This window comes from Vibrio sp. D417a, from assembly GCF_030248595.1.
Lineage (GTDB): Bacteria > Pseudomonadota > Gammaproteobacteria > Enterobacterales > Vibrionaceae > Vibrio > Vibrio alginolyticus.
This window is the reverse complement of the sequence record NZ_JAHGAM010000001.1, coordinates 230686-288356: the sequence shown is the minus strand read 5'-3', so window position 1 is coordinate 288356 and position 57671 is coordinate 230686. Positions and strand designations below refer to the sequence as shown.

Below are 57671 nucleotides of genomic sequence, written 5' to 3'. Positions count from 1 at the left end.
AACAATGTATTTATTGTTCACAACCACACCCGGAACCCCTCTTAACGTGCTAGCAGAGAATTGCTTATCAAAACCTTTCTGCATTGAGTTTACGGCGAAACTATTGTACGCCGCATCAAACTTCTTACCTTCGACGCCATTATCAACGAACAGCTGTTTCAGCTCAGCTTCGTCTTTTGGCGCTTGTCGCTTTTGATGAATTTGGGCAAACATGGCAGGAATCATTGTATCTTCAACTCCTAGCGACACCATCGTCGCGTAGGACTTGGCCATCGGAATCGCCATATCTCCGCCCATGAACCCCACATGTACCTTTTCAAACTTTGCCTCTTTTGGCAGAGCAGGTTTTAAACGCTCAATAAGCGACTCAAACTTGTAGCAATGTGGGCAATAAAAAGAAAAGAATTCCGTCACAACAGATTTCGATGCTTTCTTAACATCCAGAACTTTGTAGTGCTTCCCTTCTTCAAATTGCGCTGCATGAGCGGTAAAAGTCAGTAAAAGTGCACTACATAAGGCAAGTAGTTTTTTCATTGTTTATTTCCTTGTGGCATTCAAATGCCAAATCATTTCATTTGGTAAAAAGGGGTAAACCCCAAGTAATTTGAGATGAGGAATTAAACAATCGGAGGACGATAAAGCTTGGTGATCACTGTCACTACTTTTTCGACTAGAGGCCTATCAATCAAGGCAAGGCTATAAGGAAGAAGCAGTAAGTCGTTTTGAGATAAGTTGGCGGGAATTTTGACCATGCAGGAAGAGCTACAACTCGTGTGAGATTGTTGTGCCTTATTGATGGCTGACTCATCGTGATGTGATTCTACGCAGTCGTCATTGACGCCAAGTTGTTTGTGTAGAGCAGCCTGTTGAACAATAAGATCGCGTACTTCAATTGTTTTCATCGGAGCGGAAGCCTGCGCCACAGGAGCGACACTACTCAAAAGCATAGCAACTAAGCAAACTATCGCAGTCAACAATGTACGGTTAAACTTCAACATAGCTACATCAAGGAAAATGGTGATTTAAGATAATACATGATAACGGTTTGACTTCAAGATACGGACTCTCGGCTCGCTAACAAACTCTGTTCTTTGACTATTTTAGGCTAGTGAATTTTCTCTCTAACGCTCCCTCAGTACACGAAACCAGCACAACGAGCTATTCACCGTTCGGATACTCCCCTCATCAGATACCAGCAACAATTCTATAAAACTTGAAATCATTATGAAACACGAGTAATAGTTAGAACAGTTTTTGTACGAACAAGGAAAGATCAATGCTTAAAAAAAGATTCTTTAAGACAAAAGATGAAGTCGAAGTCACGTTCGAGCTAGATAAAGATCAGTGGGACTCTGTCCAAATTGCTGGAGACTTCAACAACTGGCAGCCAGAACCGATGAAATTAGTGAAGAAAAGTCGTCAGTTTAAATTTAAAACCCGCTTACCTAAAGCGCAGAATGTTCAGTTCCGTTACTTGCTCGATGATGCGAAGTGGGAAAATGACCCACAAGCTGATGCTTACGTTCCAAATGTTTTTGGCAGCGACAACAGCGTCGTGTGTACCACCGAATAAGCGGTAATTTCGCTTTAAGATTCCATACCTAGGCGCAAACGTTGCGCCTTTTTACATCTCCCGAAATGTGATTGGTGATTAGATTTAAATCATTAATTGGCAATTTTATCCAATTAACTCATCCGATAACCTTATTCTGAGAAAGCTTTATTTGAAATAATTCGTAAATTTGTTTAAGTTCCATTGATATTAAATATTGTATACATCACTTAAATGAACGCACAACAAATCAAACCATCTCTAATCATTGTGGAAGACGATCCCAAATTACAAACTATGTTGGGTGAGTATTTTGTTGAACAAGGTTTTCAGGTCAAATGTATCGACAATGGGACGGACGCACCCAATGCGATTATTGACACACAACCAGACGTGGTGCTGTTAGATTTGATGCTACCCGGGCAAGATGGTCTGAGTGTATGTCGTCAAATCCGAGAATGCTACAAAGGCAAAGTGTTGATGCTAACAGCAAGTGATGATGACTTCGATCATGTCGCCGCATTAGAAATAGGCGCAGATGACTTTGTTACTAAACCCATCAAACCTCGCGTATTGCTGGCTCGTATTCGCATGCTATTAAGAAGAAAAGAGGCGGCGCCTACCGAGTCCGAAAACGGCCTACAAATTGGTGTTCTGTGTTTAAACCGGTTGCGTAAATCGTGCGTAATGAACCAAGAAGAAATTGCGCTGACAGACGGCGAGTTCGATTTGTTGTGGGTTCTTGCAACGCATGCTGAAAAAACACTATCACGCGAGTGGCTGACCAAAACACTGCGTGGTATTGAATACGATGGAACAGACCGCACCATTGATAATCGCATAGTGACACTGAGAAAGAAGCTAGGCGATGCTTCTTGCTCACCACAAAAAATCATTACCGTTCGCGGCAAAGGCTACCTATTTATGCCTGATGCATGGAATGAATAATGAGACGTATTTATCTGGAAAGCTTTGTTGGCCTTATCATTCTGTTTATGGCTAGCTTGTGGGGATACGAGTTCTTAGTTTATGAGATCAACACAGATTATGACTACCTATTACAAGAGCATGAGGGTCAAGCTTTTCACGATCTGATCTATCCTATCTATAAAGAACACGGATTAGAATATACTCAACAACAGTTGGAACAATTTGCCACATCAAGCCATCGTTTGTTGGTGCCTCATACGCTTGAAGAGCTTCCAACAGACATCAAAAAGGCGTTTGAAAGTGATACCTCCGTTAACGTCGCTTACGATGAAGAAAGGGATATCTGGTTCCGCCTAGATGCGAGTACGCCTATCTTTAAAATGAGCGATAATCCGAATAGTCCTGTGGTTAAAGCAGCCAACTTTGATGACAATATCGTTTGGTTGTTCTTTTTAGCTGGATTTGCTCTGTATTGCATATTGTTGATCTGGTTCTTAAGCCGTCGGATTCGAGAGCTAGAGAGAGTGACCGTTGAGTTTGCCTCAGGTAATTTCAAGGCTCGAGCTAGTACCTCAAGCGCTAAGTCTGTTGGGACGTTAAACAAAAGCTTTAACACGATGGCCGATAAAGTATCTCGCTTGATCACTAGCAATAAAATGCTAACTAACGCCGTTGCACATGAATTGCGTACCCCAATCTTCCGCTTACAATGGCAAGCAGATTTGTTATCGGATTCAACCTTAACTGAACAACAGAAAAAGTATGTTTACAGTATCGTCGAAGACATTGACGAGATGGAAGAAATGGTTGAAGAATTGCTTTACTACGCAAAGATGGAGCGTCCTGACACAGCATTACAAACTCAAGAAGAAGTCGTCCTATTCAACTTAGTCAAAGAGTTACGACAGAGATGGCAAAAAGAGACTACGCTCGCTATCTCGCTTCAAGAAGTAAACTCAGAAAACGTTCTCGCGTTTGCTGACCCAAAATTGTTAAAGCGAGCCTTAGATAACTTGCTGCGCAATGCAATGCGGTACGCAGATAAGCAGATTTTAGTAGAGATAAAACACGATCAGCACCGCTGCTTCATCAATGTTCATGATGATGGCATAGGTATTGAAGAAAAGCATTGGCCTCATCTATTCGAACCATTTTACAGCGCGGATGAATCTCGCAACAAAAAGACGAGCGGGTTTGGGCTCGGTTTGGCGATTGTCAGACAGATAATGGAGCTTCAACGTGGAGAAGTTTCGATTTGCCATAGCCCACTTGGAGGAGCTTGCTTCACACTTAGCCTCAAAAAATCAGACAGTTAACTTAACCTTCCTACCCCGTTTACAGAAGACGACACTTCAATACACTCAAGCGACAGAGCCCAACAATAAAACAGTGTACATTTAATCCATAAGATTCACACACTAAATGGGTAGTACTCATGTATAAATCTTTTATCCTGATTATGGCGCTTACTTCTACGCTTACAGCTTGCGCCTACAACCAAAAACCTGTCGTCGACATGACCAATGTCGACCCTAGTACATATGAACAAGACTTTCTTTACTGCCAAGGCTATGCAGAAAATGTCGACAAATCAGAGGCAGCGAAATCTGAAGCCACTAATGGGGCAGTTACAGGCGCATTGATCGGCGCAGCTGCTGGTGCGCTAGAAGACGGATTAGGTGGAGCGGCTGTCGGTGCTGCTGCCGGCGGTGCTGTAGGAGCTGGAGCTGGTGCTTTGAGTGGAACAAATGATTCAACCAAAACTCAATCTCTCGTATTGCGTAAATGCCTCCAGCACAAAGGCTATACCGTCTACGATCTTGATTAAATAAGCACTTTTCTTAAATTATCGCGCGATGGATTCTATTCACAAATGTTTCACGCTGTAACGATTAATCTCGTTACCTCTCTGGGATATGTGTTCCATCCCAATGCTTAAATAGTAAGGTCATATTTTGAAGCCAGGTAAAACAGGTATACGCCGTGTCATGGATGCGACCGGCTATTCATTTCAAGGATTGAAAGCCGCATGGACACACGAAGCCGCTTTTAGACAAGAATTGATTCTCGCCTTGGTGCTTTCCGTCTGTGCTTTTTTCCTTCCTGTCACCACATACGAAAGAGTGCTGATGATCAGTAGCCTGTTCTTGGTATTGATCGTCGAACTCATTAACTCCGCCGTAGAAGCGGTTGTCGACCGTGTTAGCGATGACTGGCACGAGCTCAGTGGTAGAGCCAAAGATATTGGCTCAGCAGCAGTATTTGTTGCGTTAACTCTTGCCCTTTTTATTTGGGCTTCGTTCTTGCTCTAATTTTTATTCAAGACACTCATTATGAAGACACATGATTTACAACAGAGAGGTATCTCTTACGTTACCTTTACTTTCCTGTTGGCGCTGTATTTCGCTCTCGTCGTAAATATCCCTATTTATAAAGAACTGATCGGCATCTTTACACACTTAGATAATGTCAAGATTGGATTTATTATCACAATACCAATTTTCTTTCTTGCCGCGCTCAATTTCCTTTTTAATTTATTTAGTTGGCCTTGGATCGGCAAGCCGTTCTTTATAATTTTAATCATTGTTTCAAGTATGGTGAGCTACGCAAGCTATAACTATGGCACACTTTTCGATTCTGGAATGATTGCCAATATTGTTGAAACCGATTCGAGCGAGGCGAGTTCTTACCTGAGTGCTCACTCTGTAATTTGGACGCTGATTATGGGAGTTATCCCATCGATAATTGTCTTTAAGGTCAAGCTGCAATCTCAACGTCACCAATTACTGTACTTCTCTGTTACCAAATTAGTATCGATGCTGTCGTCGCTAGCTGTCATCGCCGTCATTGCCAGCGTGTACTATCAAGACTACGCATCTGTAGGGCGCAACAATAGCCACCTAAAAAAAATCATCATACCCACCCAGTTCGTTTACAGCACGACCGGGTATGTGAAGGAGAAATATTTCACCACGCCAGAGCCATATCGAGAAATCGGCACAGATGCAAAGCAGTCAGATAGCGCCGTACAGCAAGCACAGCGCAAACCAACACTACTGGTTTTTGTCGTAGGAGAAACCGCTCGAACGCAGAACTACCAACTCAATGGCTATACACGAGAGACAAACCCTTATACTAGTAAATTGGATGTTATCTCATTTCAAGACGTCGCATCTTGTGGCACCGCGACTGCTGTATCTGTGCCTTGTATGTTTTCACAGCTCACGCGAAACGAGTTTGAACGCACCAAAGCGGATAACCAGGACAATGCTCTCGATATAATGCTGCGCGCTGGGGTTGACCTCATTTGGAAAGAAAATGACGGTGGGGATAAAGAAGTAGCCCACAAGATCAAGAAAATTGAAGTGGATCGAAAGCAAGTAAGCCCTATGTGTAATGGCCAAACTTGTTACGACATGGCGCTATTAGATCATTTTGATCAGGAAGTCGCGGATATGCACGGTAACCGAGTGGTCGCCATGCACCTTATAGGAAGCCACGGTCCGACCTATTTTCAGCGTTACCCAAGAGACAACGCCTTCTTTAAACCAGACTGTCCACGTGCAGATATCGAAAACTGTAGCATCGAACAAATAGTGAACACATATGACAATACCATACGCTACACCGATCTTGTATTGGCAGAAACCATCAAAAAACTTAAAGCGTTAGAGTCTGAGTATAATACCGCGCTAATTTATATATCGGATCACGGTGAGTCACTAGGCGAAAATGGATTGTTCTTACATGGTATGCCTTATGGCCTTGCACCAGATTTCCAAAAACGCGTTCCTTTGATCATGTGGCTGTCTTCGGGCTTTAAACAAGCGAAGCAGATCAATACCGACTGTTTGTATAAACAAGCACAGAATGCAGGCCAATACTCACATGATAACGTATTCCACTCTTTATTAGGCATTATGGATGTACAAACTCAAGCCTACGATAGCAAGTTAGATATATTCAAAGCCTGCCGAGCCGTTTCCTGAATCATTCAATAAAGCCTGGCTCAAAGTGTGAATCAGGCTTTTTCTAACAAGGTATTTAAACTCATCGCCGCGCCAAGCGTTATACTGACAGTCCGCGATCCATACATCGAGATAAGGACTAGGATGAAAATTGGTATTATTGGTCTAGGGGATATCGCTCAGAAAGCATACCTTCCTGTTATCACTCAGCTTCCAAATATCGAACTTGTATTTTGTACCCGCAACCCAAACACACTTGAGAGCCTGGCTAAGCAGTATCGAATCTCAGAGATCTGCCAAGACTACCAGCAACTTCTACACTTTGGCGTCGATGCCGTCATGATTCATGCGGCAACAAGCGTACACCCTCAAATAGCGGCATTTTTTCTGCAGCATGGAATTCCAACCTTTGTCGACAAACCATTAGCGAACAGTGCTGATGACGTGGAAAAGCTGTACGACATTGCTGAAAAAGAGAGACAGCCACTCTATGTGGGCTTTAACCGTCGTCACATTCCACTTTACAACCAACATATGCCACAAGTGCAGCAAGGCAACATATCTGACTTAAAGTCGCTACGCTGGGAAAAGAACCGTCACCAACTACCGGGGGATGTTCGTACCTTTATATTTGATGATTTTATTCACCCATTAGACAGCGTTAACGTCACAGCCAAAGCCGATCTAAGAGATGCTTATGTAACTCATCAACTTGAAGGTGGTCAGTTGGCGCGTTTAGATATTCAGTGGCAACATGGAGATACTTTGCTCCACGCCTCGATGAATCGCCACTTCGGTATCACTACAGAGCGCGTTCAAGCTTGTTATGCAAACAAGGAAGTTGAGTTCGACTCCTTCGTTGAAGGCAAACTATGGCAAGCTAACCAAGAGCAAAAAATCAATTTGAAAGACTGGACGCCAATGCTGACGAGTAAAGGTTTCCATTCGATGTTGCTCGATTGGTTTGGCGTCGTTGAGTCTGGAAATATTGCTGATGAAGTAGTAACACGCAACATTGCCAGCCATCGATTGGCAGAGCAAATTTGTCAATATCTCGAGAAAATTGTCTCTAGATAATGCGATTCTTGGCTATATGCTTGATTGAGTATTACGCTCTATACTAAAAAGACTTGCCTTAAGGAAGGCATTCATTCTCTGTTAAGACTACGGCGATTATTCTATCAATCAGGTGAATGAGGGCACAAAAGCACACATCGACAAAACAGACGGTTTAGATTTGTTTTACGGTGCTCTCAGGTATCTGAATCATCACATTCAAGAATAAAGGAAATAGAATGAGAACACTTGGTAACATCATTTGGTTTGTATTTGGTGGCGTATTTATGGGGTTGCTATGGTGGTTTTTTGGTATTTTGGCCTTTATTAGCATCATCGGAATACCTTGGGGGCGTGCGTGTATCGTTATGGGTAATTTTTCCTTTTTCCCATTCGGTAAAGAGGCCATCTCACGCGATGAATTGACCAATGAAATGGACATTGGCACGAGTCCGCTCGGCGTTATTGGTAACGTCCTTTGGTTTGTATTTGCAGGCCTTTGGTTAGCTATCGGTCACGTACTTTCTGCCGCAGCATGCTTTGTCACCATAATCGGCATTCCGTTTGCGCTCCAACACCTCAAGCTAGCGGTTATTTCACTCGCACCAATTGGTAAAACGGTTGTATCGTCAGAAGAAGCTGCAATGGCTCGATACAACATCAATCGTTAGCAAAAAGCTAATGCGCTTTCTATCCTCTGGGCAGTCATGCTCAGAGGGTAACGCCCGTCAAAAGTAAGCCTATAATCGCTATCGCATATTCAATAATGGCTGATTGTATATTCATACCGTCACCTTTACGTTGAAGTTTATCCTAGCTCAGCACTGCTTTACTTTTATAATTAATTAATACACCCAAGTGAGTTCAAGATGCTAGACTCATAGCGTCGTCACTGACTCAAACTCCAAGAACGACGTAACGAAAAAGCGAGCTATCCTATGCTCGAAATATGGATTCTTTCCCCCTCGAAGTAGAGTTCAACAACAAAAAGACGAACTATAATCATAGCCAAAATTAATGCTTTTCGACCTAAAATATCTCACATCAATCAAAGAAAGCTTCTAAGATTTTCTCTTTTTGAGTAAATATAGACAGTTACAGTAGCGAAATTCTTCTCGGTAAAACTCCCCACTCAATCTCATGATCAGTTTTTTTAAAAAACAACAAAAATTCGTTGTTATCTAGAGTAATTATTTTATTTGTCGCAGAGCAATTCCATCAATATCATTTGCGACATCGGAGTGCTAGAGCATTGAACTTTTTAGCATTTATCACAGGTATAGAACGTAAAAAACCTTTTATTACTTATTTTTCTTTTTACATATGTTCTAACTCAACGTCTATTCAGACAGGAATATACCGTGGATAAATATCAAGCAGCTTATGCTAAGCGTCTAGAGAAACTAAATGGGGATCCATCTCCTAAAACGATAGCCCGCCTTTCGGCTTGGGATGCGTTTTTTAACAAGGAGTACGAGCTCCAAGACTTGGAATACCAGCTATCGGACGCTGCGCACCAGCACTATGAACAGTCGCATGCGAAGAGCGACATTAGCTTCAAAGAATTCAAACGAGCGTTCTATAATGAATCCATCAAAATTTACAATTTAACTGATGGCGCTTCTATCCAGAAAGTATTCACCCCATTACTTTTGCTTACAACGCTCTGGATAGTGTTTGTATGCCTATTTAACAAGTGATCATCAAACTATTCCAACAACGATCAGTATGGGACTACAGGTATGGCTCTATGTAAGGGGGCTAATTCGCTCGGTCTCCTTCACTAAATTAGCGACTCAATTACCCGCAATTCCATAGGCTAAAAGTGACAAGGGCATCCGTTGATGCCCTTTTTATTCAAAGGAACGCAACCTAGACCTTTGGCCCACTTGGGTATAAAACCATTATGCGTTAAGCTGCACGCTATTATCCGATTGATAAAGAGTGGAGCGAAGTGATGGAAAAAGTAGGCTCTCGAGCATTGATTGTCGAAGGTGGAGCCATGCGAGGCGTATTTTCATGCGGCATACTCGATCATTTTCTTGCTAGCGAGTTCTCTCCATTTGATAGCTTTTGGGGAGTGTCTGCGGGTGCTAGCAACTTGGCTGCCTACTTAGCTAAAATGCCCGGACGTAACTTAAAAATCTACCTCGATTACAGCTTAAGAAAAGAATTTATCTCTCCATCTCAACTTCTACGTGGTGGTGATATGATGAACTTAGACTGGATGTGGAATGTCACCCTCGAAGAACTTGGCATCGATAAATCTGCGCTCAAAGCTGATTCACGACCTTTCTTTTTAGGCGTGACGCGTCAAGACAATGGGCAAGCGGAGTACCACCTTCCTGATATCGACGACTTGGCAGAAACAATGAAAGCCAGCAGCGCACTGCCTGTACTTTACCGAAATGGTGTATCACTGAACGGAATTCAATACGTTGATGGTGGCGTCTCAGACGCACTTCCTGTTGCGGAAGCAATAAATCGAGGAGCCAAAAAGATTATGGTTTTACGCAGTCAGCCCGCAAGCTATCAAAAGCCAAGAGGAAGATTCAGCGCCCTAACTAGGAGGATGTTGAAAGAAACGCCCGGATTAATTGAACCGATGTTGACACGTGAAGTTCGCTACAATCAGACCTTAGCGCTGATCAACAACCCACCACCTGGTATCGAAATCATTCAAGTGTGTCCTCCTGAAACATTCAAGTTGAAACGGCTGAGTCGATCGCCAGCACCACTGCGTCATGCTTATGAGTTAGGAATTGAAGCAGGAAAGGAAGCCATCATACGATGGAGTCAGAAGTAGAAAAAAGCCACGTGGATTAAACGTGGCTAACGCAAATTCGATGGCAGTGGATTATCGTATTTGCTTCTGGTCGAGCCCAATATTCAGGCTCAAAACTGTTTTAATTTGCTCGCTAACTGAAAAAGCGAGTAGGCTGTCAAAACTAGTAAGTTTCAAACAACCCAGAGTTGTAGTCTTGGATGGCTTGTTCTATCTCTTCCATGCTATTCATGACAAAAGGGCCATAATGCACCACGGGTTCATTAATTGGCTCACCAATAAAGATCAGTGCACCACTCTCTTTTTCGGCCTGCAATTCAACCCATTCACCTTTCGATAAAATGGCCATTTCGCCTTGATTGATCTCACGACCTTTTAATTGAATACGACCTTTATAGACATAGAGCATCATGTTGTTGTCTTGCTCCGTGTTCAAATTCAAAGCTTGACCACCCATCGCTCTCCAATCGGCTACCGTGGCGGCAACACCTGTCTCTGTTAGCGGCCCCTGAATTCGTTCGTTGTTTATAGTCATATGACCCGCAATCAAACGTACAACCCCCGTATTCGGAGTATCAAACTCAGTGATCGTTTCAGGTTGAAAGTCATGATATTGAGCTGGCTGCATCTTATTTTTCGCAGGCTGGTTAATCCAAATTTGGAAACCATGCAGTTCGCCTTCCTTCATAATAGGCATTTCGCTATGGATGACGCCTCTTCCTGCCGCCATCCACTGTGCTCCACCGGAACGAAGCTCGCCAACATTATCCATATGATCACGATGCTGGAAATGACCTTTCAACATATAAGTAAGAGTCTCGATACCGCGGTGCGGATGCGGAGGGAAACCGCCGATATAGTCAGCACGGTCTTCTGATTTGAGTTCATCCATCATCAAAAATGGAGAAAAGCTAGCATGATTGAAACCCGCTACTCGGCGAATTTTCACTCCATCACCATCAGCAGTAGGTTGCGCAGGAATAAGCTGACGAATGTCTCTGAATGTACTCATACTAGTTCTCCTAGTTTATCTGTGTGACCGCTTGCAAATCGCATGTTCAATCTATGGCTATCGATAAGGTTCTATTTTAGGTTGATGAGCTAAAATTATGAGCCATACTATTCGTTCTACTTATTCAACTTTTTCGAACAATACAGTTTATCGAGTTAATAATGAGCACATTTAATTTATCTAAAATAAATGTAGCTATTTTCTAAACAAGGTGTATAGTGTGCCTTGGCTCTTAGAAGAGAGCTGTTAATGCAACATTTAGTTTAAGTTTCCTCTCAGTAAAATCTTGAATCCCCAATTCAGACACCTGCGTACAACTTCCTCTTGATTGAACATTCAATAGCTTAGAAAAGATCCACAAAACAAACCATAATTTTAATGTTTAATTCAAAGGTATTTTTATGTCTAAAGTAACTGGTTCAGTAAAATGGTTTAACGAAACTAAAGGCTTCGGTTTTCTATCTCAAGACAACGGCGGCCAAGATGTATTCGTACACTTTAACGCTATCGTTTCTGACGGTTTCAAAACACTGACTGAAGGTCAGAAAGTAAGCTTCAATGTAGAGCAAGGTAAAAAAGGTCCTCAAGCGACTGAAGTAACTCCTCTATAAGACTGCTTTTCTTGGTGTAGCATGCCCATGCTGCACCAAACCTCTCTCCTTCAAAAATATTCTTTCATCAATCACTCAGCCTAATTTTAGGCATTGCTTTGTGCTATCTAAAATAAACTGAATAGTACTGCTTAATTTATTATTTATAGGAAAAATCATGTCCTCAAAAAGAACTGGCCGTCAAAGGCATTGGTATCAATTACTTAACAAAGATAAAATCACTAAAAAACAGGAGAATAAATGTTAGAAATTGAATTTAATTTAGAACAACCTCAAACCTCTTGGAACGCTAAAATACATCAATTAAATGGTGATATTTTACGAAGACACGTATTACCGAAACTTCTTTCTCATAGCTTTATGATCGATTTTGAATATTGTGAGAAAACGCAATCTGGAACTATTCTCTGTGATTCAGGTTCAAAGTTAGGAAGTTTTACTGTTAACTGATTCAGTTTTCATGCATTAATGGATAATGCAACTAATTTGGAAGGTATCCAATGGCTAGAAAAAGTAAGAAGCAGTCAGAAAAAGACAAAAAAGAGTCTGAACAAAACGCGGCGGCGGTAAAGCAGAAAACTCGACGCCGCATAGAAGACATTATGGAACAAAGAGAATTTGATAAGTTATTCGATCTATAAATGCTCTCTAGTGCTTTCTCTGCCTTTATCGTTGTGCAAGGTACCGCCACCTACCTTTGCTCAAACGAATCTCCACTCTTTTAGACTACTCTTCTAATTACACGTGCCTCTCACACACGCAAAAACAACTGGCTCCTCTATACTCAAGTGACTTGCAAATAGTCGTTTCGCTCACAGGAAACCCCGTGACTAATGACAGCTAGGTTATTTGCGTATAGCCAAAGCGATATTTTTGCGTATAATCCCTCTCGTTTGCTTCGTATAACCCCAATGATATGGTTTGGGGGTCTCTACCAGTTCCCGCAAAGTGCTGATTACGAAGAGTTGAGATCATCGTGGGTCTTACTCTTTGTGATAGCGTTCGATTTATTTCTATCTATACCTATTCTTAGAGTAACTGCATCCACAATACACATAAGGTGGAATATGAACGCATTTATTCAAGGTCTTCCAAAAGTAGAGCTGCACTTACATATCGAAGGTTCACTTGAGCCGGAACTCTTATTCAAATTAGCAAAACGAAACGGCATCGAGATCCCTTACTCTTCTCCGAGTGAACTACGCAGCGCATATCAGTTCACAGACTTACAATCATTTCTCGACCTCTATTACCAAGGAGCGGGAGTTCTGCGTACGGAGCAAGATTTTTACGATCTCACTTGGGAATACTTACTGCACTGTAAAGAAGACAACGTTATTCATACCGAAATCTTTTTTGACCCTCAAACACACACAGAACGCGGCATAGACTTTGACACCGTTATCAATGGAATCGCTCGCGCGCTAAAAGATGGTCACGAAAAACTTGGCATTACCTCGCAAATTATTGCGTGTTTTCTCCGTCACCTTCCAGAAGAGAGCGCCATAGAGACCCTACAGGCTATTCTGAAACACCGTGATAAGATCATTGGTGTTGGACTAGATTCTTCAGAACAAGGTCATCCGCCAGCTAAATTCAAGCGCGTATTTAAACAAGCAGTAGAAGAAGGCTTACTTACCGTTGCTCACGCAGGAGAAGAAGGCCCCGCACAAAATATTAGCGATGCAATTGAAATGCTTTACGTGAGCCGCGTGGATCACGGTGTTCGCTGTGTTGATGATGAAGCATTAGTTGAATCCTTAATCGAAAGCCAAATGCCACTGACAGTGTGTCCGTTATCGAATCTTAAGCTATGTGTATTCGACGATATGAAAGATCACAATATTGTGGATTTGCTACGAAAAGGGGTCGCCGTAACGATTAACTCAGACGATCCTGTGTACTTTGGTGGCTACATGACGGACAACTTTTTGGCCGTCAACAACGCACATCCAATGAGTAAGAGTGAACTTGCCCAATTTACAATGAACGCGATTGATGCCAGCTTTATCGATAACGAGTTAAAGGCGAAATATCGTCACCTTGTTAGCCAATACGTAAACCAGCACGAAGCGTTGCAATAAAGGCATCAGTGCCACGCCTAAGGTCAAACGCGTAGGTATTAAAACCCTACAAAGACTCTGTGGTTAACCGCATTTATAAACGCTAGACTGAGAAAGCTAAACTAGCACACAAAAAGGAATAGAATCATGATTCAACAAGGCCAAGCTCTACCAGTTGCAACTCTAAGTGAGTTGACTGCCGATGGTATGGTTAACCACGACGTTACAGAACTGTTTGCGAACAAGAAAGTCGTACTCTTTGCTGTACCTGGCGCATTCACCCCTACCTGTTCAGAAGCTCATCTACCAGGCTATGTGGTATTAGCTGATGAGCTAAAGGCAAAAGGTGTTGATTTAATTGCTTGCGTTTCTGTAAACGATGCATTTGTGATGCAAGCGTGGGGCGAAGCTCAAAACGCTTCTGAGATTCTGATGTTGGGTGATGGCGACGCTAGCTTTACTAAAGCATTGGGTCTTGAAATGGATACAGGCGGCTTTGGTGGTATTCGCTCACAACGTTACGCGATGATCATTGAAAACGGCACAGTGACTAAGCTTAACGTTGAAGAGCCAAAAGAGTTTGAAGCAAGCAAAGCAGAAACGATTTTAGCGGCGCTTTAAGCTTACTCCTAAATACAAAAACGGAAGCCATCGCTTCCGTTTTTTGTTGGCTAACGCATTCTCACAACACTCGTTTGTTGCTTACGCTGCATTTCCGCAAAAGTCAGCACAAACGGGGATGACTGCTTTACACGGCTTGGTAATGAAGAAAGCGCATTGTAGGCATCCTGTTTCGTTTTAAAATCACCAACAGTTACCGTATACCAACGCGTGCCTCGGCTGTTTTTCCAGTTAACCCAAACCGGATGCTTAGGATCGATATAGCGAATATAATCTTTCACATCTTTTTCTTGCTTTAGCGCGAGTACCTGCATTGTGTAATGGTTTGGGTTTAAATAACCATATGCATCCTGAGAGGTCATGACTCCAACACATTGGCCGCTATCGACCTCCTGCTGGTAAGGCATAGCGCAGCCCATGAGCGATAAAATCAATGTCAAAGATAAAATCTTGTGCACGTGTCACTCCATTCTTGTTCTAGTTTCTTTTCTCTCGCACCCAAAAACACAAAACGCTCTTGGTCAGGTAAAAACACACCCTTACAAGAAGGCCTGCGTTTTAACGCAACGAGTATTCCAAAAACGTAAGGCGACCACGTTGGTCGCCTTAGTAAATTGATTTAATAGAACATTAACTAGATAGAGTGATATAGAGAGAAGTTCGCTACTGTTTAGAACCAGCTAGCGACCAATTGCTTAAACCAGTCTAAAATTCGCTTGAATAAACTGCCTTCCTCCACGGACTCCAATGCAACGAGCTCGGCTTCATTTACGACCTTACCTTCGACTTTGTAAAGCACTTTACCAACCACTTGTTGCTCAGAAATTGGCGCAACTAAATCACCGTTGTATTCAACTTCCGCTTGCAGCTTTTTTACATCTCCTTTTGGCAAAGTGAGATAAACATCGTTAGCTACGCCGACAGTAAGCTCGTCTTTTTCGCCCATCCAAACTCGAGCTTTCGCAAGTTCCGCACCCGCCTCAGTCGGCATTACCGTATCGTAAAAGCGGAAGCCATAACTCAACAGCTGCTTGCTTTCTGATTCACGAACATTCTCGCTCTTCGCTCCCATCACTACGGCAATCAAACGCATATCACCTTGTGTTGCAGAAGTCGCTAGACTATAACCCGCACCGCTTGTATAACCAGTTTTCATGCCATCGACATTCATACTACGATCACGAAGCAAGCCATTACGGTTGTATTGAGTGATGCCATTGTAAGTAAACGAGGTTTCGCTATACAGCGGATAGATATCAGGTAAGTCACGAATAATCGCTTGGCCCAACTTGGCAATATCATAAGGTGTCGAATATAAACCGTCACTGTCTAGGCCGTGAGGGTTGGTGAATGCCGTGTTAGACAATTCAAGCTTGGCGGCCCAACTATTCATCAAACTCACAAACCCTGATTCACTTCCCGCAACATGCTCAGCAATAGCAACACTGGCATCGTTACCAGATTGAACAATCAGACCACGGTATAAGTCAGACAAAGAAACGGAAGTATTGACTTCAATAAACATTTTTGAAGAATCTGGGAAATTTTTTGCCCAAGCATTTCGGCTGATGACAACCTCATCATTCAACGTAATATTGCCTGTATTAATTTCTTGACCAGCTACATAAGCAGTCATCAACTTCGTTAAACTCGCAGGGTTTAAACGTTTGTGGGCATCACGTTCAACCAGTACTTTCCCCGTATGGAAGTCCATCAAAACATAACCACGAGCACTGAGTTCTGGCGCATTTGGCACAACTGAAGGCGCAGCATAAGCCAACGAGGATACAGCAGCGAACCCTGTAATTAACACTGTGTGTAATATAGTACTTTTTCTCATCATGACATCTTATCTTAGTAGCATTTAAGGCTTACAAACGGTACCCGAATGAATTCAAAGCGCGGGATTACCTAGTTAAAAAACGAGTATATTGAAACGGCGCTCAGTTACAGCCACCTTGTTACGATTGGTTACTTTTACTCAATGTTTGTCGAAAATAATGAGAGGTAGGTAGAGCTTTCGTCTTGAAGAATGAAACAGGAGCGAAAATAATTCCGTAACGCTATGTTTTTTGAGAGGAGAGAAAAAGCGCACAAGTCAATTCAGGGAGTAAGTTGGTATAGGAAAAGTAGTTGAGCTTTTATCCATATCTAAATAGGAAACAACAAAAACAACCAACAATAAGCCCAGTTAATTACTTACCAAGAAAACATATTGAAAACGCATCATAAAATCGCAATTAATTATCGATAAATTTAAAAACCTCAGATTATAATTTATGTAAATTTAATTTATTATTAAATCGGAGAAAAATACAGCTTTCCTTTCTTAAAACTAAGAGACGATTTTTTCGATGTTTTTAGGTTTATCTCATCAGAGAACTTGGTATAACAGTGAGGGATAAGGCATCCGGACTTAGCGCGAAAGGATAACCCACTGTTATTTAAGTTCACACGCTGCTTTTTAATGACTAGAGACTTTAAACTGCGGTTACCTTCGGTTTGTGCGGCTATTCTTTGACGTATCCCAACCCAGTACGACTCAAACGACGACATCATACATATCCTCTTTCATGATATAAGCATTAATAATTAAACATCGCTAAAAGCTAAGCTTGTCATAAATAAAAGTATTAGAAATTAATTTTATTTCATCAAAAAAAATCAACCCGCATATTCCACACAAATTTAGTGGTTATGTCAAATATTAATTATCATTAATTTTATTTATAATGGATATAAAATCAGTTTATAATTTTTAAATAATTTAATTATTAGAAAGCAGTATGACCAGTCCATATTTAACATGGAAATATGAGCTTTGTTTTGCATCATAATATATAAATACATTAAAGATTCATCTACGAACTAAATGCTCTTCAAGAGGTGATATAAATTAGCATTTCGAGACTAAATGAGAATAAAAATAGCGCACCGTATATGGTGCGCTATAGATTTGATTAAGGTCACTGTATAAGCATAGATAAAACTAAACTCATTTGACGTAGCTAGGCCAAGATTGCTTATGGTTTAAGTTTCAATACTTTATCAATATCTTCTGCGCTGTGGCGCTCAGGTAACTGCTCCCATTCTTCACCCCATGAACGGTTCACAATTCGACCACGTTTTACCGCTTCACGCTCATCAATTACTTTTGCCCAACGCACAACGTTTTTGTAGCTTTCTACGTCTAAGAATTCAGCCGCATCGTAAGCACGACCCAACACAAGGTTGCCGTACCATGGCCATGTTGCGATATCAGCGATGCTGTACTCATCGCCACCTAGGAATTCATTGTTCGCAAGACGCTTGTCTAATACATCTAACTGACGTTTTGCTTCCATTGTAAAGCGGTTGATTGGGTACTCGAACTTCTCTGGTGCGTACGCGTAGAAGTGACCAAAACCACCGCCTAGATATGGCGCAGAACCTTGCAGCCAGAATAACCAGTTCATTACCTCAGCACGCTTAGCGCCTTCTTTTGGTAAGAAATGATCAAACTTCTCTGCTAGATAAAACAAGATGTTGCCAGATTCAAACACGTTCACTGGCTCAGAACCCGAACGGTCAACCAATGCCGGAATTTTAGAGTTTGGGTTAACAGCCACAAAGCCAGAGCCAAACTGGTCGCCATCGCCAATCTTAATCAGGTATGCATCGTATTCTGCTGCCGTTACGCCAGCCGCCAAAAGCTCTTCAAACATGATCGTCACTTTCTGACCATTTGGGGTACCCATTGAGTAAAGTTGGAATGGGTGCTCACCAACTGGAAGCTCTTGCTCATGACGTGCGCCAGAATCCGGACGGTTGATGCTCGCCCACTGACCGCCGTTTTCATTATCGTTTGTCCAAACTTTTGGTGGAATGTATTCGTTAGCCATTGTTTTCCCTTATTGTGTTTGAATGCATCTTCAAACTGACGGGTCTTACGCGCCAGCAAGCATTATTAACATCACCTCTTCGCCAACTGCGATTAGGCATACTCAAGATATTAGGTCGAATTCGCTAAATAAAAGTCCTGCAATCTCTTTTAGTTAGAACCTTTGGTTATGGAATTTTCTTTCACGCTATAAGTAAAAACGTCGCGGTAATGTGAACTAGGTTCGAGATGCCAACGGTGAGTAAGCTACACTCGGCTGCGCACCTCTATTTGGGGATTTAGAACAACCGCTAAACTTCAAAGTCACCAAGAATGAAGTTGTTCTGGATACCTTAGTTCAAACAACTTACGTGCGTGATAGGCAGTTAAGTTAGATAGTTAGAAAGAAAAACGCCCTTCACTAAATCAATGAAGGGCGTTTTAATGTATTCGAAACCGTTACTTAGCTGATTCAAACAAACCAGTTATACCTTTCAAAGGGAAAAGCCTTGCTTGCTCCAACCCTCTCAACGTTACCGTATTGAGGTCATCAATAAAGAAACGACTGGTCATCGTGTGTTTGCCGCCATTAATGAAAATCTCGATGACAGAATTGTCGATATACATCTCAATCGTCTGCTTAGCGTCCAATCTTGGTGCTTTTCGAATACCACCAAATTCTTCTGCGTACAAATGAGACATGTGACGACGGTCCAGCATAAACTCGTGCTCTGTCGCACTAAAGACGATGTTGTCACCTTTGAGGTTACTCAGCTCAAGTTCAAAGCCATCGCCCTCAAGGTCTAATTGGATCAAACAACTTGTGCTTTCCAGTGTATGGGATTGTGCAAAGACCACCTCTTCTTTTCTTAAACTCTCCAATTCAGGGAGTGGAGTTTGAACAAGAAAACCATCTTTCAACGTTAGTTCTCTAGGAAGAGACAACATTCCTGCCCACTGGTGTGTGACCGATGGTGTGTCGATTTCTGGCAACCCTATCCATGCAATAAGAATGCGACGCCCATTCTCATCTAAATAGGTTTGTGGGGCGTAGAAATCAAACCCATAATCTGGCTGCAAAATATCTTGGTGGTTTTCTAAAATCATCGACTCTAGGTTCAACTGATCACCCACGATATACGCAACAGAATAGATGTTTTTGAAATCATAAGGATTATTACTGCTCACGCCCTGTGGAGAAAACAGCATCACCGATTGACCATTAATCTCAAAGAAATCAGGACACTCCCACATGTACCCAAGGTCAGAAAACTTGGTCTTGATAGGACCTTTATGCTGCCACGTTTTCAAATCTTTGCTTTGATAGAGCGCCATTGAACCATGCTCGGTTTTGGTTTGAGCACCCACCACCATCAAATAGTCGTCGCCTTTCTTCCAAACTTTTGGATCACGAAAGTGCTCCGTGTAATGTTCGTTCTCAATGACCACACCATGCTTTTCAATGTTGCCGTCTGAATCCATGGTGGCAAAACACTGTGTTGGGATTCGATTCCAGTTTTGGTCACGCTTGTTGCCAGTAAAAAACAGCAAAGCCTTGTTGTTTTCCACCAAAGCGCCGCCCGAATATACACCATGTGAATCGTAGTCTTGGTCAGGATGAAGACCCACGCCATGATCAGTAAAATGGATGAAGTCTTTAGTAGAAAGGTGATACCAATACTTCATTCCATGGACTGGTCCCACAGGCGTCCACTGGTAAAAGATGTGGTGCTCACCATTGAAATAACACAACCCATTTGGGTCATTTAACAGCCCAAATCTAGGGGCGATATGAAAACTAGGAAAGCCTTTATCTTGCTGACGTAAAAGTGTCATTTCTTCGATATCACACTGAGGGATTTGCTCAAGTCGGCGATATCTTTGCTCTACAGTCCAACGGTTGTTTAAGCTCATAATTTTTCTCAACTGAAATTGGATCTGGAGATCATTGCCCAATAAATTGCAGCAACTCTGTCTGGGTCGGAAGCGCAGTCATTGCGCCTTTTTGCGTCGTCGCTAATGCACCACAGCCATTTGCCCATTGAATCGCAGAGCTAACAACAGGATGATTTTTCCAATCGTCATGCTGAGACAGACATGCCAGTAGCCCTCCGACAAAAGCATCACCCGCACCTGTGGTATCAATCGGACTAACGACTTGACCAGTGATCAGCTCACTCTGATTTTCAAAGACGCGCCAAACGCCTTTAGCACCTTGTGTCACCAAGACCAAAGCAATATTCAAAGAGGCTATTTGTTGTAAACCTTGCGCCATCGATGTTGAGTCAGTTAAGAACAAAAGCTCCTCTTCAGAGAACTTAACCACATCAGCCATCGCTACAGCCTTCATCACGACAGCTTGGATCTCTGATTGATCTTGCCACACTTCATCGCGCAAGTTAGGGTCAAAGCTAATGAAACCACCAGCGGCTTTTGCTCTTTTGATCGCCTCAAACGTGCTGCTTCTACTTGGCTCATTTGCCAGTGAAATTGAGCAAACGTGTAGCCAGTCACCTTGCTTAAAGTTTGGGATGTCTTCAACAGACATAAACTGATCAGCGCTCGGTTTTACCATAAACGTAAAGCTGCGCTCACCTTGCTCGTCTAAATCCACCACCACTGTTGATGTTCTTTGCTCAGGATCTTTAACGAGAAACTCCGTGCTCACGCCCTCTTGATCGAGCGTTGATTGCATGAAGCGACCAAATGGGTCATCACCCACACGTCCAAAAAACGCACTCTTACCAGATAGACGAGCAATTGCTACGGCGACATTCGCTGGTGCACCACCGGGACATTTGAGTAAAGAAGTCTCAGATTCCGGTATTAGATCGACAACAGCATCACCAGTTACCCACACTTGATTCATCTTGCTTACCTTGAAATTAAAGCCCTGATAGTCCAACGTGTTGAACACCTTCACTACCAAGTAAAAATTGAAAAAGGCTAGCCAAGCCATTAGTGCTTGGCTAGCACCCCAAACATTTAGGAAAAGAAGTGGATTTTGGGGGACTCCACCCTTAAGGAGTTCAGATTAAGCCGCTGCTTTTCTACCAACTTTAGCGCGGTCACGCATACCAAGAACAATGGTGAGAACAAATGCGGTCAAGAACGCGATCACCATACCCGCGATGTAGTATCCAATCTTCTCTGGCGTAATAGAAATGATGCCTGGAAGACCTGCTGCACCCAATGCCTGAGCTTTCACATTAAACATTGTAATGAACGCGCTCGATAACGCCGCAGCGCAAACTGCCGCAATAAATGGGTAACGTAGTTTTAGATTAACACCAAACATGGCTGGCTCTGTAATACCCAGCAAACCCGTAACACCCGATGGAATCGCAATACCTTTCATCTTCTTATCTTTGCTCATCACGCCCACCGCCAACGCTGCCGCTCCTTGAGAAACGTTAGACATCGCCGCAATAGGAAAGATAAAGGTGCCGCCCGTCGTCGCAATATCCGCAAGAAGTTGAGTTTCAATCGCAATGAAGCTGTGATGCATACCAGTAATAACAAACGGAGCATAAATAAGACCAAATACCGCACCACCAACAAAGCCAGCAGTGTTGTATAGCCAGTTCAGACCATCACCCAATAGGAAACCGATATCACGCGTGAACGGACCGACGACAGTAAACGTCAGCAAACCCGCTATGAAAATCGCCAGTAATGGCGTTAAAAGGTTGTCTAAAACAGAAGGTATGACTTTACGTAAGCCTAGCTCAACCTTCGCAAGAATGAATGCCGATACCAAAACCGGTAACACCGAACCTTGGTAACCCACTTTTTGGATTTCAAAGCCAAGAATATTCCAAACCGGAATGTTGCCAGACACAGATGCGCCGCCGAATCCCCAACCATTCAGCAAGTCAGGGTGAACCATCAACATACCTAGCGCCGCCCCTAAATATGGGTTACCGCCAAACTTCTTACTGGCTGAAAATGCCAGCAGAATAGGCAGGTAAACAAACGGCGCGTTCGCAAACGTGTTGATCATGTTCGCCAAGTCTGTCAGTCCTGGGTTGGCATCAATCAAAGATTTGCCATCAATGAACAAGCCTTGAGCAGTCAATAGGTTATAGATACCCATCAACAAACCACCAGCGACGATTGCGGGAATGATTGGGACGAAAATATCAGACAGCCCTTTCACCGCGCGCTGAACAATGTTTTGTTTCTCTGCGCCAGCAGACGCAACGTCGTTGGTGGACATTTCACTCATCCCCGTCAACTTCGCCATTTCTGCATAAACTTGGTTTACGATGCCAGATCCAAAAATGATTTGGTACTGACCCGCAACTTTGAACTGCCCTTTTACTCCTTCAAGGCTATCAATCGCTTGTTCATCTATTTTTTGCTCATCTGCAACGGCAAGGCGTAAGCGTGTCGCACAATGCGCAAGTGCGGTGATGTTGCTTTTACCACCTAATAGAGTTAACAACTCTTTTGCTACTGCCGGATAATTCATTTCATACCCCATTGGATTATTATCTGAGCTTGCGAAATTTTCGGGAACGTTTGCAAAACAGATTTTTGCTCAATAAAACCAAATGATCAAAGATAAAGCAGAGAGAATGTGAGAATGATCGTCAAATTCTCTCCCTAAGAGCAGTATAGGAGGTTAGAATCGCTACTTATCAAAGAGCTTTTCATCTTCTCTTTGCAAACAATCCCAAAAACGAAAAACAGAATGGATAGGAACAATGGCGAGTCTGCATGATGTCGCCCGTCTGGCTGGCGTATCAAAATCAACAGTGTCACGGGTTATAAACGATGAATATGGCGTAAAAGAAGCGACAAAACTGAAAGTCCGCCAAGCAGTAGCGGAGTGTGGCTATGTGCCAAACCAAGTCGCTAAAGATCTAAAATCTCAAAAGACCAATCTGGTTGGTGTCATTGTTCCTCGGGTTTCCTCTCATGCCACATCCCAAGGTGTCGATGGATTAACCGATGTCCTTGAAAAAGCAGGGAAACATGTCTTACTTGCTAGCACTCACCAAGCCCACGAAAAAGAACTGGAATACATTCAGATCTTTAACCAAAAACGGGTTGAAGGGATCATTCTTTACGCCACCCACCTCGATTCCAAGCTGGTAAAAGCAATTCAAAACTCAGCCGTTCCAGTTGTGCTCGTCGGTCAAGATGGTTCCATGTTTAATATTCCAAGCATCATTCATGATGACGCACGAGTAGGGTTTGAAGCGGGAAATAGACTGGTTGCAAAAGGTTGCCAAACCATGGGTTTTATTGGCGTGCAAGGTGACGATATCGCGGTAGATAAGCAACGCTCTGAAGGATTTGTTCAAGCGCTGCAACACCATGGTTTTGAGATCGCCTTCCATGCTCGTGGTGACTTTACCATCGATTCTGGCTATTCATTGGCAAAACAACACTTAACAAAGAACCCTAAGCTAGATGGCTTGTTCTGTGCGACAGACCGTATTGCTATCGGTGCGATGAGAGCGATTCAAGAGCTCGGGTTAACACCGGGTAAAGACGTTTTAGTGCTAGGAGTTGGTGATGATGAGCTCGCATCAGTGTGTACCCCAACCTTATCAACATTTAACTATGCATTTGATAAAGCGGGTGAAAATGGTGCGAAACTGCTACTAGATAGAATTGCCAACAGAAGTTTTGAAATGAGTAAGATGGTACTAACCTTCAAAACAATTGAGCGTCAGTCCTGTTAATGAAAAAGCGCCAACTGAAATCAGTTGGCGCTTTTCTTATTACTCTTTGTCGGTTAGATCCCTTTAGAACCAAGTTTCCATTTGCAGTGCAAACAGAACTTCACCACCATCACCCATCGTTGCAGCACCCGCATCCTGGCTAATCGAGTAGCCATTCAAGTCTTCGCTCCAATCAACGTAGCTAACTGCAAAACGTAGCTCCGGACGGTCAAAGAAACCTGCAGCGGTAGACATCTTAAGCGTTGGTGCGATTGTCGCTTTGTAAAAACTGCCACTTGCTTTATCAATCGCATTGTCTAGGTCCATGTATTGGTATGAGCCTTCATAAACCATCTCAAAGTTCTGCGTAAACTCTTGCGCTAAGCGGATGTTGAACGATGCCCACGTAAATTCATCATTTTTAGCAAAGCGATCTTGGCTGTGTTCTGCTAGCAACGCAGGTGCTACACGCCAGTTGTCGCCGATGCGTGTTACACCATAGCTGAACAAGCGTAAGGCTTTTGCGTCTTCTAGCAAATCACCGTTTGAACCGATGCCTTTAAGTTCTGCACCCAATCCATCACCCATCAAAATACCAGTTTTAGAGAAGCCTTCACTCATGCCAAAGAAGGTATCGCCATGGTAGGCAAACATCGCATGTAAACCTTTGTCCGCTGCGCCTTCTACGCGAGCATTGTTATCAGCAGACGTCATGCCGCTCAGCATCAATTGCCAATTACCGAAGCGGTTGTTCATTGTCGTGATATAGTTTTCAACATCTGTTGACGAGCTATCAATCTCACCAAAATCACGACCATAGATCGAGAAGTTTGCTTTCCACGAATCGCTCATTTGGACGTCATACACACCAGCACCAGTACCAGATAAGAAAACAATATCCGAGTCAAAGAAGTGAATGTCAAAGTTATCACGGTCAAATCGTTTACCAGCCCAAAACGTCGCGTCAGCAAAAGCTCTTGATTCAGAGAACATACTCAACTTGTTTAGCTCAGCATATACCTGACGAACGTTTAATTGACTCTCGCTCGCCGTCCATTCGTTATTGGTTTCCGTACTATCTGCCAACATGATTCGGAACAATGCGCTGGAACCATCATCTGCAAAACGTTTGTGAATAAGGTTTGCTTCCACATAATGATCATCCTCTACCCCTAATCGCCCAATTGGCGCGCCAATAGCACCAGCTGCCGTCATGTAAGGACCAGTACCCACTGCACCATTCAGATCGTCATTAATCAGTAGCCCGGAACGAGCGTAGCCATGAAACTCAAAGCTTGAGGCTTTCTCATTTGCTTCTGTGGATGCTTTTTCTGTCTGCTCAAGTCTCTGTTCTAATTCATTAATTCGCTTTTCAAGAGCGTCAACATCTGTTGCTGCGAATGCAGGTGCTGTAACCAGCCCAAGCGCTACTGCCATCGTCAAAGTGTGTAGTTTCATTTCCATAGTCTCACGTAAATTTATACTTAGGTTATTTGCAAACGTTCCCAAGTAAAATTGCAAACTTATGGTGACTTTAAATACCCATCTAAAGTCTGAATTTCAGAGCGCTCGTACTCAGAGCGTATCTACCACTTGTATCAATGAGGGCGATAATATATAAACTTTTCGGGAACGTTACCGTTAAGAGGCCATTTTGTTACTTCTATCACGTTCAATTGTGTTACTTACAGAAAAATCATTAACCAGCGCACATTTGAATTAATTGTTAGCGCTAGAGGAAGTAGTTTGAAGGTGACAGGCTACAAAGAAGGGGTTTAGTGTTCATTTGAGAGAATAGTGCTCACTCGCTTCCCTATGCTACTTGATGGTAACTCATCTCTATTTGTTGATGAAAAGTAGCAGCTAAGGTTGAACGTAACTAAGAGCGAAGCGGATCTCGATACCTCATTTCAAACAACTTGAAAGGCTGTTAAGACGAGATAAACGACCTTCATTTTCTGTGAAGAGCGCTTTGTTGTTCTAATTCAAGCTAACGAAACACTTTTTTGGACAGAAGTACGTTAGAATACATACCCTAAAGTAGTCATAGATTTATTCAACCACTGCCTGAAAATGGGCCAGCCGCTCCCATTAATCAGAATGATAAAATGCCCAATAGAGATACATGAAAAAGCCAACTGTAATCACAGTTGGCTCAGTATTTCCCCTTGAACTTTTAAGCCTTATATTGACTAGAGCGTTAGTTCGGAAAGTGTTTATTTAAGAAGTCCAAAACATGAGTAACGTACTTCTCGGTATCAAAGACAGGTGCACTGTGTCCTACACCTTCTTCAATGAAAAGTTGGTTGGTAACTCCATGCTCATCAAGCTTAGCCTTAAGTATCTCACTTTGAGATAGAGGCACTCGCTTATCCAAGGTGCCGTGTAACTGTATATATGGTGGAGTATTTTCATTCACATAACTCGTCGTTGATGCTTTCTTGGCAAGCTTTGGAATATTGTTTGGAATATCTCCTAAGAAACGAGATACAGACGATTTTTTGCTGGTTTTCTTGCCACCTTTATTACTTAACTCAAGTAAATCGGTAGGGCCAAAAAAGCTTACTACGGCTGAGACCTTGTACTTTGGTGGCTCATAGAAATCTACTTGGTTGTATGCCGAGTTAGTCGCACCAATAAAGCCAGCGAGGTGCCCGCCAGCAGAGCGTCCCATTATCACAACATTGTCCGGTTTAATACCGAGCTTTTCAGCATTGTCGTACAAATAGTTCAGTGCATCATTAATGTCTTGTACTGGTTGAGGAAAGATCGCTTCTCCACTTAAACGATAATCAACTGAAGCTAGCGCATAACCTTCATTCAACACAGACTGAAGTAATAATGGGTTCTTTTCTGGGATGGCGTCTTTGCTCCCACGTTTCCATGCACCACCATGTACCCAGACTAATAACGGGTACTGAGTATTTGATTCAACCGAAGGAGTATAAAGATCGAGTTTAATCTCTCTTTCACCTACAGTTTTGAACAAGATATCCTTCTCTACATTGAACTCCCCAGCCAAACAGACAAAGGGCATAAGTAGCAGAGAGGTCATCGCAGACTTAATTTTCGTATTCATTGTTTTGTTATTCGCTTAAAAAAGTAAGTAGATTAGAAAGTCGCTTCAGCAGCTAACCAGTAGCGTCGGCCATCTTCAATGTAGCCAAACTCTTCCTCTGTGATTTGCTCATCGAACAAGTTATAAACCGCTGCCATTAACTTCACATTCTTAGTTACACGCCAGTTCACACCGAGATCCACGTAAGTAATAGAAGGTGCCAACGTTCTTGTGCTATCACTAGTGATGTTGTTTTTCTCTTTGCCTTGATAGTTCATGCGGGCCCATGAAGCAACATCATCACGCACTGCCCAATCACCATTAAGTGAGAAGATATGTTCAGGTGCTTGTACAAGAGGCAAGCCATCATCATCGTCATTAGTGTTCTTTTCACTACGAGTATACGAGTAGGTTGCACTTAGTGTAATTGACTCTGTAATACCCTTAGATACGGAACTTTCTGCACCATAGCTGTTCGCATCATCAATGTTGACGTAAGTGCGGTCGCAACTTCTGCTATCAGTACACGTCGGATCGACAAACTCACTTTCGATCTTGTCTTTGAAGTCGCTGTAAAACAAAGTAATGTTTGCAGAAAGGTCTCGCTCATTAACGTAATACAGTCCCATCTCTGTATTGATGGAGGTTTCTGCTGTTAAGTCTGGATTACCGTAAATAGAACAACGCCCTCTACAGCTCTCTTGAACCCACTCTTCGTCCATTTGTGTCAAACTAGGTGCTCGATAACCCGTAGACACACCACCTTTTAGCGTCCAACTAGGGTCAATAGACCAGACCCCGTAAGCTCTTGGGCTAAATTGCCCGTCAAAGATCTCATTGTCGTCGTAACGTAAACCAAGGGTGAGAGCGAATGTATCCGTGAGATACCACTCGTCCTCAGCAAATACTGCCCATTGCTTGTTTTTAGAGGTCAATGACAGTTTATTATCAGTCAGATCCTTTTGCTCGAAAGATGCGCCCAGTGTTAAGTAGTGAGCATTAAGAGGCAGACCCCATTGCGTATTAATTTGACTATTCTCGACTTCTTTATCTGCACCGATATTTTTTACTGTTTCATTACTGATAAATGAAGAACTTGTACCCCAAGAGTAGTTTCCGTCGTGGCTAAAACCAATAGATTGGCGTTCATATTCTCGTACTGCAACTTGAGACTCTCGCTCCACTGATTTACCTAGAGTGGTCTCTCGCTCTTGGTTATGATTGGTGAACTCCAGAGTAAAAGTGTCATCCGAGGTAGGTGTGAGGTACAAAGAAGCTCGATAGTTGTCGAGTGTCTTACCTGCATAACCACCTTCAATTTCATCTTCTTTTCTTTCCTGATACAGTCCAGTCAAAGAAGTACTCAACAGACCATCAATGACAGGGCCAGCAAGGTAAAGCTGCCCTTGATAGCTATTTCCAGATTTTGAATTTTCTTGAAGCGTCGTTTCTGCACGCAAGCTTCCGTGCCACTCTTGATAATTTTTACGCGTAATAATATTAATCACACCCCCCAAAGCATCAGACCCATAAAGGGTTGACATAGGGCCACGTACAACTTCAATACGTTCAATTGCACTCAACGGGGGAAGCCAGTCTTGTTCAGTAAACGTACTACCATTAGTTTGAGTTTCTCGACCAGACTGCTTCCTGCCATCAACAAGAATGGCCGTATATTGAGCAGGCATACCTCGAATTGAGATATCTTGGCCATCACCACCTCCTGTAACGGTTACCCCAGGTATATCACTTAAAGCATCAGTCAAATCTTTATATGAGCGATTTTCAAGTTGCTCTCGGGTGAGAACACTTATTGTTGCTGGCGCTTCTGTGACATTCTGTTCGTAACCAGAGGCTGTAACCACTACGGTTTCCATTGCTGTTGTATTGATACCAGTCTCAGGTAACTGGTCATTTGCAACAACGACCATAGGTACAGTAATACAAGCAGAAACAACTGATGTAGAAAATAGAGAGTATGTGAAAAGAGGCTTCATATTGAATAGGCTTAAAATGTAATTGCATTTAATAATTATTATCAATTAAACCTGATTATCATAATCACTGACAAGTTAATCACTATCGAGAAAAGAGAATATCACTATCCAATATACGAATAGTTAACCACGAATTACCCGATATAAGCATTTAAGCTAAAGTATCGGTTCCAACATAGAGCTGTTTAAAGATCTCTCGTACCCATTCACACATAGGATCATCGTTAAAGCGTTTGTGCCAATATAGGAAGACTTCTTGAAAGTCCAACTGTAGCTCGGCAGGTACTTCTCGAACGATCAAGCGAGGGTCTTGACAAGCTGCCTCTGCAAAAGGTGTCGGTAGATGAAATATAATCTCAGTCTCCGCAGCGATACTTGGAGCAGAACTAAAGTTATTCAGTTGCACTGGCGCTGATAAACGCTTTTTTTTGTTCGCTAACCCTAGCTCTTGGTATTTATGCTCAAACGACAATCGCTTCTCACCCTGCAAAGAGACTTGTCCAAAGTCAAATTCGGCCAAACGCTCTGGAGTTAGCTCTAAATCGGCCAGTGGATGATAGCGGCTCATAAGCAAACGGAAAGTACGCTTAGCAACAACCATTCGATAGATATTTTGCTCAGAGCTTGGCGGTTGATGAGAGGAAAGTGCGAAATGAACATCTCCAGCCACCAACGCATCAAAATGACGTTTTGGTGCTGAGTCCAAACTGACCTTAAGGTTTGGAGCCTCTTGCCGAATCTTAGCGATAACCTTAGGCATTAAGGTATTAATCTGAGGAAGAAGGCCGTAAACCTTAACGGTGCTTGATACAGTGCTCGGATCAAACGAGTCTCTATGGGCAAGTTTTTCTAAACTGGTAATCACATTATTGATGTCTTGCCTTACTGACTCTGCTTTTGGAGTCAGTTCATAGCCGTATTTCTTGCGCACCAGTAATTCGTCATTAAAGAAAACTCTCATTTTTTGCAGTGCTCGACTTACCGCAGACTGGCTCATATTTAAAGCCATAGCGGTGTTAGATACATGCTTCTCTTCGAGCAAGTGCTTTAAAACAAAGAGCAAATTCAGATCAATTTGAGATAAGTTCACGTCAATACCACCCATCAAGCTTCCAGTAGGTGGTATAGTACATAAATCTCTAGAGTTTGTGGTAAGTGTTTTCGATACTACAAGGCACTATTGAAACACAAGTCTGGTAGCAGGACAGTTTCCGTGCTAACACGAAAAGGGGCAAAAGTGTGTTTCAGTTCTTAAATGGGGAAGTGTTTTCCTCATATACCTCAACCAATACAGCTAGCCTTTCAAGTTTACAAATTAGTCTTATATTTGCTTTATCGAAAGGCATTGAGGTTACTTACCTTGGCGAGATTTTTTAAAGTACTCAATACTGTGTTGTATACGACATTCAACACTTGTACTGTTTCCCTAACGCCAGAGCTATTCATTGACATATCAACAGTTTTTTCTTTTACATCTGGCTTGCGGGCTTCGTAAACGTAATCGAGTTAAAGCTCTTTCGACACTCGATACATCTGGAGCGAGGAGAGCCAGAATGCCCTTTTCCATGTTCACGAACGGGCTCTGTTTTATTACAGAAACGATATTGAGCTTGGATAGTAACCATGAGTTAAAAACATCAGAAATCAGGTGGCTATATTAACATCTATCAACCGATTTGAGTTATGACCAATAAAAGGATAGTTAGGTTTTTATTGCGTAAATTATCGGTAAGATGAAGTCATATAACAGGCAATATTTCAGGTGTGTAGAATTATTCTATTTTAGGGATTTTGCTCTAAGTCTAAATGAATCTTTGCATTTCAATTTCAATAAAGCTTGGTTATTGATCATGTTTCTGAGTATGCGAATTATTATCAGTTATGCATATGATTGCTCATTGTCTAGTTTGACTTGTGTAACGTCACTTCAGCACGCACTACGCTGATTGTCTGTGTTTTCGTGTTGACAGTTTGGTACTAGGTAAAAATCAACAAGACTATGATTTCGAGGAACATTTTATGTTAAAGAAACTACTAAGTTGTTGTATCACCTCCGCACTCTGTTTTCATTCTTCTCTCGCTTTTTCGCAACCCAATGAGATTGCGGACAGTGCAGAGTTACAACAAGCTCCGGACATATTACCAGCCACATTAATGCTCGCACCGGACGAGATCGCCATTGCAGATCGCTACATAGTGGTATTTCAACAACCGCAAATGATGGCGAGCAACTCAACGGAATTCGAGCAATTCACGCAACAATCCGTAGACCGCATGTCTGGTTTGTATTCGGTAAAAGTGGAGTCGGTTTTTGACCACTCGATAAGTGGATTTGTCGCTAACTTGAGTCCTGAGCAACTAAAAGATCTGCGTTCTGATCCTCGTGTGGACTACATTGAGCAAGACAGAATCCTATCGCTTGACCCAATAGTCTCGGCAGACGCAAATCAAACCAATGCCATTTGGGGACTAGACCGAATCGACCAACGAAACTTGCCACTCGATAACAACTACAGTGCCAACTTTGATGGGACTGGGGTAACGGCTTATGTCATCGATACTGGTGTGAATAACGCGCATGTTGAGTTCGGTGGTCGCTCAGTTTCAGGGTATGACTTTGTCGATAACGATGCAGATGCAAGTGACTGTAATGGACACGGCACACACGTAGCGGGCACCATTGGCGGCAGCTTGTATGGTGTTGCGAAAAACGTCAACCTTGTCGGCGTGAGAGTATTGAGCTGTACCGGATCGGGTTCTACTTCTGGTGTTATTGCCGGTGTGGACTGGGTGGCTGCGAACGCTTCCGGACCTTCAGTCGCCAACATGAGTTTAGGCGGCGGTCAATCCGTCGCTCTGGATAGTGCGGTGCAAAGTGCGGTTCAGTCAGGTGTCAGCTTTATGCTAGCAGCAGGTAACTCCAACGCCGATGCGTGTAACTATTCTCCAGCACGCGTTGCTTCCGGAGTAACTGTCGGATCGACCACTAGCACGGATGCACGTTCGAGTTTTTCAAACTGGGGCAGTTGTGTGGATGTATTTGCGCCAGGTTCACAAATCAAATCTGCATGGTATGACGGTGGCTACAAAACCATTAGTGGCACTTCGATGGCGACGCCACATGTGGCGGGTGTAGCAGCATTGTATCTTCAAGAAAACAGTTCACTGTCTCCAAGCCAAGTAGAGGCCTTGATCGTTAGCCGCGCAACTAGCGGAAAAGTGACGGACACAAGAGGCAGCGTGAACAAGCTACTTTATAGCTTAACGGATGCAGATTGTGGCCAAGACTGCGGTGGCCCAGACCCAACACCGGACCCAGAAGGCAAATTAACCTCGGGCGTGCCAGTAAGTGGTTTAAGTGGTTCAACTGGTCAAGTAGCGTATTACTATGTTGATGTAGAAGCTGGGCAGCGTTTAACCGTACAAATGTATGGTGGAAATGGTGATGCGGATTTGTATCTCCGTTTTGGAGCAAAACCAGCACTGAATGCATGGGACTGCCGACCTTTCAAATACGGTAACAATGAAACATGTACGGTCAGTGCGACACAAAGTGGACGTTATCACGTCATGATTCAAGGTTACTCAAACTATAGCGGTGTCAGCATTCAAGCGAGCTACTAGTTATTCTTCTCGTTACTAAAAGAGAGCAAAGCCCGCTTTTCGGTGGGCTTTTCTTTTGGGAATACTGTGCTTTAGGGAATGCAGTGTTTAAGAGGAGACGCCCGACGCTATTCAAACGTATTGGCCTTTTGCTTCAAAAACTCAACTCGAAGCGAAATCGAAGCTTTCTATTAGTAGTACTCACATAAGTCGGGTTCCTCAAACAAAAACGCCCTTCATATAAGTAAAAGGCGTTTTTATTTTGGGTTTTGATTAACGAGCTATAATACCAACCCACCGTCAATCTTGAGCACTTGGCCTGTGATGTAGGCGCTCTTGTCTGAGGTTAGGAAAGAGACGCCATTGGCAATATCTTGAACTGAGCCCATGCGCCCTAATGGGGTTTTGCCTTTCATCATTTGAATGACTTTCTCTGGCAGGTTCTTGGTCATGTCGGTGGCGATAAAGCCTGGCGCGACACAGTTGACGCGTATCTGTGCACCCTTTCTTGAAAGTTCTTTCGCCCAGCCTTTGCTCATTGAGATGACGCCGCCTTTACTTGCGCCGTAGTTGCTCTGGCCGATATTACCATCCGTTCCCACTATAGAAGAAATGCTAACAATACTGCCTGTGCCCTGCTCTAGCATGACAGGAGCAACACGTTGGGTGAGTAAGAACACCGCTTTTAGGTTCACGTCGATCACGCTGTCCCAGTCTTGCTCTAACATGTCTGGCAACAGTGCATCTCGAGTGATGCCCGCGTTGTTAACCAGAGCATCGATTCTTCCGTGCTGCTCTACAACACTTTCTACCACTTCACTGACAGCTTCGGCATCACACAAGTTGACTTGATAACTGCTTAGCTGCGCCGACTGGCTCCATTCCACGGGCGATATGTCTAGCCCGATTACGTGGAATCCATCCTCCAGTAATTGCTCACAAATCGCTTGGCCAATACCACGAGCCGCACCAGTGACTACTGCTACTTTTTCCGGTTTCATCTTGGTCTTCCTTAAATGTTGAGATTACAAATTCGCTTGTATCCCTAGCGTTTTTTGTTTTTATGCCTAGTCGCGTTACAGCTGCGCTTCTCATACGCAGGGTCTTTTATATCTTATAAAAACTATAGAAACAGTCTGGGAGTCGAATGTGAACTAATCAAGGCAACTTGATGACTATGGCAAGATCAACGTAAGAAAGTGTGTTGGAAGGCGCAAAGTTACACGATTGGAGGACTTGGATAGAAAAGTATTGGTCTGATTAATCAAATACTACTTCATCAGACCAATATTACTTGTCTCTTAATCTCTTACAAAAGCTGGTTTTGTTATTTTCACCAGAAAAGGCTGAAGCAAGAGATTAAACAACATGCCAGCAATAAACAGGGTGATCACAATACTCGCACCACTCGGTAAGTCATAGCGAGCCGATGCGGCAATACCCGATAAGATCCCAACAATACCAATGCTGATACTAGCGACAAAGAATCGAGTTCCCTTCAATGCTGCCGCACATAAAGCTGGAATAACCAACAAAGCAAATTCTAAATAAATGCCGGTTAACTTGACCGTAATGGGCATCAGGATTGCAAAGATCAGATAAAAACCACTACCGCGCATAAACGCAGGTTTTAACCAAACCAATAGCAACATCGCAGCGGTAATGAGTGCCAGAGGCCAAACGTCTGCCCAAGTCGCCCATAACAATTGCCCATTAAGAATGCCTTGAATAAAGTCTCCGCCGTGTGGGTCTTTACTCACCAGCAGGATCGCCAGCGATGCAGACACGACAAACAAGCTGCCAATCATGGGCTCTAAATGTTGCTGGTATCGTTTCTCCATTAAGGCAATCAAACCGCAAAGCATCAAAGACATCACCCAAGGGCCAATCATTTCGCCAAAGAATGAGCCTGAGAACAGCGCGTATTGGCTCAACCAGTAGTGGCTTAGTGCTGCCCCCAATGCCGCAACTTGCGCCACCGCCAAATCTATAAAGATGATCTGACGATTAAGAACTTGTTGCCCCAGAACGATGTTGCCAACCAACGCAATTAAACCACACAAAACCGCAGGTAAAAGCCATGCATAATCCGCCATACTTAGATCCTCACAGGAACGGGCGGCACTAACACATCCAGTAAATCATCAATGACCTGATCGTACATCTCATCCAAGCTTTCACCCTCAGAAACGGTCAATGGCAGTTGAATCACAGGTTTGTCAGTATGATCTTGCAACCAGTTCGCTGGACGCTGATCCTGATGAGAGGAGTAAACAATCGCATCAAAACTGTCGGCATTTAACTTGGTGAGTGATTGCAGGTGAGATGTGGTCGGTGAAATGCCCGGTTTAGGTTCGAGATCGGCAATCTGCTTCATTCCGAGCCAATCGTACAAATAACGATACGTCGCGTGATAACCGACAACTTGCTTACCCTTTAAAGCAGCCCCTTTCTCATTCCATTCTTTAAGCTTTTTACGCCAATGAGCACGAAACTTCATACCATTCACTTGGTAACTTTGTGCGTTGTCGGGATCAATCGCTTTTAGGCGCTCCGTGACTTTACGAGATAATGGAATCATGTCATTTGCCGCAAATTGAACATGTGGGTTACCGTGAGCGTGTATATCTCCCATGCTACGGTCAACGTGAGCATGAGTATCTAACATGCGCACGAAGTCCGTCGCGTAGATCATGCTCGGCGCACCATTTTGCACCGCCGCATTGCTGCTACGAACTTGCAGCATAGGTAACCACCCCACCTCTAGCTCTGCGCCCGAACACATTGCCATGTCCGCTTGGCGCATCTTCGCAATCAAAGAAGGACGAGCTTGTACGTAATGTGGGTCTTGCTTAGCCGTTGTCGCTGAATAAATACTGGCATCTGGCGCGTGGCTTTCAAGAAAGGCTTTCCATTCTGGCTCACAAACGAAAATGTTTAGAGCCGAAGCAGGCGAAGCAGGCGAAGCAGGCGAAGCAATGATGGCAGCTCCTGCCGCCATCATCACCAAACTGCATTTATTTAATGTCAGCTTAGAACGCATGAGCACCGTGCGCTCCAAATGTCATCACGTATTGCAGAGTGAACACGTTGTCTGTCTCACTGTCTTGGTTATCAATGCGAGTGTATTGCGCACGGATAGTACCGAAGTGAGAAGAATCCCATGCGATCATCGCATCCATTTCTTTATCATTCAGCTCAGTAAAATGCATGTGGTCGCCATGTGCATGACCATCGTAGCTTTCTGCTTCGCCGTAACGTAGACCTGCTGACCAGCTTGGGTTGAAGCGATAAACACCCGAAACATAGTAAGCGCTTAAGTTGTCTGGTGACTCTGCATCGTTTTTATATTTGCTATCTACCACACCGTCTAACAGCATGTATTCAGCCGATAGCGTGAAGTTGCTGTATTTGTAATTACCGTCTGGTGCCCATTTCCAAACAAAATCAGCACCGTAAAGGTTCGCACCTGTCACTGCTGCGCCATGATGGTGATCGTGCTCATGCTCTTCTTCATGACCGTGGTCGTGATCTTCGAATTCTTTAACCTTGCCGTTTTCGTTACGCAGGTAACTTAAACCAAACTGCCAACTTGAAGATTCGGAGAAGTCACTACCAAGCTTCAGCGTCGTGGTGTACACGCCAACTTCAGAACCATCTTCGACAGAAGACATTTTGCTACCACTGAGCGCTTCTACACCAAGTTTTACATAAAGGTCGGTTGGCAACACGATGTTTGCACGTACACCATCATCGTAGTAGTGCGAGCCAAGGAAAGTACGATAAGCAATTGGACGCTCAACAAAGCTATCGGTGTGCATGTGTTGGTTGTTCAGGTAACCAAAGTCAGATAGGAATCGGCCAGCGCGCACGTTTACACCATATGGCAATGCCAAAGTTTCGATGAATGCCTCTTCAAGCTCTAATTCTGTCTCATCACCATGACTTTCAAGAACCGCGGTCAATGCGCCGTAAAACTTGTCGTCGATATTTGATGAGAAGTTTAATTCCGTATGGCCTAGACCAAAGCCTTCTTCGCGCTCAGAATTATGACGTTGGCCATCTTGGTAGTAGCCATCAACAACAACACCAATCTGTGGGTTCGATAGTGTGTCGGCAAAAACAGGGGATGCAAAAATGCTACCGATCACGAGAGACACCAATTTCTTATTCACTACTATTTCCTTTTTGTTATGTTATAACATTTAATTTTGCGATGTTATAATATAACAATTCTCATTACACAAGCAGAAATTTAAATTAGGCTCCGATTTCATGTTCGTACCCAATCCATGAATTGGGCTATCAACAAATGAATCAATTGATGTTTTTTATACGTATACTAATGAGAATTAGTAATTAAATAAGTAACGGAATTTCAATATGTTGAATATGGATTTTTCAAAAAGAATCGTGATAGATACTGCTCAACAGGAGTGGATCGCCAGCCCTTCCAAAGGTGTGTGGCGCAAACCTTTGGAACGAGAAGCCAAAGAATCAGGGCATACCACCAGCGTCGTTAAGTACGAGCCAAATTCGCAGTTTTCGACTCATCCTCACCCTCAAGGAGAAGAAATATTGGTGCTCGAGGGGGTATTCTCTGACGAATACGGTGACTATCCTGCCGGCACTTACCTTCGTAACCCTCCAGGAAGTCAACACGCACCATTTAGCAAAGAAGGCTGTGTGATTTTAGTTAAACTAAATCAGTTCGAATCTGAGGATCTTGAAACAGTTCGCATTAATACAAACCAAGCGAGCTGGCAGAGTGGTGTCGGTGGGTTGCAAGTCATGCCGCTGCATAATTTTGAGCACGAACATGTCGCATTGGTTAAATGGCCAAAAGGTAAGAAGTTTCAACCACACCGTCACTTTGGTGGTGAAGAAATTTTTGTGTTATCGGGGGAATTTAAAGACGAGCTAGGAACCTATCCTCCCTACTCTTGGATACGCAGTCCACATATGAGTGAGCACTTTCCTTTTGTAGAGCAAGAAACGGTCATTTGGGTAAAAACAGGCCACCTGCCACTCCAAGCTCCTGCTCAGCAATCCTAATGTTGGAATACTTGGCATCGTCCCTTGAAACTAAAATCGGCTCGTAGATTACGAGCCGATGATCATTGCGTCGCTAAGAACCCATAATTCTCGAGTGGAGCCAGTCTTTGAGCTCAGCCCGGTTATGTTTTAACACGTTCATTTCGTGATCATCAATCGGGCTTCCTTGAAGTTCTAGTACGCGGATTTCCTTATCTAAAGCATTGTAGTTTTTAACGGTTTCAGCAAATGATGCATCGTTTTCGGTAAGCTGAGTAATGGTATCCAAATGTTCTGGAAATTCATGAGTTAATGAGTGATTTTCACCTAACATAGAGACCTCTTGGCTAGAGTTGTTGATGTATTTATCCGCTCATTTTTTGAGCGACACACTTCTAACCATAGCACTTCAAATAGCACAATATCGTCGATTTGAGCACACTTTTACTGAACTTCTTAGTCATGGTTTATCACTCTTTTAACCGCGCGACTCCGCTCGTTATTATTCTGTGTTTTATCAATAATCGACTACATTTAATACACTTCTCATAAAAAGGTACATCTAAATGAACAGCATGAAAATTGGCTTGATCAGTGCGTCAATAACAGTTGCGTTGATTGGCTGTAATTCAGACAGTGACTCTGTCAGCACAATGACTCCGGTTACCTTGTCTGTATCAGATGCCCCCATTGATGACGTATCAGAAGTGGTTATCGCATACAACAAAGTGGCATTTCTCCCTTTGGATGGTGGTACACCACAAGTTTTTGATGTGTATAAAACCGACGAAGACGGAAATTTCGTTGACGAAAATGGTAATCCTCTGCTCGATAATGAAGATCCAATACCATTAAGCGTTAACTTACTCGACTTCCAGGGCAGTAACGCTCAAGAGTTAGTGGACGACGAGCTGATACCCACTGGCAATTACAAACTCTGCGTGTTTGCGAATGATGGCGATCATCCGGATTATCCATCCTATGTTGTTGATGAAGCGACCGGCAATCAAATACCACTGACCGTAAAAGGTAATGGGGCTTGTCCGCAGGGGGTCGGAAAAGATCCGAATTCTGGGGTACTGTTCTTTAATGATACCTTCGCAGTCAACCCTGACAACAACGAATTTGTGGTGGAGTTTGACCTGCGTCGTGGCTTAAAAGACGGAACTGGGCAAAACGAGGGCTACAGTATTCAGCGCACCTCAGTCACTTTAATTAACACGGTTACAACGGGTGAAATTCAGGGAGATATCGCAACATTAACCTACCAAAACTGCGAAACGGATACCCCAAGCGCAAATGGGTATGCACACGCGGTCTACCTATATGAAGGAAATATCGCCGAAGAGAACATGGGGCCATTTGCAGGCGCAGAAGGCCAAATAATGCCAATCGCAGCGGCGAACGTAGTGGAAGACATTGATGAAGCAAATTACGAATATGAATTTGGCTTTGTAGAGCCCGGTACGTACTCCGTCGGCTATACCTGTACCGCAAATGACGATTCTGTAGATGGTATTGTTGCAGGTGAAACCTTTAGCATTTATCAATCTACCAGCGGAATTAGCGTCTTTGTTGGTACCGATACAAACGCAGACTTTTAATCTCTCTAACACTGCAGACCCTGCATGGGTCTGCTTTTTTGCTATTCCAACTGAGCACGGATTATGGTCTTTGTGACTTTTAAACCTCTTCCCAATAAGGTGGCGTGCCATAGTATTCAGCAAAGTAATCAATAAAGGCACGCACCTTAGGCGCAATTAAACGAGAGCTTGGGTACACAGCCCAAATCCCAGCATCCATCGCTAAAGGGTGATCTTCGAGTACTTCCACTAGCTGACCACTTTGTAATTCTTGATAAACACTCCAAACCGAGTTGATAGAAATACCTAACCCGTTTACCGTCGCGTCTCTCATCGCATCACCATTATCGGTTTTAAAACGACCAGAAGTTCTTACATTGAACATTCCATCTTTTGTATTGAATGACCAATTATTCATTCCAACTAAGTTAATACATTCATGATTCTTCAAGTCTTGGGGCTTGTTAGGTCTCCCAAATTGTTCAATATAATCTGGTGATGCAACGATAATACGACGATCTGGCGCAAGCTTTCTTGCGACCAATGAAGAATCTTTCAACTCAGCGACACGAATGGCGACATCAAAACCTCCCTCAACCAGATCAATAATGGAATCAGAAAATCGGCAGTCCACGGTTAACCCTGGGTAACGCGCCATAAAACCTTTTAATGCGGGCACAATATGCAAGCGACCAAAAGTTGCAGAGGCGGTTATACGTAATACTCCCGTTGGCGCACTCTGCCCTGAGCCAACAGCTCCCCTTGCTGCCTCCACTGTTGCAAGGACCTCCTCCGCGTGAGGTAAAAAAGCCTGCCCTTCTTCAGTTAAGGAAACTTTGCGTGTGGTGCGATGAACTAAACGAACTCCTAAGCTGTCCTCAAGTTTGTTGATGTGCGCACTAGCGACAGCAGGAGAAAGTCCAAGCTCCTGACCAGCCATGCTGATGTTGTGTGTCGAAGCCAAACGGACAAATAGCTTTACATGATCGATGTTCATTTAATTTTCAATTATTTGTAAAAAATCATCATATAGAGCTTAGCATTTTATTCCTTACGGATAGTAAATAAAGACTCCAATTAGAAAAAGCTGATGGGCAGATAGAAGTCCAGCTCAAACGCCTCATCATGGCTAAGGAAATGGTTTTTATGATAGTGAACATAAGCGGGAGTAGAACGCTGCTTAAAGCCTGAATTCGGCAACCACTTCTCTAACACCATACTCAATTGAGGAAGAAGCTCTCCATATACCCCTGTTAAGCGAAAAACAGCATGCAAACCACCCGGAATCGTCATTTGATTCACGACACCGCGTACTTTAAGCGGCTTATCAATCGCCATACAAGCTACATAGCGGCACTTATCGAGCTCAACCCAAGCGGGGTTGGAGTGATGCAAACCGTATTGAACCGAAAAGTCCCGATTCTCAGAGCTTGCCCACGCCTTCAAAATCAGCCACGCATTGCGAATGGAACGGCTATAACCCTCATGCCGCACATAAGCCGCAAAGCGTTGTGGAACCTCCATAATTTTAGGTTCTGGCAACTCGCGTTTAGCAACCCGATGATAACCCGCAGCCACTTCCGGATCTTTTAGATACGGCTTTTCTGCGACTTGTAAATCATGTTTTCGCCACGCGCCAGGAGACATAGCGAACGTTGCTTTAAACGCTCGGCTAAAAGAAGATACCGAGCTAAAGCCGCACTTGTTAGCAATGTCTAACACCGATGAGCTGGTATCAAACATCAGTTGATTGGCGGCGTATTCCATTCTTGTGCGACGGATATATTGATGGACAGACTCCCCTACCACATCTTTAAAAATACGATGGAAGTGCTGTTCAGAATAGGCTGCTACATCTGCTAGCTCTTTAGCCGATAAATCTCTGCTAATGTCTTGGTGAATGTAAAACAGCACGTCATTGATTCTGGAAACTTGTTGATGGCTCACGGAGTAAACTTTCGCTCAAATAGCATAAATGGACATGTTTAACAGCATAAATGGACACACCAAGCTTGGCAATTTACCTATACTATTTCTGACATAAAAAAAGACAATTACGAGAAGCACAGCACATGGAAATCGCACAGTCATTACAACAAACTAAGTCATCCTACATCCGAGAGATCCTCGCAGCAGCGAGCGATAAGAACGTCATTTCTCTTGCAGGTGGCTTGCCGGACGAAAAAACCTTCCCGATCGACTTAATGAAACCGACGCTCGAAAACCTCGCGAATATGCCAGAGGTGTTTCAATACGGCGCAACAGCAGGCTACGCCCCGCTACTTAACTTTTTGACCGATTATTACCAGCTGCCGGAATCTCATTTGGCTATGATCACAACGGGCTCTCAGCAAGGGCTAGATTTGATTGCGCGTGCGTACGTGAATCCGGGCGATAAAGTGGTGATGGAAGCACCGAGCTACCTTGGTGCTATGCAAGTATTCGGTCTAGTGCAAGCCAACATCGTGACCGTTTCACAAACCGAGTGTGGTCCAAACCTTGAAGAACTCGAACAATGCTTTGCCACGCAGCAACCAAAAATGTTCTACGCCGTACCCGATTTTCACAACCCAACGGGCGTATGCTGGGCGCTAGAGACTCGCCAAAAAGTTGCCGAGCTTTGTATCCAATACGACGTGGCATTCATTGAAGACGCACCATACCGCGAGCTGCGTTTTTCTGGTGAAGCACTGCCGCTAGTTTCGGATTTCTGCCCGCAGCACTCCATCGTATTGCGCTCTTTCTCCAAAATAGCTTCACCAGGCTTGCGTATTGGTGTAGTTACGGGCAAGAGTAGCTACCTTGAGCCACTCATCAAAATTAAACAAGGTGCCGATCTGCACTCTAGTATTCCTATGCAAGCTTTGCTGCATGGTCTACTGCAACATGACAACTTCGAAACGCACATTTCAACCATCTGTGCGCTTTACAAATCACGTTACGATGTCATGTTTGCTGAACTGCAAAAACAGCTGCCAGAAAGTTGCGTACTCAAACCCGTCGATGGTGGTATGTTCGTTTGGGTCGAAATTCCAGAATGCGACACCTTCGAACTGGCGAAAAACCTTCTCGCAAACTGGGTTGCCGTAGTGCCGAGCCCGGTCTTTTATCCAGAAGGTTCAAAGGTAAAAGCCGCTCTGCGTCTTAACTTTACCAATGCTACACCAGAAGAACTGACGACAGCTGTCTCTCGACTCGCGGATGTCCTCAACACGTTGTAATTGAGCGCGAGTGTAAGAACCTGCCTTTGAGATTCGAAAAAGTCTCAAAGGCAGCATCAAAAAAGTTCCCCAAAAAATTTATATTTTTCCTTCAAATCAACTCTCTACAGTAAGTGCCTGTTTTCTCTTGAACCTCTCACTCATATAAAAATGAGAACTCAATCACGTATTTGATGGTTAGAAAAGTTACGTCTATCTTTCAGTCAAAGACATCAACTTCGCAGCGTTAATGCTCTCAATTTCAGACACTTTATCAATCGTGGCTTAGCGGTTGATAAACGACTAAAAAAGCATCTGTGGGCAGACCCACTACGAAGGGTTGACCAGAACCATTCTGAATGTCGCGAGCCAATCTTTTGATTGGCAATTACGTCAGTGAATCGCACCAAATGACAGAGGGGTTATCAGGATGAATACTCGAACCACGACAGGACTCGTCACCATCGGCTGGTCCGTTACACTTTCACTTTTTACCGCATTCGCCGTGTATGCCAATACGTCGCCAAACTGTAGTGACGTATTAGCGGGCAACACAACCGCCGCATCGCAAAAAATGATGGTTCTATTGGGCGAAGACATCACCAAATCCAACCGTATAACTACGGTGATTCCAGCCGAAAACAATCCATTTGTGACCGAAGAACTGGTTTCGGTTTCTAACGACGTATCGCCAAACGGTCGTCTTTCACAAAAGAGTTTGGAAGAGATTCGGAAAGTCCGCTCAAATCTAGAGAAAGCAGCACAGGAAGTAAGCCGATTACAGGGCACTTTTGAAGTGGCTTTCATCAGTTTGATTGATGGTTACTGCCAATTTTCTAATCATAAACGTACTCAACATGCCAAAATCGACTTTGACCATTTGGAAGGCCTCACTTTGTATTCAATCCCCGCTTTAATAGCAATGGTCGATCAGTCGTACTACATGGCAAAGAATCGAATCGCTAATGAGCAGAAACAGTTAAGCGACATTGAAAAAGAGAAACAGAGGCAGAAACATCAAGCAACTGCGGCGGCAGCCGCTCGTTACCAAGACGGTAACGTACTCGTAAGAGTCGAGAACTTTGATGGCGCTAATGTGACATTTTCCGTTACTAACATTGGATCACAAGGATCATTACAACCAAATTTCAACACGTTTAATGCATATCGCACAGAAAGTGGAGAATTAATCTACAAGTCAGAATCTTTATTACACCTGGCGGATACTGCAGGTAACACACTTGAAACAATGGGTATCGCTGAGCTCTCATCACAAGGTGGAAGTGACATATCGATCTCTCCTGGAGAAACCCGAAAATTCGTTACTAGCATTGCTTCAGAAGTCGCGCCACATACGCAGTTGAGCTTAGAGTTTCCAGCCAAAGTGCTTAATACCGAGCGAGACTTTACATTGTCGTTCTCTGATACATCAGCGGTAGCGACAGCAAACGTTAATTAACGCAAAGTCTCCAGTATTTGTAGAACGCATCAAAGACAGGCGAGCAGCGCCTGTCTTCAAGCCAATAGCTACTGTTTACACTTGTAAGCATTTGCAAACATCGTCACTGACGTAGAAAAGCTCAACGGTTGATATAAGTACAAGGTATCTGCGCCTAAATCCGCCGCCTTGATGCGCATTTGGTTTAGCGTCCCCCAAACCATGTCTTTATCGGCGTGAAGCCAATAGTCGTAAAAGTGGCCTTCTGAGCCGATCACGGTACCCATTAGTTCACAGTTTTCAATCGCATTCACATTGTCCCAAAGCACCTGTACTTGCTCAGATTCTTGAGTTGGGAACGTCACACATCCCGTTAATGATGCCGCTAACGCGAGAGTCATCACTCGCTTTTTCATACTTATATCGCCAAAAATTTTCATAGATGGCAGATTTTATGAATGGCTGATGTGATGACTAGCAAAAACTTTTTATCGCGTGTTCAAGCAGAATTAATGGACAACGGAAAAGATCCAAAAGGTGATCATGCAGCTAGCGAGCAAAAGCCTAATCACTCAGACCTAGCAATAAAGCTGTATCTGAGATACAACAGTAACGATTAAATAGCCGCGAGGGATAGAGTTTGGTTGTTAAAAATAAGCTAATTCGCTACACAGCTACGGAAGTCGCTGATGCATTTGACAAAGAAGATGAGCTCATTAAACAAGTTCAGTCCAACCAACTCTCGCAAGTGCTATTGCTTTGGCAAGTAAAAAACCCAACGCTCGTGCTTCCCGCGGGTAAGAAATGGCCAGTGTCTAATGAGTTAGAACATACGTTAAATACGTCTGGCTGGAAACTCTTTTCTCGTAAAACCGGTGGTGCCCCAGTCCCTCAGGTGCCAGGTATTATCAATCTATCCCACATTTACCACTGGCCAGAAGGCAAGCCTTACAACATCAAAAAAGCGTATCTCGATTTATGTGCGATATTAACGGTTTTCTTTGAACAGCTCGGCGTGAAAGTGGATGTTCATGCTACACCGTATTCCTACTGCGATGGCGAGTACAACCTCAACATTGACGGGCAAAAAATCGTGGGAACCGCGCAGCGCGTTTTACTTAAAAAAGGCGGTGGACAAGTGGTGTTATCACAAGCATGCATTCTGATTGATGCCGACGTCGAGAAGATTGTCGTACCAGTACGAATGTGTAATCAGCTTTGCGGTCATGACGATGATATTCGTGGTGATGTCCACACACCGCTCTTCCATCATATATCCGACCGCCCATCGGTAGATTCGCTCTTTCAGCAATTGACGAGTGCGTTTTTAACGCATGCAAAAGCGGAGTAATGAAAGGATCAAGCGTCCCCCTTGCTCCGAAAAGCATTCGATAAACTCAAACTGCATGCCGTGATAACGATGTAAGAATGGGCATCGCCAACGTAAAACCATTCAATCGATCGATCAAACCAGTTATCAGTTTTGCCTGCCAAAAAGAAATGAGATCCAGTTCAAATATTTATCCATGACGGAATTAGTTGAAGCCTGCGCGTAAAAGCCTCAGAATGTCGCACTTTTCGTACCGATTTGTTTTCGGCGCGTTGTTATCTAACTCTACAATTGAGAATCATACATATGGGTTTTACCTCGTTAGGTCTATCTGCTCCAATCCTTAAAGCTATTCAAGAGAAAGGCTACGACACCCCTTCGCCAATTCAGGCAAAAGCAATTCCTGCTATTTTGGAAGGGAAAGACGTAATGGCAGCAGCGCAGACTGGTACAGGTAAAACTGCAGGCTTTACGCTACCGATTCTTGAGCGTTTATCGAACGGCCCTCGCGTTCGTGCTAACCAAGTTAGTGCACTTATCCTGACGCCAACACGTGAGCTTGCGGCTCAGGTGCAAGAAAACGTGTTTATGTACAGCCGTCACCTTCCACTAAGCAGTGCAGTTGTTTTTGGTGGTGTGAAGATCAACCCGCAAATGCTGCGTCTTCGCAAAGGTGCGGATGTGTTGGTCGCGACACCAGGGCGCCTGATGGATTTGTACAACCAAAATGCGGTGAAGTTCGACCAACTGGAAGTGCTAGTGCTGGATGAAGCAGACCGTATGTTGGATATGGGCTTTATCCGTGACATTCGTAAGATCCTAGCTCTGCTACCAAAACAGCGTCAGAACCTACTTTTCTCGGCAACTTTCTCGGATGAAATCCGCGACCTTGCGAAAGGCTTGGTGAACAACCCGGTTGAGATTTCAGTGAACCCGGCGAACTCGACGGCGAGAACGGTTGAGCAAAGTATCTACCCTGCAGACGTGAAGAAAAAAGCACCGATGTTGGTTAAATTGATCAAAGACGGCGATTGGAAGCAAGTGCTGGTGTTTACGAAAACGAAACACGGCGCAAACCGTCTGGCGAAGTTCCTGATCGAACAAAATCTACCGGCTGCTGCCATCCACGGCAACAAGAGCCAAGGCGCACGTACCAAAGCACTGGCGGATTTCAAATCGGGTGAAATTCGTGTGTTGGTCGCGACGGACATTGCTGCGCGCGGTATCGATATTCCGCAATTACCGCAAGTGGTGAACTTTGAGCTACCGAAAGTGGCAGAAGACTACGTTCACCGTATTGGTCGTACTGGCCGCGCGGGCGAAGTAGGTAAAGCGATTTCACTGGTGTGTGCGCTAGAAGCATCTGAGTTGTTTGCGATTGAACGTTTGATTCAAGAAGTACTACCACGTAAAGAGTTGGAAGGTTTTGCGCCAACCAATGTGGTGCCAGAATCTAAACTGGATACGCGCCCAATCAAACCGAAAAAACCTAAGAAGCCGAAAAAACCAAAAGCGCCAAATGCTGCGGGCGAAAACGCTCCGGCAACCGAAAAGAAAGCAGGCAATGGTGCAAACAAACCTAAACGTCGCTTCAACGGTGGTAACAACGGCAACAAAAACAGCACCAACCAGGGCGGTGCGGGCAAGCCTAAAGGCAACCGTGAAGGCCAAGGTCGTGCAAACAGTAAACCAGATGACCGTAAACCTAACGGCAACAAACCAAATAGCAATAAACCGAGTGGAAATAAACCAAACGGTAATAAGAGTGGCAACGCTGGTAAACCGTCTGGTAACCGCAAGCCAAACAATGCTAAGCCTGCAGGAAACAAACCGTCAGGTCAGCGCCGTAAACCTCGTCCGCAGGCTGCAAACTAATCTGTAAACGGCCACCGATAGCAAATACAACAAAGCCGCTGATAATCTCAGCGGCTTTGTCTTTCTTAGAACACAGTTTTCTAGAACACTGCTTTGTTAAAACAGCCTACATTAAAGGTGTGATTCGAATATCTGCGATTTGCGCTTCGTTTTTTTCACCCTCAATACCACCAGCGTAAATGTAGGTTTCATTCGATTTGAGGTAACTCATATTGAAGTGGTCCTTCAACGCGATCTGATAGGTTTTTCCCTGCTCCAACGTCACTTCTATTGGCGTTGAGTAACGCATACCTTGGTTTTCACCAATATGGCCCATCTGCAAGTAACCTTGATCAACCACTTTACCTGCATCATCCAATACCTCTAACAGTTTCACGGTGTTCGTGATGCCAGTATTAAGTTGCCCTAGGTTATTGTTGTACCAAGCATCAAACTGGTAAGTGCCCGTTACAGGGGCTGTAAACGACTCTGAACCTTTTACAACGCCACTCTCTTTGCTCACCGTAACCACTGAGATATTGTCTTTGAGTGGCTGATATTCGCCATCAAGTTTGATGCGGATCTCTTCACCGACACAAACTGGTTGGCTTGGGTTAGAACGGAAGCCTTTATCGTTAATGCTTTCAGCCAAATAACAAGCAAAACCTGTTGGCGTATCGGAATAAGATTGAGCAATCACGTTCTTTTGAATCAGCTCGCCATTGCGATACAAGTTCACGTTGTACTTGCTCGTCACGTCAATCGAAACCGAATTATCAACGCTTTTTACCACCAATGTTGGCTCTTGCGGAGAATATACGCGGCTATCTTCACTCACATACGGTTTCACCCCAGAAACTAAAGTAATGCTACTATCTACATTCACAAGCGCGCCCAGTGTCACGTGGAAATGCCCCTCTTCGTCCATCGTGACATTTTCAACTGGGTAGTAACCTGTTTCATCTTTGCTTACTTCAGGCAAGTCAATCGTTACCGAGTAGTTCTTTCCTTTGAAGGCAAAGTTTTCCAACGTGATTTGTTCAGACTGAGCCAACAAATTATTGCGCACCCAACTTGTGATAAATGGCTTCACTTCCAACTTACCTGTTTCGGTATGGATGCCGAATAGGGTCTCTACCACCATGTTCAAGTAGCCACCCACAGACCAAAGCTGACGCTGAGAGTTAATCACTGGGCCATCCAAGCTTGGATCTTCACCATGATCACTATGGATGATGAATGACTTACCAGAAAGCCACTCTAAGTTTTCCATGTTGGATAAATTAGTTGCCGTACCACGAACCAACGATTGAATGGCATTGTTCACTGCTGCCACGTTTTGTGTTTGATGCGCGGCGCGCAAGCTGTACGCGGTAACAAATGGCCAAATTGCGCGGTTATGGTACACAGGCACGTCCGGTTGCTGAGGGAAGTAAACCGGCACACCAAACTCACTGTGTGGGTAATTGGCCATGATTTGTTTCGCCTGCGCATCACTTGCCACACCACTGATGATCGCAAGTGCTTCGCCCAACATGTCATATTTGTCGACCGCGATGTCTTTGCCATTATCAAACAAATAACTTACGTACATACCGCGTTCGGCATTCCAAAACTGCTCGTTGATAGCGGTTTTTAGCTGTGCAGCCCAATCGGTGTATTTGACCGCGTTGGTTGAATCGTACTTCTCTGCCAACTTAGCCGCGAGCTGAATCGCGCGGTAGTGAACCACGTTTGTCGATAACGCTTTGCTGCTACCAATCGTATTGACATCGTTTGGCGTCCACGTTGAATACGTTTGCTCACGCCAATCGAGGAATGATTGCTCACCAGTGTATAAACCGGATTTCGCATCAAAAGCCGCCAGGCGATCGGCTTCAAGTGTATTGCTGATCGCTTTGTAAGCGCGCTCAGCAAATTGGTTGTACTCTTCCCCATCCAATGCCGAAAGTAAGCGTTCTGCACCAAGCGCCCAAGTCGTGCGGTCGGTACTGATTGGCCAACTGCCGCCCGTGCCCGTGTCTTGCACAATCTGCTCGCCATCGTATTGCTGATCGGTCGTGTCGCGGAAAGCAGACAATTTGAAATTCAAACCATTTTGCACGCGAGTTGGATTCATCAATGCAAGCGAAAGGTCTGCTGCGTACGCCAAATCACGCGTCCATACGTAATGCCACTTCGCGCCCGTTTCAAAAACTTCCGCTTTGATTGGGTTGTTGTAGTTGTAATTGCCGTCTTTGATTTCAGAAACGGCAAGCTGGTCTAGCTCTTTCATCGTCAATGCAAACAACGCGTCAAACGCGACATCACCCGACACCACTCGCGGCCCTGTTTGCTCATTAATCACTAAGCCTTGGTCGAGCGCATCACGCAATTCTGTCGTCGTTGAAATACCAAATTCACGCAGCTCCGCTTTAGGATCTTTCACCGAGAAAATCACGGTATCACTCGAGTCATCGTAATTGGCGAACAGTTTCACTTCTTTGCTCTGATGCCCTTCATGCACCATTGCAGGGTCGAGAATCGCATCAGAGTAGTATTTTTCCGCTTCTTCTTGCGTTGCTTTCGTCACAGTCATTGTCGCGCGACTTTCATCGGTAAAGCTCACAGAAAACTTGTAATACCCTTTGTCTTCAAACGTGATCTCAGAGTTGCAATCATCGTTCATACACGCTTCATTCGTGTCTGGTTTTGGTAGGTACTCCTGAGCTTTATCGAACGCCGCGGGCTCCTCAAAATAGGTGTATTGGATCTGCCAACCCGGATCAGCAATCTTGAACTGATTGCTACCTCGAGCGACGCGCAGTACGGTTTCGTACTCGTTATTACCCAAATAGTTTAGCTTGGCATGCTCTGCCGTGCCCCAATCCCCATTTAAACCACGTAAATATAAGTCGGCTGAAATAATTGGTTTGTCGACTGACACTGGCGCATCAGAGGAATCTGACCCACATCCAGCAAGACCAATACAAGACGCGACAGCAAGCGCAATAAAACTCGGTTTCATGTTCATCCCTTAGATTGTTGTTTTGGTGACAGTCTAAAGAACACCTTTTTGAGGGGAAAATAGGAAGTCAGGAGCGAGCTATAGATAACATCTATACGTCAGACCCCAACAGTGATGTAGATCTATGAAATGCGCATAATTTCAATCAAATGAGATTACAGATTTGTGATTTATAAATGAAATTGTGCAAAATACCCCTCGTTCTTAGAGGGGAAAGAAAATGGACAAATCTCTGCAGCAATTTTTACTGGTTGCACGCTGCCAAAGCATCAGCGCTGCGGCAAGAATGGCAGGGTTAAGCCAGCCAACGGTAACAAGCAATTTAAAGAAGCTGGAAGAGAATCTCGGCGTAACGCTGTTTGAACGCCATCCTAATGGCATGGTGTTGACCGAATACGGACGCATCCTCTATCGCCATAGCAACGCGATGCAGCATGAATACAACCAAATGATGCAAAGTATTGATGAACGGAAACAGTACCAAGTCGGAAAAATTAAAATGGGTACTGGCGATGCGTGGTGGCCGCTATTCGTCAAACAAGCACTCAATGAACATCTGACCAAGCAGCCTTCGGCATCTACGCACGTCGAATTTGGCAACCACTTAGGCTTGATGGATTCATTAATCAACGAACAGATTGAATTCTTCATCGGCCACGAGATTGTCGGCTTGTCGTCTAAATGCGATGTTACGTTTATTCCACTATTTCAAACGGTTGATGCCTATTTTGTTTCCTCAAACCATCCACTGCTAGGGAAAACCGTCACCGAAGAAATGCTGCACGAATACCCCGCTCTTTCGGTCACTTATGACGCTAAGAAATTCGCTCACGTCATCGATAACCCAATCCCGAAACAAAATGAACGCGAAAGGCAGCAACTGGATGACAGACCGACTTACGAAGTGGATTCTCTGCTCGCCAGTATTGATGTACTGAAAGAAAGCGTCGCGGTGATGTCTTATACCCGCCATCTGCAACCGTATTTGGAATCCTTTGGCTTACGATGCTTAACCATGGAAAACGAACCAAACCCTGGCACCGTCGGGATTTATCGCCACCGCCGAGAAACCTCTGAATCGCATCTAGATCTGATTGCTGGCATCACTCAGCGCGCTAAATTGCTCAACTAGAAAGTCCAAAAACAGGCGAACTCTTTTCGGTTGATATTGGCGGCTCTGATAAATGACATGCAGATCCGCTTCAGCGCCTTGCGAGAAGGCGCTGAAGTTTTTCATATACCCATCCAAAACCGTTACTAAACATTGTTGTTTGAGGTCTTGCTGAATATCTAAAATCGATTTCAACGCAATCCCCGCACCGTCCAACGCCCATTGTCGAATCACTTCACCATCATCAGAAAAGCGCTTTGGCGTAACCGTGATCGTTTGGTGAGACTCTTCATCTTTAAAGTGCCACGTTTTTAATTCTTCATTGCTGCGCACCATGGCTAAGCAGCGATGATCCGCGAGATCTTGTGGACAGTTTGGGACACCTTGCTTCGACAAATAATCAGGTGACGCGCACAGCACGCGTTGACTCGACGCCAGCCTGCGCGAAATGAGATTGCTGTCTGCTAACTCGCCGTAACGAATCACCAAATCGAGCCCCGATTCAGCCAAGTTCGATAAATTGTCATTAAGATAAAGATAAGGCGTCACATCCGGATATTGCTCAGAAAAAGCCGACACCATCGGCGAAATAATTTGTTTGCCAATATCTCGTGGAGCTGAAATTTTCAACGTTCCGCGCACTTCCGAAATACCCGTTTGCAGTAAGTTTTCCGTCTCTTTCACGCTATCAATGATGTTCAGACAAGCTTGATGGTACATTGCCCCTGCGTCCGTGAGTGATACGTGGCGTGTGCTTCGGTTGAGCAGCTTTACGCCATAGCGTTCTTCTATCGCTTGCAGCCTTGCCGTTACCGTCGCCGGAGACAAACCTAACTCCCTTCCCGCCGCTGCCAGACCTTGATGTTGAACGATGCTGACAAACAACGTCATATCCGAAAACTTATCCATCTTCGCGCCCTTATTATTTGGAAAAACTGAATAATCAATTCAGATATAACCCAATTATCAAATTAAGTCGAATCCATATACTGACCCTATCAACATTGTTTAGACCCAGAACGTTATGTGACAGGGCAAAGTTAAACGCCGTAACGCTGTTCAACGCACAACAACACGCCCTGCCCAGCCAAGAGATAGGAAACAAAAAATGAAACTGTACATTTATGAACATTGCCCCTTTAGCGCCCGCGTCCGTTTTGTTGCAGGCATGCTGAATATTCAACTCGACGTCATCAACATTGCTTATGACGACGAGAGCACCACCACAAACATCATCGGCGCAAAACAAGTTCCTCTTTTGATCAAAGACGATGGTGAAGCCATGGCGGAAAGCTTAGACATCATCAACTACTTCCTTGAATTGGCATCTTCCAATGAAAGCAGCCAACCCTCAGCACCGGTTTTAGACTGGCAAAAACAAGCGTTTTTACCGCTACAAAAAGTCGGATATCCGCGTTGGTCAAACATGACGTTACCGGAATTTGCAACAGAAACCGCTAAACAAGCATGGCGTGCAAAAAAAGAAACCGAAGCGTTAAATTTTGAAGCCTTGATTAACGATACACCAGCGATTGCGAAAGAAGTCGCCGCTTTGATAGAACAAACCAAACCCTTGCTCAACCTAAGTTCAGAAAAGCAAACGTCACTGGTTGATCAAGCCATTATGTTTTCCATTCTACGCGGCTTTTTCAGTGCGCCCGAAGTGCAATGGGATCCAGCCGTACTTCACTGGATGGCAACCGCTCGTAAAGCGACCAACGTGCCAGTACTTATCTAAGGAGCGCAACATGAAACAAAGAACAAATAAGCTGTTTGAACCAGCTCAACTGAAAGCGTTGTCACTACAAAACCGCATTGTCATGGCACCAATGACCCGCGCACGCACCACTCAGCCGGGCAACATCCCGAATGAGATGATGGCAACGTATTATCAACAGCGCGCTTCTGCCGGGCTGATCATTTCCGAAGCCACACAAATTTCGGACGATTCTCAAGGCTATTCGTTCACACCTGGCGTTTACACCGATGCGCAAGTGGCGGGCTGGCAAGGTGTGACCCAAGCGGTCAAATTACAAGGCGCAGCGATGTTTTGTCAGCTATGGCATGTGGGCAGAGTGTCTCACCCAACATTCCAAAATGGTGAACAGCCTATCGCACCATCTGCGCTCGCTCCGGTAGAGACGCAAGTTTGGATTGCAGATGAACAAGGCAACGGCAATATGGTCGATTGTGTTGAGCCACGCGCAATGACACAAGCGGATATCAACCGAGTTGTCGGTGATTTCGCGAACGCAGCCAAACGCGCCGTTGAATCGGGTTTTGATGGTGTAGAAATCCACGGCGGGAATGGGTATCTGATCGATCAGTTCTTAAGAACCAACTCAAACCATCGAACAGACAACTACGGCGGTTCACGAGAAAATCGTATCCGTTTTCTTATCGAAGTGGTGGATGCAGTTATCGCCGCTGTTGGTGCGCATCGAGTTGGAGTGAGATTGGCACCATTCATTACGTTTAAAGATATGGACTGCCCAGATATCGTGCCAACGATCCTAGAGGCATCAAAACAGCTACAGGAGCGCGACATTGCCTACTTGCACTTGTCCGAGGCCGATTGGGCCGATGCACCAACGATTCCTGAGACGTTTCGAATCGAACTTAGAAAGCGCTTTCGCAACGCTATTATTGTTGCCGGTCGCTACGATCCTCAACGAGCAAACGAAGTATTAGAGAAAGGTTACGCGGATCTTGTCGCATTCGGACGGCCATTCGTAGCAAACCCAGACTTAGTCTCTCGCTTGCAACATCACCATCCGTTGGCAGAACTCGATGGCTCAACGTTGTTTGGCGGAAACGAACGAGGCTACACCGATTACCCTGCTCTGCAACAGGAATGCGCAGAACAGGCCTAACAAAAAAGCCCCAACCTAGCTGCTACGGTTGGGGCTGTCACCAAACTAAAATTGGTTTTAGCTAGCTTAATCTGGCTAAGAGTTAAATCACTTCTAACGCGCCGCTGCGCCAAGGTTCGATAACGACTTTGATGTGATCATTTGGCGTCATTAACTTTGTAAATGCGTCTTCGACACCATCGATTCCCACTTTGGCGGTGAGCATTTTCTGCCAAGGCAACTTATGTTCGGCAATCGCTTGTAGGCATTGCTCAAACTCGTGCGGTTGGTAGTAGTAAGAGAATCTCAAATCGAGCTCTTTTACCGTCGCGTACGCGTAGTTGATGATTGCAGGTGTAGTATGGATACCCGAGATGACGATTCGCGCTCGGGCAGGGGCGCGGCGCAGAAAATCGTCAATCAAGGTATGCTTGCCCACACACTCATAAATGACCAGACGTGAGTTCATCGCGTACTGCTCACCAACGGCGATCTCGTCTTCCTTGGTCGGGTTGATCAATCGATTTGCGCCAAACTCACTAGCAAGTTGCAGTTTCTCTTCCTGAAGATCGACCGCAAGAATATTGCTCACGCCACGTTGTTTCAGTGCAGCAATCACCGCCAGCCCTATAGGGCCGCAACCGACAACCAGCGCGGTTTCTTCCGTTTCGATTTCACTGCGATTGACCGCGTGCAAACCGACCGCCAGCGGCTCGGTTAACGCCGCCGCCTCAGACGGCATTTCGTCTGGGACAGGCAGCAATAACGCTTCATCAAGCAGGAAGTACTCAGAGTAAGCACCATAAGTACCCGGAGTAACACCAACGCCTGCGCCATTTTGACTGAGCAACATCGGCACAGAGGTGACTCGGCTACCAACGGACAACGTTTGCTGCGTACCGGCACCGTATTCGACAATTTCCGCACAGAACTCGTGCCCTAACATCACTTGAGCGTGCTCACCGGATTCATCAGGCATCAACCCGAGCTGGTGGAATACATCAAATACCTCATCCGCGTGTCGAGTAATGTGAAGGTCGGAGCCACAAATGCCACAGGCAAGGCTGCGAACCAACACTTGTCCCGCTTCGGGTTGAGGGATTTCGACTTGCTGCAGGCGGACTCGGCCATCCTGCATTACAATACTGTTCATCTGTTGCATGGGGTTACTCCGCTAGCTCATCGCTTAGGCCAGCAATCGCACCCGGTTTGATATAGCGCGCAGTGAAGCCTTGCGCTTTGGCAGCGGCAACCACCACTTGCTCAATCCAACCTGCATCCATAATGTTGATGAAGTTACCCTCTTCGTCAAAGTTAATGTTCGCACCTTGGATCACCATAAAGCCATCAGCACCACCCGACTCTTCTGGACAGTGAAAGGTATGAATCGAACCACCTGGCTCATACAAATAACTACCAGCGGTTTGGGCTTGGTCTGGGTATTCAATGTAGTGCCAAGCGCCACTCAGTGTATAGAAATGCACCACACCAGTATGGAAGTGCTTAGGTAAAGTCACGCCCGGCTTGAATTTGGCACGAATCACCCAAGTACCGTTTTCTGGGTCAAGAAACAACGGGTAAACATCCACACCCGGTAACGCGTCTTTGATGAGCGACTCCTCATTGGTATTAAGAGTTAATAAGAAATCTTGGTGCTGAATAACTTCTGGTAATGACATAACTTACATCCTCGCTATTGCTGTAATGTGGCGTACTCGCCTATCCCATAAGTGGGTACTTAAAATTCTCGAAACCGTCAGATGCGCTAATGGTGCAGCCGTTGATACAGTTGGCTTTCTCGCTGACCAGAAACGCCACCACATCAGCAATCTCTTCTGGTTGTGTGAAGTTTTGACGCATCTGTTCTTTGCGGATGTGGTCCCACAGGCCAATCTCTTCGTATTGCCTTAACATCGGAGTATCAACGCGTCCCGGAGCGACAGCGCAAACACGAATACCCAATGGTGCGAGTTCTAATGCGGCGCATTTGGTCATCATATCGACTGCGGCTTTACTGACGTTGTAGGTAAAGGTCATCTCAGACGCCATTCGTGCGTAAACAGAAGAAGTATTGAGGATCACGCCCGGCGTGCCTTGCGCTTGGAATTGTCTTCCAGAGGCAAGAATGCCGTAGTAAACGCCATTTTGGTTGACCTTAGAGATCGGCTCAAAATCGGCAATTGGGTCGTGGTCAAGCAGAGGTTTCGGTGCACCGATGCCCGCGTTGTTAACCATGATGTCAAGCAAGCCAAACTGTTCAACCGCGTACTTCACCATAGCTTCAACTTGTTGGTAATCGGTGACGTCCGCGACAAAGGTTCCCAACTGCTTTGGGTCAAAACTTGTGTACATTTGCAGTGATTGTTCTGAAATATCGACAGCAAGCACTTTGGCTCCTTGCTCTCTCAGCTTTGCAATGATGGCTTGGCCAATTCCACCAGCTGCCCCAGTCACAATGGCCGTTTTATTGATAAGTTCCATACACCTTCTCATCCACGCGTTGTTGTTATCAAAATGTAACCTAGATCAACTCACTGACACTCACTTGACCTTTTGCGAAGTAAATTTGATACATTACGATTTACAACCTGTTAACATTTAAAAATCGAGACATGTATATCGTACGAAGTGGCGCTGCCGATAAATTTGATAGCTTGGTTTCCGAACTGGGGCAGAATCCGGTTGAGATTATGGCTGCCGTCGGGCTGTCTGCGGCGCAGTTTCGCAATCCCGATACGTATCTCGCCTACCCTAGGCTGGCTGAATTGCTGGAGGAAGCGGCTGCTCGTTGTCAGCAACCGCTGTTTGGCGTGTTGCTCGCCGAGCGTCAAAACCTACAGAGCTTGGGAGACTTGCCAATGCTGGTTTCCCGGGCGCAAACGGTCGGTGAAGCCTTGGCGCGGGTGAATGATTTTCTCTATCTGCATTCGTCAGGGGTCACTCTCAACATGACGCCACAAGATGATTGGGTACGGTTGTCGCTCAATATTGATGTGCACAGCGAACGAGGTATCGCACAGCTGATGCAGCTCAGTGTGTCGCATCTGGCGATGTTTATTGCCAGTCTGCTTGATATTGAAGCAAGTCACTTCGCGCTACATTTGACTCAACACGCAACATTGGAAGTAGAAAAAAGCAAGTTTGCCCAGCAGAACAAACTGCGTTTCAGTGATAAGTTTGACGGTATCCTACTTAAAGCGACTCTGCTTAACGCTAAGAACCACCAAGATGAAGACGCACTAGAGCGCCATTTTCAACAGCACCTCAAAGAGCTGCAAACCCGTTACCCCAACAATCTCAGTGACCAAGCAGCAAACATGATTGGCCGTCTGCTCTCAACCGGAGAATGCAGCGTTGAGCGCGTTGCAAGAGCATTGGACCTGCATCCGAGAATGCTGCAAAACAAGCTGAAACAACAGGGCACAAATTATCGGCAGCTTTTACAACAAGTGCGTCAGGATTTCGCCGAACA

At 44.4% G+C, this 57671-nt stretch carries 53 protein-coding genes, 2 pseudogenes and 1 riboswitch (2 of these 56 only partly in view); of the genes and pseudogenes, 28 read left to right on the top strand and 27 right to left on the bottom strand.

What is annotated here, in order from left to right:
• Both KI742_RS01365 and KI742_RS01360 read right to left on the bottom strand, forming a co-directional pair.
• Positions 1-534, bottom strand: partial view of a thiol:disulfide interchange protein DsbA/DsbL gene (locus KI742_RS01365; protein WP_171344212.1) — the 5' portion only. The gene continues 66 nt to the left of window position 1, outside the view; 534 of the gene's 600 nt are visible here — the first part of the coding sequence; it begins with the start codon at positions 532-534; the stop codon falls past the left edge of the window.
• Positions 535-617: 83 nt separating this feature from the next.
• Positions 618-998 carry a hypothetical protein gene (locus KI742_RS01360; protein WP_005373669.1) on the bottom strand — a complete coding sequence of 127 codons (381 nt, stop codon included), beginning with the start codon at positions 996-998 and terminating at the stop codon, positions 618-620.
• A 278-nt stretch (positions 999-1276) separates the two neighbouring features.
• On the opposite strand from KI742_RS01360, the gene KI742_RS01355 reads away from it, so the two are divergent.
• The 10 genes from KI742_RS01355 (at position 1277) to KI742_RS01310 (ending at position 10312) form a co-directional block, all read left to right on the top strand.
• A complete protein-coding gene (locus tag KI742_RS01355) occupies positions 1277-1573 on the top strand; it encodes an isoamylase early set domain-containing protein (protein WP_017635151.1) in 297 nt (98 codons plus the stop codon).
• 213 nt (positions 1574-1786) lie between these two features.
• Positions 1787-2500 (top strand): response regulator, encoded by a 714-nt coding sequence (locus tag KI742_RS01350; RefSeq protein WP_005373673.1) that lies wholly within the window; start codon positions 1787-1789, stop codon positions 2498-2500.
• A complete protein-coding gene (locus tag KI742_RS01345; RefSeq protein WP_005373675.1) occupies positions 2500-3798 on the top strand; it encodes an ATP-binding protein in 1299 nt (432 codons plus the stop codon). Before KI742_RS01350 ends, KI742_RS01345 begins: the two co-directional genes overlap by 1 nt.
• A 119-nt stretch (positions 3799-3917) precedes the next feature.
• Entirely contained in the window at positions 3918-4310 is a 393-nt protein-coding gene (locus tag KI742_RS01340; protein ID WP_005385575.1) for a hypothetical protein, read from the top strand.
• A gap of 127 nt (positions 4311-4437) precedes the next feature.
• The gene (locus tag KI742_RS01335) at positions 4438-4794 is read left to right on the top strand and encodes a diacylglycerol kinase (protein ID WP_017635149.1); all 357 of its coding nucleotides are present in this window, start codon (positions 4438-4440) and stop codon (positions 4792-4794) included.
• A gap of 21 nt (positions 4795-4815) precedes the next feature.
• Entirely contained in the window at positions 4816-6471 is a 1656-nt protein-coding gene (locus KI742_RS01330; protein ID WP_213866912.1) for a phosphoethanolamine transferase, read from the top strand.
• Between the two features lie 123 nt (positions 6472-6594).
• Positions 6595-7527 carry a Gfo/Idh/MocA family protein gene (locus tag KI742_RS01325; protein ID WP_285384946.1) on the top strand — a complete coding sequence of 311 codons (933 nt, stop codon included), beginning with the start codon at positions 6595-6597 and terminating at the stop codon, positions 7525-7527.
• A 218-nt stretch (positions 7528-7745) separates the two neighbouring features.
• Positions 7746-8177, top strand: coding sequence for a YccF domain-containing protein (locus KI742_RS01320; RefSeq protein WP_005373685.1), 432 nt, complete (start codon positions 7746-7748; stop codon positions 8175-8177).
• Between the two features lie 690 nt (positions 8178-8867).
• Positions 8868-9206: a hypothetical protein gene (locus KI742_RS01315; protein WP_017635147.1), complete on the top strand. Its 339-nt coding sequence runs from the start codon at positions 8868-8870 to the stop codon at positions 9204-9206.
• Positions 9207-9463: 257 nt separating this feature from the next.
• Positions 9464-10312: a patatin family protein gene (locus tag KI742_RS01310; RefSeq protein ID WP_285384947.1), complete on the top strand. Its 849-nt coding sequence runs from the start codon at positions 9464-9466 to the stop codon at positions 10310-10312.
• A 142-nt stretch (positions 10313-10454) separates the two neighbouring features.
• On the opposite strand, the gene KI742_RS01305 is transcribed toward KI742_RS01310, so the two are convergent.
• Entirely contained in the window at positions 10455-11303 is an 849-nt protein-coding gene (locus tag KI742_RS01305) for a pirin family protein (RefSeq protein ID WP_206958741.1), read from the bottom strand.
• 401 nt (positions 11304-11704) lie between these two features.
• Here KI742_RS01305 and KI742_RS01300 point away from each other — a divergent pair, with 401 nt between their 5' ends.
• The 5 genes from KI742_RS01300 to KI742_RS01280 all read left to right on the top strand — a co-directional run bounded on the left by KI742_RS01300 (position 11705) and on the right by KI742_RS01280 (position 14598).
• Positions 11705-11914, top strand: a complete 210-nt coding sequence (locus tag KI742_RS01300) for a cold-shock protein (protein ID WP_005373691.1) — start codon at positions 11705-11707, stop codon at positions 11912-11914.
• A gap of 240 nt (positions 11915-12154) precedes the next feature.
• Positions 12155-12364 carry a hypothetical protein gene (locus KI742_RS01295; RefSeq protein ID WP_005373692.1) on the top strand — a complete coding sequence of 70 codons (210 nt, stop codon included), beginning with the start codon at positions 12155-12157 and terminating at the stop codon, positions 12362-12364.
• Between the two features lie 50 nt (positions 12365-12414).
• The gene (locus tag KI742_RS01290; protein ID WP_017633782.1) at positions 12415-12555 is read left to right on the top strand and encodes a PA3496 family putative envelope integrity protein; all 141 of its coding nucleotides are present in this window, start codon (positions 12415-12417) and stop codon (positions 12553-12555) included.
• A 237-nt stretch (positions 12556-12792) separates the two neighbouring features.
• A riboswitch (purine riboswitch) is annotated at positions 12793-12892 on the top strand.
• 89 nt (positions 12893-12981) lie between these two features.
• The gene (locus KI742_RS01285; RefSeq protein ID WP_213867594.1) at positions 12982-13998 is read left to right on the top strand and encodes an adenosine deaminase; all 1017 of its coding nucleotides are present in this window, start codon (positions 12982-12984) and stop codon (positions 13996-13998) included.
• A gap of 126 nt (positions 13999-14124) precedes the next feature.
• Entirely contained in the window at positions 14125-14598 is a 474-nt protein-coding gene (locus KI742_RS01280; RefSeq protein WP_005373699.1) for a peroxiredoxin, read from the top strand.
• A gap of 50 nt (positions 14599-14648) precedes the next feature.
• Here KI742_RS01280 and KI742_RS01275 read toward each other — a convergent pair whose 3' ends face one another.
• From KI742_RS01275 to yghU, 3 genes are all read right to left on the bottom strand, one after another.
• The gene (locus tag KI742_RS01275; RefSeq protein ID WP_005373701.1) at positions 14649-15056 is read right to left on the bottom strand and encodes an SPOR domain-containing protein; all 408 of its coding nucleotides are present in this window, start codon (positions 15054-15056) and stop codon (positions 14649-14651) included.
• A gap of 212 nt (positions 15057-15268) precedes the next feature.
• Positions 15269-16438 (bottom strand): D-alanyl-D-alanine carboxypeptidase family protein, encoded by a 1170-nt coding sequence (locus tag KI742_RS01270; protein ID WP_285384948.1) that lies wholly within the window; start codon positions 16436-16438, stop codon positions 15269-15271.
• Positions 16439-17621: 1183 nt separating this feature from the next.
• Entirely contained in the window at positions 17622-18479 is an 858-nt protein-coding gene (yghU, locus tag KI742_RS01265; RefSeq protein WP_005373705.1) for a glutathione-dependent disulfide-bond oxidoreductase, read from the bottom strand.
• A gap of 253 nt (positions 18480-18732) precedes the next feature.
• On the opposite strand from yghU, the pseudogene KI742_RS23520 reads away from it, so the two are divergent.
• A pseudogene (locus tag KI742_RS23520) lies at positions 18733-18852 on the top strand (dihydrofolate reductase); the annotation flags it as partial.
• A 64-nt stretch (positions 18853-18916) separates the two neighbouring features.
• On the opposite strand, the gene KI742_RS01260 reads toward KI742_RS23520, so the two are convergent.
• From KI742_RS01260 to KI742_RS01250, 3 genes are all read right to left on the bottom strand, one after another.
• Positions 18917-20371, bottom strand: a complete 1455-nt coding sequence (locus KI742_RS01260) for a sucrose-6-phosphate hydrolase (RefSeq protein WP_285384949.1) — start codon at positions 20369-20371, stop codon at positions 18917-18919.
• A 31-nt stretch (positions 20372-20402) separates the two neighbouring features.
• A complete protein-coding gene (locus tag KI742_RS01255) occupies positions 20403-21326 on the bottom strand; it encodes an aminoimidazole riboside kinase (RefSeq protein ID WP_213895371.1) in 924 nt (307 codons plus the stop codon).
• A 165-nt stretch (positions 21327-21491) separates the two neighbouring features.
• On the bottom strand, positions 21492-22931 hold the full coding sequence (locus tag KI742_RS01250) for a sucrose-specific PTS transporter subunit IIBC (protein WP_025767958.1): 1440 nt from the start codon (positions 22929-22931) through the stop codon (positions 21492-21494).
• 235 nt (positions 22932-23166) lie between these two features.
• On the opposite strand from KI742_RS01250, the gene KI742_RS01245 reads away from it, so the two are divergent.
• Positions 23167-24153 (top strand): LacI family DNA-binding transcriptional regulator, encoded by a 987-nt coding sequence (locus KI742_RS01245; protein ID WP_005373712.1) that lies wholly within the window; start codon positions 23167-23169, stop codon positions 24151-24153.
• A gap of 63 nt (positions 24154-24216) precedes the next feature.
• On the opposite strand, the gene KI742_RS01240 is transcribed toward KI742_RS01245, so the two are convergent.
• From KI742_RS01240 to KI742_RS01220, 5 genes and pseudogenes are all read right to left on the bottom strand, one after another.
• Positions 24217-25590, bottom strand: a complete 1374-nt coding sequence (locus KI742_RS01240) for a carbohydrate porin (RefSeq protein ID WP_258642368.1) — start codon at positions 25588-25590, stop codon at positions 24217-24219.
• Between the two features lie 742 nt (positions 25591-26332).
• The gene (locus tag KI742_RS01235; protein ID WP_042523228.1) at positions 26333-27211 is read right to left on the bottom strand and encodes an alpha/beta hydrolase; all 879 of its coding nucleotides are present in this window, start codon (positions 27209-27211) and stop codon (positions 26333-26335) included.
• A 32-nt stretch (positions 27212-27243) separates the two neighbouring features.
• The gene (locus tag KI742_RS01230) at positions 27244-29187 is read right to left on the bottom strand and encodes a TonB-dependent receptor domain-containing protein (protein ID WP_033906196.1); all 1944 of its coding nucleotides are present in this window, start codon (positions 29185-29187) and stop codon (positions 27244-27246) included.
• 151 nt (positions 29188-29338) lie between these two features.
• The gene (locus tag KI742_RS01225; RefSeq protein ID WP_017819843.1) at positions 29339-30292 is read right to left on the bottom strand and encodes a LysR family transcriptional regulator; all 954 of its coding nucleotides are present in this window, start codon (positions 30290-30292) and stop codon (positions 29339-29341) included.
• Positions 30293-30488: 196 nt separating this feature from the next.
• Positions 30489-30812, bottom strand: a pseudogene (locus tag KI742_RS01220) (IS1-like element transposase); the annotation flags it as partial.
• A gap of 394 nt (positions 30813-31206) precedes the next feature.
• On the opposite strand from KI742_RS01220, the gene KI742_RS01215 reads away from it, so the two are divergent.
• Complete coding sequence (locus KI742_RS01215) at positions 31207-32811, top strand: S8 family peptidase (RefSeq protein ID WP_042523230.1); 1605 nt, start codon at positions 31207-31209, stop codon at positions 32809-32811.
• Between the two features lie 260 nt (positions 32812-33071).
• On the opposite strand, the gene fabG is transcribed toward KI742_RS01215, so the two are convergent.
• The 4 genes from fabG to KI742_RS01195 form a co-directional block, all read right to left on the bottom strand.
• Positions 33072-33791 (bottom strand): 3-oxoacyl-ACP reductase FabG, encoded by a 720-nt coding sequence (gene fabG / locus KI742_RS01210; RefSeq protein ID WP_042523233.1) that lies wholly within the window; start codon positions 33789-33791, stop codon positions 33072-33074.
• Positions 33792-34091: 300 nt separating this feature from the next.
• Positions 34092-34886 (bottom strand): metal ABC transporter permease, encoded by a 795-nt coding sequence (locus KI742_RS01205; protein ID WP_005373725.1) that lies wholly within the window; start codon positions 34884-34886, stop codon positions 34092-34094.
• A gap of 2 nt (positions 34887-34888) precedes the next feature.
• Positions 34889-35833 (bottom strand): metal ABC transporter solute-binding protein, Zn/Mn family, encoded by a 945-nt coding sequence (locus tag KI742_RS01200; RefSeq protein ID WP_213906692.1) that lies wholly within the window; start codon positions 35831-35833, stop codon positions 34889-34891.
• On the bottom strand, positions 35823-36965 hold the full coding sequence (locus tag KI742_RS01195; protein WP_017633595.1) for a hypothetical protein: 1143 nt from the start codon (positions 36963-36965) through the stop codon (positions 35823-35825). The genes KI742_RS01200 and KI742_RS01195 overlap by 11 nt, the downstream gene beginning before the upstream one ends.
• 208 nt (positions 36966-37173) lie before the next feature.
• Between KI742_RS01195 and KI742_RS01190 the strand changes: the two genes are divergently transcribed.
• On the top strand, positions 37174-37845 hold the full coding sequence (locus KI742_RS01190) for a cupin domain-containing protein (RefSeq protein ID WP_285384951.1): 672 nt from the start codon (positions 37174-37176) through the stop codon (positions 37843-37845).
• A gap of 73 nt (positions 37846-37918) precedes the next feature.
• On the opposite strand, the gene KI742_RS01185 is transcribed toward KI742_RS01190, so the two are convergent.
• Positions 37919-38158: a YdcH family protein gene (locus KI742_RS01185; RefSeq protein WP_005373737.1), complete on the bottom strand. Its 240-nt coding sequence runs from the start codon at positions 38156-38158 to the stop codon at positions 37919-37921.
• Between the two features lie 232 nt (positions 38159-38390).
• Between KI742_RS01185 and KI742_RS01180 the strand changes: the two genes are divergently transcribed.
• Positions 38391-39428, top strand: coding sequence for a DUF4382 domain-containing protein (locus KI742_RS01180; RefSeq protein ID WP_130546407.1), 1038 nt, complete (start codon positions 38391-38393; stop codon positions 39426-39428).
• A 79-nt stretch (positions 39429-39507) separates the two neighbouring features.
• Here the strand turns inward: KI742_RS01180 and KI742_RS01175 are convergent, their stop codons facing one another.
• Together KI742_RS01175 and KI742_RS01170 are read right to left on the bottom strand one after the other, a co-directional pair.
• Positions 39508-40404, bottom strand: coding sequence for a LysR family transcriptional regulator (locus KI742_RS01175; RefSeq protein ID WP_213903226.1), 897 nt, complete (start codon positions 40402-40404; stop codon positions 39508-39510).
• 80 nt (positions 40405-40484) lie between these two features.
• Positions 40485-41354 (bottom strand): GyrI-like domain-containing protein, encoded by an 870-nt coding sequence (locus tag KI742_RS01170; protein ID WP_005387011.1) that lies wholly within the window; start codon positions 41352-41354, stop codon positions 40485-40487.
• Between the two features lie 125 nt (positions 41355-41479).
• On the opposite strand from KI742_RS01170, the gene KI742_RS01165 reads away from it, so the two are divergent.
• Complete coding sequence (locus tag KI742_RS01165; RefSeq protein ID WP_017819834.1) at positions 41480-42628, top strand: PLP-dependent aminotransferase family protein; 1149 nt, start codon at positions 41480-41482, stop codon at positions 42626-42628.
• Positions 42629-43037: 409 nt separating this feature from the next.
• Positions 43038-44066 carry a hypothetical protein gene (locus KI742_RS01160; protein WP_262640821.1) on the top strand — a complete coding sequence of 343 codons (1029 nt, stop codon included), beginning with the start codon at positions 43038-43040 and terminating at the stop codon, positions 44064-44066.
• Between the two features lie 68 nt (positions 44067-44134).
• Here the strand turns inward: KI742_RS01160 and KI742_RS01155 are convergent, their stop codons facing one another.
• A complete protein-coding gene (locus KI742_RS01155) occupies positions 44135-44461 on the bottom strand; it encodes a DUF4156 domain-containing protein (protein WP_025767966.1) in 327 nt (108 codons plus the stop codon).
• A 224-nt stretch (positions 44462-44685) separates the two neighbouring features.
• Between KI742_RS01155 and KI742_RS01150 the strand changes: the two genes are divergently transcribed.
• Together KI742_RS01150 and KI742_RS01145 are read left to right on the top strand one after the other, a co-directional pair.
• Entirely contained in the window at positions 44686-45396 is a 711-nt protein-coding gene (locus tag KI742_RS01150) for a lipoate--protein ligase (RefSeq protein WP_262640820.1), read from the top strand.
• Between the two features lie 285 nt (positions 45397-45681).
• Positions 45682-47250: a DEAD/DEAH box helicase gene (locus KI742_RS01145; RefSeq protein WP_285384953.1), complete on the top strand. Its 1569-nt coding sequence runs from the start codon at positions 45682-45684 to the stop codon at positions 47248-47250.
• Positions 47251-47356: 106 nt separating this feature from the next.
• Here KI742_RS01145 and KI742_RS01140 read toward each other — a convergent pair whose 3' ends face one another.
• Complete coding sequence (locus KI742_RS01140; RefSeq protein WP_276431529.1) at positions 47357-50236, bottom strand: Six-hairpin glycosidase-like protein; 2880 nt, start codon at positions 50234-50236, stop codon at positions 47357-47359.
• Between the two features lie 220 nt (positions 50237-50456).
• Here KI742_RS01140 and KI742_RS01135 point away from each other — a divergent pair, with 220 nt between their 5' ends.
• Positions 50457-51368, top strand: a complete 912-nt coding sequence (locus KI742_RS01135) for a LysR family transcriptional regulator (RefSeq protein WP_029852941.1) — start codon at positions 50457-50459, stop codon at positions 51366-51368.
• On the opposite strand, the gene KI742_RS01130 is transcribed toward KI742_RS01135, so the two are convergent.
• On the bottom strand, positions 51321-52256 hold the full coding sequence (locus KI742_RS01130) for a LysR family transcriptional regulator (RefSeq protein ID WP_262606700.1): 936 nt from the start codon (positions 52254-52256) through the stop codon (positions 51321-51323). The genes KI742_RS01135 and KI742_RS01130 overlap by 48 nt on opposite strands.
• 199 nt (positions 52257-52455) lie before the next feature.
• Here KI742_RS01130 and grxB point away from each other — a divergent pair, with 199 nt between their 5' ends.
• Positions 52456-53085: a glutaredoxin 2 gene (gene grxB, locus KI742_RS01125; protein WP_029825713.1), complete on the top strand. Its 630-nt coding sequence runs from the start codon at positions 52456-52458 to the stop codon at positions 53083-53085.
• 10 nt (positions 53086-53095) lie between these two features.
• On the top strand, positions 53096-54220 hold the full coding sequence (locus KI742_RS01120) for an alkene reductase (RefSeq protein ID WP_213901421.1): 1125 nt from the start codon (positions 53096-53098) through the stop codon (positions 54218-54220).
• Between the two features lie 82 nt (positions 54221-54302).
• Here the strand turns inward: KI742_RS01120 and KI742_RS01115 are convergent, their stop codons facing one another.
• Genes KI742_RS01115 through KI742_RS01105 form a run of 3 tightly spaced genes read right to left on the bottom strand, consistent with a single transcriptional unit; the run spans position 54303 to position 56680 of the window.
• Positions 54303-55361 (bottom strand): zinc-binding dehydrogenase, encoded by a 1059-nt coding sequence (locus KI742_RS01115; protein ID WP_213901420.1) that lies wholly within the window; start codon positions 55359-55361, stop codon positions 54303-54305.
• Positions 55362-55365: 4 nt separating this feature from the next.
• Positions 55366-55878: a 2,4'-dihydroxyacetophenone dioxygenase family protein gene (locus KI742_RS01110; protein WP_132937007.1), complete on the bottom strand. Its 513-nt coding sequence runs from the start codon at positions 55876-55878 to the stop codon at positions 55366-55368.
• A gap of 40 nt (positions 55879-55918) precedes the next feature.
• Entirely contained in the window at positions 55919-56680 is a 762-nt protein-coding gene (locus KI742_RS01105) for an SDR family NAD(P)-dependent oxidoreductase (RefSeq protein WP_132937006.1), read from the bottom strand.
• Between the two features lie 131 nt (positions 56681-56811).
• Between KI742_RS01105 and KI742_RS01100 the strand changes: the two genes are divergently transcribed.
• Positions 56812-57671, top strand: partial view of an AraC family transcriptional regulator gene (locus tag KI742_RS01100; RefSeq protein WP_132937005.1) — the 5' portion only. 163 nt of this gene lie beyond the right edge of the window; only the first 860 of its 1023 coding nucleotides appear in the window; its start codon is at positions 56812-56814; its stop codon lies off the right edge, out of view.

Coding starts and splice junctions, on each gene's coding strand:
- KI742_RS01270 (WP_285384948.1), bottom strand. CDS start 16,438: ATGAGAAAAAGTACTATATTACACACAGTGTTAATTACAGGGTTCGCT.
- KI742_RS01215 (WP_042523230.1), top strand. CDS start 31,207: ATGTTAAAGAAACTACTAAGTTGTTGTATCACCTCCGCACTCTGTTTT.
- KI742_RS01320 (WP_005373685.1), top strand. CDS start 7,746: ATGAGAACACTTGGTAACATCATTTGGTTTGTATTTGGTGGCGTATTT.
- KI742_RS01140 (WP_276431529.1), bottom strand. CDS start 50,236: ATGAAACCGAGTTTTATTGCGCTTGCTGTCGCGTCTTGTATTGGTCTT.
- KI742_RS01305 (WP_206958741.1), bottom strand. CDS start 11,303: ATGAGTACATTCAGAGACATTCGTCAGCTTATTCCTGCGCAACCTACT.
- grxB (WP_029825713.1), top strand. CDS start 52,456: ATGAAACTGTACATTTATGAACATTGCCCCTTTAGCGCCCGCGTCCGT.
- KI742_RS01165 (WP_017819834.1), top strand. CDS start 41,480: ATGGAAATCGCACAGTCATTACAACAAACTAAGTCATCCTACATCCGA.
- KI742_RS01135 (WP_029852941.1), top strand. CDS start 50,457: ATGGACAAATCTCTGCAGCAATTTTTACTGGTTGCACGCTGCCAAAGC.
- KI742_RS01285 (WP_213867594.1), top strand. CDS start 12,982: ATGAACGCATTTATTCAAGGTCTTCCAAAAGTAGAGCTGCACTTACAT.
- KI742_RS01310 (WP_285384947.1), top strand. CDS start 9,464: ATGGAAAAAGTAGGCTCTCGAGCATTGATTGTCGAAGGTGGAGCCATG.
- KI742_RS01300 (WP_005373691.1), top strand. CDS start 11,705: ATGTCTAAAGTAACTGGTTCAGTAAAATGGTTTAACGAAACTAAAGGC.
- KI742_RS01345 (WP_005373675.1), top strand. CDS start 2,500: ATGAGACGTATTTATCTGGAAAGCTTTGTTGGCCTTATCATTCTGTTT.
- KI742_RS01110 (WP_132937007.1), bottom strand. CDS start 55,878: ATGTCATTACCAGAAGTTATTCAGCACCAAGATTTCTTATTAACTCTT.
- KI742_RS01280 (WP_005373699.1), top strand. CDS start 14,125: ATGATTCAACAAGGCCAAGCTCTACCAGTTGCAACTCTAAGTGAGTTG.
- KI742_RS01185 (WP_005373737.1), bottom strand. CDS start 38,158: ATGTTAGGTGAAAATCACTCATTAACTCATGAATTTCCAGAACATTTG.
- KI742_RS01105 (WP_132937006.1), bottom strand. CDS start 56,680: ATGGAACTTATCAATAAAACGGCCATTGTGACTGGGGCAGCTGGTGGA.
- KI742_RS01200 (WP_213906692.1), bottom strand. CDS start 35,833: ATGCGTTCTAAGCTGACATTAAATAAATGCAGTTTGGTGATGATGGCG.
- KI742_RS01355 (WP_017635151.1), top strand. CDS start 1,277: ATGCTTAAAAAAAGATTCTTTAAGACAAAAGATGAAGTCGAAGTCACG.
- KI742_RS01230 (WP_033906196.1), bottom strand. CDS start 29,187: ATGAAGCCTCTTTTCACATACTCTCTATTTTCTACATCAGTTGTTTCT.
- KI742_RS01325 (WP_285384946.1), top strand. CDS start 6,595: ATGAAAATTGGTATTATTGGTCTAGGGGATATCGCTCAGAAAGCATAC.
- KI742_RS01240 (WP_258642368.1), bottom strand. CDS start 25,590: ATGAAACTACACACTTTGACGATGGCAGTAGCGCTTGGGCTGGTTACA.
- KI742_RS01330 (WP_213866912.1), top strand. CDS start 4,816: ATGAAGACACATGATTTACAACAGAGAGGTATCTCTTACGTTACCTTT.
- KI742_RS01235 (WP_042523228.1), bottom strand. CDS start 27,211: ATGAATACGAAAATTAAGTCTGCGATGACCTCTCTGCTACTTATGCCC.
- KI742_RS01360 (WP_005373669.1), bottom strand. CDS start 998: ATGTTGAAGTTTAACCGTACATTGTTGACTGCGATAGTTTGCTTAGTT.
- KI742_RS01180 (WP_130546407.1), top strand. CDS start 38,391: ATGAACAGCATGAAAATTGGCTTGATCAGTGCGTCAATAACAGTTGCG.
- yghU (WP_005373705.1), bottom strand. CDS start 18,479: ATGGCTAACGAATACATTCCACCAAAAGTTTGGACAAACGATAATGAA.
- KI742_RS01145 (WP_285384953.1), top strand. CDS start 45,682: ATGGGTTTTACCTCGTTAGGTCTATCTGCTCCAATCCTTAAAGCTATT.
- KI742_RS01175 (WP_213903226.1), bottom strand. CDS start 40,404: ATGAACATCGATCATGTAAAGCTATTTGTCCGTTTGGCTTCGACACAC.
- KI742_RS01120 (WP_213901421.1), top strand. CDS start 53,096: ATGAAACAAAGAACAAATAAGCTGTTTGAACCAGCTCAACTGAAAGCG.
- KI742_RS01350 (WP_005373673.1), top strand. CDS start 1,787: ATGAACGCACAACAAATCAAACCATCTCTAATCATTGTGGAAGACGAT.
- KI742_RS01250 (WP_025767958.1), bottom strand. CDS start 22,931: ATGAATTATCCGGCAGTAGCAAAAGAGTTGTTAACTCTATTAGGTGGT.
- KI742_RS01155 (WP_025767966.1), bottom strand. CDS start 44,461: ATGAAAAAGCGAGTGATGACTCTCGCGTTAGCGGCATCATTAACGGGA.
- KI742_RS01225 (WP_017819843.1), bottom strand. CDS start 30,292: ATGGGTGGTATTGACGTGAACTTATCTCAAATTGATCTGAATTTGCTC.
- KI742_RS01245 (WP_005373712.1), top strand. CDS start 23,167: ATGGCGAGTCTGCATGATGTCGCCCGTCTGGCTGGCGTATCAAAATCA.
- KI742_RS01160 (WP_262640821.1), top strand. CDS start 43,038: ATGAATACTCGAACCACGACAGGACTCGTCACCATCGGCTGGTCCGTT.
- KI742_RS01340 (WP_005385575.1), top strand. CDS start 3,918: ATGTATAAATCTTTTATCCTGATTATGGCGCTTACTTCTACGCTTACA.
- KI742_RS01295 (WP_005373692.1), top strand. CDS start 12,155: ATGTTAGAAATTGAATTTAATTTAGAACAACCTCAAACCTCTTGGAAC.
- fabG (WP_042523233.1), bottom strand. CDS start 33,791: ATGAAACCGGAAAAAGTAGCAGTAGTCACTGGTGCGGCTCGTGGTATT.
- KI742_RS01190 (WP_285384951.1), top strand. CDS start 37,174: ATGTTGAATATGGATTTTTCAAAAAGAATCGTGATAGATACTGCTCAA.
- KI742_RS01115 (WP_213901420.1), bottom strand. CDS start 55,361: ATGCAACAGATGAACAGTATTGTAATGCAGGATGGCCGAGTCCGCCTG.
- KI742_RS01255 (WP_213895371.1), bottom strand. CDS start 21,326: ATGAATCAAGTGTGGGTAACTGGTGATGCTGTTGTCGATCTAATACCG.
- KI742_RS01290 (WP_017633782.1), top strand. CDS start 12,415: ATGGCTAGAAAAAGTAAGAAGCAGTCAGAAAAAGACAAAAAAGAGTCT.
- KI742_RS01130 (WP_262606700.1), bottom strand. CDS start 52,256: ATGGATAAGTTTTCGGATATGACGTTGTTTGTCAGCATCGTTCAACAT.
- KI742_RS01205 (WP_005373725.1), bottom strand. CDS start 34,886: ATGGCGGATTATGCATGGCTTTTACCTGCGGTTTTGTGTGGTTTAATT.
- KI742_RS01260 (WP_285384949.1), bottom strand. CDS start 20,371: ATGAGCTTAAACAACCGTTGGACTGTAGAGCAAAGATATCGCCGACTT.